The organism is uncultured Pseudoteredinibacter sp., assembly GCF_947502065.1.
Taxonomy (GTDB): domain Bacteria; phylum Pseudomonadota; class Gammaproteobacteria; order Pseudomonadales; family Cellvibrionaceae; genus Pseudoteredinibacter.
Genome location: NZ_CANMYE010000013.1, coordinates 1 through 57,671, shown reverse-complemented (window position 1 = coordinate 57,671; position 57,671 = coordinate 1). Strand labels below are relative to the sequence as shown.

At 47.1% G+C, this 57,671-nt stretch carries 52 protein-coding genes and 2 tRNA genes (1 of these 54 running past the window's edge); 25 read left to right on the top strand and 29 right to left on the bottom strand.

The features are described from left to right. The 6 genes from rodA to Q1A41_RS19115 form a co-directional block, all read right to left on the bottom strand. Positions 1-1,059, bottom strand: the 5' portion of a protein-coding gene (gene rodA / locus Q1A41_RS19140; protein ID WP_299982410.1) for a rod shape-determining protein RodA. 87 nt of this gene lie to the left of the window's left edge; 1,059 of the gene's 1,146 nt are visible here — the first part of the coding sequence; the start codon lies at positions 1,057-1,059; its stop codon lies off the left edge, out of view. Then, positions 1,059-2,930: a penicillin-binding protein 2 gene (gene mrdA / locus Q1A41_RS19135; RefSeq protein ID WP_299982407.1), complete on the bottom strand. Its 1,872-nt coding sequence runs from the start codon at positions 2,928-2,930 to the stop codon at positions 1,059-1,061. The genes rodA and mrdA overlap by 1 nt, the downstream gene beginning before the upstream one ends. Before the next feature lie 137 nt (positions 2,931-3,067). Then, positions 3,068-3,535 carry a 23S rRNA (pseudouridine(1915)-N(3))-methyltransferase RlmH gene (gene rlmH / locus Q1A41_RS19130; RefSeq protein ID WP_299982404.1) on the bottom strand — a complete coding sequence of 156 codons (468 nt, stop codon included), beginning with the start codon at positions 3,533-3,535 and terminating at the stop codon, positions 3,068-3,070. 7 nt (positions 3,536-3,542) lie between these two features. Continuing rightward, complete coding sequence (rsfS, locus tag Q1A41_RS19125) at positions 3,543-3,899, bottom strand: ribosome silencing factor (RefSeq protein ID WP_299982401.1); 357 nt, start codon at positions 3,897-3,899, stop codon at positions 3,543-3,545. Positions 3,900-3,917: 18 nt separating this feature from the next. Beyond that, positions 3,918-4,601, bottom strand: coding sequence for a nicotinate-nucleotide adenylyltransferase (nadD, locus tag Q1A41_RS19120; protein WP_299982398.1), 684 nt, complete (start codon positions 4,599-4,601; stop codon positions 3,918-3,920). Beyond that, a complete protein-coding gene (locus tag Q1A41_RS19115) occupies positions 4,582-5,862 on the bottom strand; it encodes a glutamate-5-semialdehyde dehydrogenase (protein WP_299982395.1) in 1,281 nt (426 codons plus the stop codon). Before Q1A41_RS19115 ends, nadD begins: the two co-directional genes overlap by 20 nt. A gap of 450 nt (positions 5,863-6,312) precedes the next feature. Between Q1A41_RS19115 and Q1A41_RS19110 the strand changes: the two genes are divergently transcribed. The 3 genes from Q1A41_RS19110 to Q1A41_RS19100 all read left to right on the top strand — a co-directional run bounded on the left by Q1A41_RS19110 (position 6,313) and on the right by Q1A41_RS19100 (position 8,774). Next, positions 6,313-6,630: a hypothetical protein gene (locus tag Q1A41_RS19110; protein WP_299982391.1), complete on the top strand. Its 318-nt coding sequence runs from the start codon at positions 6,313-6,315 to the stop codon at positions 6,628-6,630. A gap of 104 nt (positions 6,631-6,734) precedes the next feature. Further along, positions 6,735-7,415 carry a response regulator transcription factor gene (locus tag Q1A41_RS19105; protein ID WP_299982388.1) on the top strand — a complete coding sequence of 227 codons (681 nt, stop codon included), beginning with the start codon at positions 6,735-6,737 and terminating at the stop codon, positions 7,413-7,415. A gap of 96 nt (positions 7,416-7,511) precedes the next feature. Further along, positions 7,512-8,774, top strand: coding sequence for an ATP-binding protein (locus Q1A41_RS19100; protein WP_299982385.1), 1,263 nt, complete (start codon positions 7,512-7,514; stop codon positions 8,772-8,774). On the opposite strand, the gene Q1A41_RS19095 is transcribed toward Q1A41_RS19100, so the two are convergent. The 3 genes from Q1A41_RS19095 to Q1A41_RS19085 are packed head-to-tail and all read right to left on the bottom strand — an operon-like array spanning position 8,746 to position 12,443. Continuing rightward, complete coding sequence (locus tag Q1A41_RS19095; RefSeq protein WP_299982382.1) at positions 8,746-9,396, bottom strand: exosortase H-associated membrane protein; 651 nt, start codon at positions 9,394-9,396, stop codon at positions 8,746-8,748. The two genes, Q1A41_RS19100 and Q1A41_RS19095, sit on opposite strands and share 29 nt — an antisense overlap. Further along, on the bottom strand, positions 9,393-9,905 hold the full coding sequence (gene xrtH / locus Q1A41_RS19090) for an exosortase H (protein WP_299982380.1): 513 nt from the start codon (positions 9,903-9,905) through the stop codon (positions 9,393-9,395). The genes Q1A41_RS19095 and xrtH overlap by 4 nt, the downstream gene beginning before the upstream one ends. A 24-nt stretch (positions 9,906-9,929) precedes the next feature. Beyond that, entirely contained in the window at positions 9,930-12,443 is a 2,514-nt protein-coding gene (locus Q1A41_RS19085; RefSeq protein ID WP_299982378.1) for an MMPL family transporter, read from the bottom strand. A 355-nt stretch (positions 12,444-12,798) separates the two neighbouring features. On the opposite strand from Q1A41_RS19085, the gene Q1A41_RS19080 reads away from it, so the two are divergent. Beyond that, the gene (locus tag Q1A41_RS19080) at positions 12,799-13,755 is read left to right on the top strand and encodes a D-2-hydroxyacid dehydrogenase (RefSeq protein ID WP_299982374.1); all 957 of its coding nucleotides are present in this window, start codon (positions 12,799-12,801) and stop codon (positions 13,753-13,755) included. A 26-nt stretch (positions 13,756-13,781) separates the two neighbouring features. Here Q1A41_RS19080 and Q1A41_RS19075 read toward each other — a convergent pair whose 3' ends face one another. Then, complete coding sequence (locus tag Q1A41_RS19075) at positions 13,782-14,381, bottom strand: flavin prenyltransferase UbiX (RefSeq protein WP_299982371.1); 600 nt, start codon at positions 14,379-14,381, stop codon at positions 13,782-13,784. Then, on the bottom strand, positions 14,381-15,739 hold the full coding sequence (mpl, locus tag Q1A41_RS19070; protein WP_299982368.1) for a UDP-N-acetylmuramate:L-alanyl-gamma-D-glutamyl-meso-diaminopimelate ligase: 1,359 nt from the start codon (positions 15,737-15,739) through the stop codon (positions 14,381-14,383). The genes Q1A41_RS19075 and mpl overlap by 1 nt, the downstream gene beginning before the upstream one ends. A gap of 186 nt (positions 15,740-15,925) precedes the next feature. Between mpl and Q1A41_RS19065 the strand changes: the two genes are divergently transcribed. Further along, on the top strand, positions 15,926-17,185 hold the full coding sequence (locus Q1A41_RS19065; protein ID WP_299982365.1) for a 6-phosphofructokinase: 1,260 nt from the start codon (positions 15,926-15,928) through the stop codon (positions 17,183-17,185). A gap of 44 nt (positions 17,186-17,229) precedes the next feature. On the opposite strand, the gene msrA is transcribed toward Q1A41_RS19065, so the two are convergent. Beyond that, on the bottom strand, positions 17,230-17,874 hold the full coding sequence (msrA, locus tag Q1A41_RS19060) for a peptide-methionine (S)-S-oxide reductase MsrA (protein ID WP_299982362.1): 645 nt from the start codon (positions 17,872-17,874) through the stop codon (positions 17,230-17,232). Positions 17,875-18,117: 243 nt separating this feature from the next. On the opposite strand from msrA, the gene ppa reads away from it, so the two are divergent. Then, on the top strand, positions 18,118-18,654 hold the full coding sequence (gene ppa, locus Q1A41_RS19055; protein ID WP_299776182.1) for an inorganic diphosphatase: 537 nt from the start codon (positions 18,118-18,120) through the stop codon (positions 18,652-18,654). A 158-nt stretch (positions 18,655-18,812) separates the two neighbouring features. After that, positions 18,813-18,887, top strand: a tRNA-Asn gene (locus Q1A41_RS19050). A 92-nt stretch (positions 18,888-18,979) separates the two neighbouring features. Here Q1A41_RS19050 and Q1A41_RS19045 read toward each other — a convergent pair. From Q1A41_RS19045 to Q1A41_RS19035, 3 genes are all read right to left on the bottom strand, one after another. Beyond that, positions 18,980-19,741: a hypothetical protein gene (locus Q1A41_RS19045; protein WP_299982359.1), complete on the bottom strand. Its 762-nt coding sequence runs from the start codon at positions 19,739-19,741 to the stop codon at positions 18,980-18,982. A 74-nt stretch (positions 19,742-19,815) separates the two neighbouring features. Then, entirely contained in the window at positions 19,816-20,619 is an 804-nt protein-coding gene (gene cysE, locus Q1A41_RS19040; protein ID WP_299982356.1) for a serine O-acetyltransferase, read from the bottom strand. A 29-nt stretch (positions 20,620-20,648) separates the two neighbouring features. Then, a complete protein-coding gene (locus tag Q1A41_RS19035; RefSeq protein ID WP_299982354.1) occupies positions 20,649-21,302 on the bottom strand; it encodes an HAD family hydrolase in 654 nt (217 codons plus the stop codon). 198 nt (positions 21,303-21,500) lie between these two features. Between Q1A41_RS19035 and Q1A41_RS19030 the strand changes: the two genes are divergently transcribed. The 3 genes from Q1A41_RS19030 (at position 21,501) to Q1A41_RS19020 (ending at position 23,394) form a co-directional block, all read left to right on the top strand. Further along, positions 21,501-21,788: a TfoX/Sxy family protein gene (locus Q1A41_RS19030; protein ID WP_299982351.1), complete on the top strand. Its 288-nt coding sequence runs from the start codon at positions 21,501-21,503 to the stop codon at positions 21,786-21,788. A gap of 236 nt (positions 21,789-22,024) precedes the next feature. After that, positions 22,025-22,363: a Rieske 2Fe-2S domain-containing protein gene (locus tag Q1A41_RS19025; RefSeq protein WP_299982348.1), complete on the top strand. Its 339-nt coding sequence runs from the start codon at positions 22,025-22,027 to the stop codon at positions 22,361-22,363. A gap of 131 nt (positions 22,364-22,494) precedes the next feature. Further along, a complete protein-coding gene (locus Q1A41_RS19020) occupies positions 22,495-23,394 on the top strand; it encodes a hypothetical protein (protein ID WP_299982345.1) in 900 nt (299 codons plus the stop codon). 26 nt (positions 23,395-23,420) lie between these two features. Here the strand turns inward: Q1A41_RS19020 and sfsA are convergent, their stop codons facing one another. Further along, positions 23,421-24,131, bottom strand: coding sequence for a DNA/RNA nuclease SfsA (gene sfsA / locus Q1A41_RS19015; RefSeq protein ID WP_299982342.1), 711 nt, complete (start codon positions 24,129-24,131; stop codon positions 23,421-23,423). Between the two features lie 220 nt (positions 24,132-24,351). Here sfsA and dksA point away from each other — a divergent pair, with 220 nt between their 5' ends. From dksA to panB, 9 genes are all read left to right on the top strand, one after another. Continuing rightward, a complete protein-coding gene (gene dksA, locus Q1A41_RS19010) occupies positions 24,352-24,798 on the top strand; it encodes an RNA polymerase-binding protein DksA (protein WP_299982339.1) in 447 nt (148 codons plus the stop codon). Between the two features lie 36 nt (positions 24,799-24,834). Next, entirely contained in the window at positions 24,835-25,716 is an 882-nt protein-coding gene (gene gluQRS, locus Q1A41_RS19005; RefSeq protein WP_299982336.1) for a tRNA glutamyl-Q(34) synthetase GluQRS, read from the top strand. Positions 25,717-25,833: 117 nt separating this feature from the next. Next, positions 25,834-26,013: a hypothetical protein gene (locus Q1A41_RS19000; protein WP_299982333.1), complete on the top strand. Its 180-nt coding sequence runs from the start codon at positions 25,834-25,836 to the stop codon at positions 26,011-26,013. Continuing rightward, positions 26,010-28,937, top strand: a complete 2,928-nt coding sequence (locus Q1A41_RS18995) for an ATP-binding protein (RefSeq protein ID WP_299982331.1) — start codon at positions 26,010-26,012, stop codon at positions 28,935-28,937. Before Q1A41_RS19000 ends, Q1A41_RS18995 begins: the two co-directional genes overlap by 4 nt. Positions 28,938-29,017: 80 nt before the next feature. Next, positions 29,018-30,412 (top strand): sigma-54 dependent transcriptional regulator, encoded by a 1,395-nt coding sequence (locus Q1A41_RS18990; RefSeq protein ID WP_299982328.1) that lies wholly within the window; start codon positions 29,018-29,020, stop codon positions 30,410-30,412. A 717-nt stretch (positions 30,413-31,129) separates the two neighbouring features. Then, positions 31,130-32,485, top strand: a complete 1,356-nt coding sequence (pcnB, locus tag Q1A41_RS18985) for a polynucleotide adenylyltransferase PcnB (protein WP_299982325.1) — start codon at positions 31,130-31,132, stop codon at positions 32,483-32,485. Continuing rightward, positions 32,482-32,979: a 2-amino-4-hydroxy-6-hydroxymethyldihydropteridine diphosphokinase gene (folK, locus tag Q1A41_RS18980; RefSeq protein WP_299982323.1), complete on the top strand. Its 498-nt coding sequence runs from the start codon at positions 32,482-32,484 to the stop codon at positions 32,977-32,979. The genes pcnB and folK overlap by 4 nt, the downstream gene beginning before the upstream one ends. Beyond that, a complete protein-coding gene (locus tag Q1A41_RS18975) occupies positions 32,976-33,632 on the top strand; it encodes a deoxynucleoside kinase (RefSeq protein ID WP_299982320.1) in 657 nt (218 codons plus the stop codon). The genes folK and Q1A41_RS18975 overlap by 4 nt, the downstream gene beginning before the upstream one ends. A gap of 21 nt (positions 33,633-33,653) precedes the next feature. Next, entirely contained in the window at positions 33,654-34,481 is an 828-nt protein-coding gene (panB, locus tag Q1A41_RS18970; protein WP_299982318.1) for a 3-methyl-2-oxobutanoate hydroxymethyltransferase, read from the top strand. A gap of 30 nt (positions 34,482-34,511) precedes the next feature. Here the strand turns inward: panB and Q1A41_RS18965 are convergent, their stop codons facing one another. The 10 genes from Q1A41_RS18965 to Q1A41_RS18920 form a co-directional block, all read right to left on the bottom strand. Beyond that, complete coding sequence (locus Q1A41_RS18965; RefSeq protein ID WP_299982315.1) at positions 34,512-36,431, bottom strand: SPOR domain-containing protein; 1,920 nt, start codon at positions 36,429-36,431, stop codon at positions 34,512-34,514. Positions 36,432-36,555: 124 nt separating this feature from the next. Next, the gene (locus Q1A41_RS18960; RefSeq protein WP_299982312.1) at positions 36,556-36,909 is read right to left on the bottom strand and encodes an SPOR domain-containing protein; all 354 of its coding nucleotides are present in this window, start codon (positions 36,907-36,909) and stop codon (positions 36,556-36,558) included. Between the two features lie 189 nt (positions 36,910-37,098). Next, positions 37,099-39,231, bottom strand: a complete 2,133-nt coding sequence (pnp, locus tag Q1A41_RS18955) for a polyribonucleotide nucleotidyltransferase (protein WP_299982309.1) — start codon at positions 39,229-39,231, stop codon at positions 37,099-37,101. Between the two features lie 260 nt (positions 39,232-39,491). Further along, positions 39,492-39,761: a 30S ribosomal protein S15 gene (rpsO, locus tag Q1A41_RS18950; protein WP_299982306.1), complete on the bottom strand. Its 270-nt coding sequence runs from the start codon at positions 39,759-39,761 to the stop codon at positions 39,492-39,494. Between the two features lie 173 nt (positions 39,762-39,934). Further along, on the bottom strand, positions 39,935-40,888 hold the full coding sequence (truB, locus tag Q1A41_RS18945; RefSeq protein WP_299982303.1) for a tRNA pseudouridine(55) synthase TruB: 954 nt from the start codon (positions 40,886-40,888) through the stop codon (positions 39,935-39,937). Between the two features lie 5 nt (positions 40,889-40,893). Beyond that, positions 40,894-41,292, bottom strand: coding sequence for a 30S ribosome-binding factor RbfA (gene rbfA / locus Q1A41_RS18940; RefSeq protein WP_299982300.1), 399 nt, complete (start codon positions 41,290-41,292; stop codon positions 40,894-40,896). A gap of 15 nt (positions 41,293-41,307) precedes the next feature. Beyond that, a complete protein-coding gene (infB, locus tag Q1A41_RS18935; RefSeq protein ID WP_299982298.1) occupies positions 41,308-43,995 on the bottom strand; it encodes a translation initiation factor IF-2 in 2,688 nt (895 codons plus the stop codon). Between the two features lie 21 nt (positions 43,996-44,016). Next, positions 44,017-45,510: a transcription termination factor NusA gene (gene nusA / locus Q1A41_RS18930; protein WP_299982294.1), complete on the bottom strand. Its 1,494-nt coding sequence runs from the start codon at positions 45,508-45,510 to the stop codon at positions 44,017-44,019. Between the two features lie 55 nt (positions 45,511-45,565). Continuing rightward, positions 45,566-46,018, bottom strand: a complete 453-nt coding sequence (rimP, locus tag Q1A41_RS18925; protein WP_299982291.1) for a ribosome maturation factor RimP — start codon at positions 46,016-46,018, stop codon at positions 45,566-45,568. Positions 46,019-46,192: 174 nt separating this feature from the next. Beyond that, positions 46,193-46,269: transfer RNA gene (locus tag Q1A41_RS18920), tRNA-Met, on the bottom strand. A gap of 281 nt (positions 46,270-46,550) precedes the next feature. Here Q1A41_RS18920 and Q1A41_RS18915 point away from each other — a divergent pair. The 5 genes from Q1A41_RS18915 (at position 46,551) to Q1A41_RS18895 (ending at position 52,362) form a co-directional block, all read left to right on the top strand. Continuing rightward, entirely contained in the window at positions 46,551-47,678 is a 1,128-nt protein-coding gene (locus tag Q1A41_RS18915; protein ID WP_299982288.1) for a matrixin family metalloprotease, read from the top strand. A gap of 176 nt (positions 47,679-47,854) precedes the next feature. Continuing rightward, on the top strand, positions 47,855-49,012 hold the full coding sequence (locus Q1A41_RS18910; RefSeq protein ID WP_363322480.1) for a matrixin family metalloprotease: 1,158 nt from the start codon (positions 47,855-47,857) through the stop codon (positions 49,010-49,012). A 326-nt stretch (positions 49,013-49,338) separates the two neighbouring features. Next, positions 49,339-50,502, top strand: a complete 1,164-nt coding sequence (locus Q1A41_RS18905; RefSeq protein ID WP_299982282.1) for a matrixin family metalloprotease — start codon at positions 49,339-49,341, stop codon at positions 50,500-50,502. Between the two features lie 34 nt (positions 50,503-50,536). Further along, complete coding sequence (locus Q1A41_RS18900; protein ID WP_299982279.1) at positions 50,537-51,139, top strand: hypothetical protein; 603 nt, start codon at positions 50,537-50,539, stop codon at positions 51,137-51,139. Continuing rightward, on the top strand, positions 51,139-52,362 hold the full coding sequence (locus Q1A41_RS18895) for a matrixin family metalloprotease (RefSeq protein ID WP_299982276.1): 1,224 nt from the start codon (positions 51,139-51,141) through the stop codon (positions 52,360-52,362). Before Q1A41_RS18900 ends, Q1A41_RS18895 begins: the two co-directional genes overlap by 1 nt. A gap of 41 nt (positions 52,363-52,403) precedes the next feature. Here the strand turns inward: Q1A41_RS18895 and Q1A41_RS18890 are convergent, their stop codons facing one another. The 3 genes from Q1A41_RS18890 to Q1A41_RS18880 form a co-directional block, all read right to left on the bottom strand. Continuing rightward, the gene (locus Q1A41_RS18890) at positions 52,404-53,963 is read right to left on the bottom strand and encodes a serine/threonine-protein kinase (protein WP_299982273.1); all 1,560 of its coding nucleotides are present in this window, start codon (positions 53,961-53,963) and stop codon (positions 52,404-52,406) included. 12 nt (positions 53,964-53,975) lie between these two features. Continuing rightward, the gene (locus Q1A41_RS18885) at positions 53,976-54,725 is read right to left on the bottom strand and encodes a dienelactone hydrolase family protein (protein ID WP_299982270.1); all 750 of its coding nucleotides are present in this window, start codon (positions 54,723-54,725) and stop codon (positions 53,976-53,978) included. Between the two features lie 84 nt (positions 54,726-54,809). Next, positions 54,810-56,465 carry a caspase family protein gene (locus Q1A41_RS18880; protein ID WP_299982267.1) on the bottom strand — a complete coding sequence of 552 codons (1,656 nt, stop codon included), beginning with the start codon at positions 56,463-56,465 and terminating at the stop codon, positions 54,810-54,812. Positions 56,466-56,657: 192 nt separating this feature from the next. Between Q1A41_RS18880 and Q1A41_RS18875 the strand changes: the two genes are divergently transcribed. Beyond that, entirely contained in the window at positions 56,658-57,476 is an 819-nt protein-coding gene (locus Q1A41_RS18875) for an enoyl-CoA hydratase/isomerase family protein (RefSeq protein WP_299982265.1), read from the top strand. Positions 57,477-57,671 lie beyond the last annotated feature (195 nt).

Sequence of the window (57,671 nt, the reverse complement as noted above, 5' to 3'; positions counted from 1 at the left end):
ACTAACCAAAGGCAAGGGCACCCCAACAACCGGCAACAAACCTGTAACCATTCCTATATTCACAAAGATATAAACAAAAAAAGTAAAGGTAATACAACCAGCCAAGATACGATTGAAGCTTGATTGCGCTCTTGCAGCAATCAACAATCCCCGACCTAGGATAAATAAATAAATCAGCAACAACAGCAATACACCTAATAAGCCAAACTCTTCGGCTAGGACAGCAATAATAAAATCCGTGTGGCTTTCTGGCAGAAAATTCAACTGAGATTGAGTGCCATTCATCCACCCCTTCCCATAAACCCCTCCGGAGCCAATCGCCGTTTTAGATTGAATAATGTTCCAGCCTGCTCCGAGCTTATCGGCTTCGGGGTTGAACATAGTTAGGATGCGCTGTTTCTGGTAATCGCGTAGCACAAACTGCCACATCGGCCAGGCGCTCATTAAGGCCAGCAAACCGGCCCCCAAGATATAACGCCAACGCAGCCCTGCGAAAAACAGACCTATCAAACCAGAAGCTGCAATTAATAATGATGTACCCAAATCAGGCTGCTCAAGAATAAGCACTGTTGGCAGGCCTACAATCATTAAGCTCACAACGATATGTTTGAAGCTTGGAGGTAAAACTCTCACCCCCAAATAGGAGGCCACCATCATCGGCACGGCGAGCTTGATGACTTCTGAAGGCTGAAATCGAAAGCCTCCAATACTCAACCAACGCTGCGCACCTTTTGCTCCGGTGCCCATGATTAACACAAGCGCCAACAAGCCAACGCCACCGAGATAAAACCACGGCGACCATCGCTGTAAAAAGCTCATCTTAAATTGCGCCGCTGTGAACATCGCGACATAGCCAAGGGAGATAAAAACCGTTTGGCGCTGGATGTAGAATTTAGTTTCTCCGCTGGCGCTATACAATACGATTAAGCCAAAAGCGGTAAGCGCCAATAAACCAAGCAGTAGCGGCACATCAATATGAATTCGCTGCCAAACCCCCATCGGCTTGCGTAAGTCACGGCTGGCCTCGGGCATTCGACGTTGAAAGTCCTGCTGTACCATTATCGGCCCACCTCGACATTATCAAACTGTCCGCGAAGCAAATATTCATCGAATATTTCACGGGCAACTTTTGCCGCCAAAGAACTTTTTTCACCGTTTTCCACAATAACAGCGACAGCTATCTTAGGATTGTCAGCAGGTGCATAGCCAACAAATAAGGCATGGTCTCGCTGTCTTTCTGCAAGTGCCTCCGAATCGTATTCTGCATCTTGTGCAATACCAACCACCTGAGCAGTTCCGGTCTTCCCTGCCATTCGAAAATTAGCCTTTCTTGCGATCGACTTAGCCGTCCCTCTTTGCCCGTGCACAACTTCTTCCATTGATTCCATTACCAGCGACCAATTTTTCTCACTGGCTTCAACGACTTTTGAAGCTTTATCTGGCAACTCTTGCTCACCAACTCTTTTCACCAATCTAGGCTGACGATGAACGCCCTTTGATGCCAAAGTTGCTGTCATTGAAGCTAGCTGTAACGGCGTAGTTAAAACAAAACCTTGACCAATTCCCATGTTCAAACTGTCGCCAGGGAACCATGGCAAGCCCCTAACCCCTCTTTTCCATTTACGGGAAGGCCACAAACCGGATCGCTCACTGGGAATATCAACGCCGGTACGCTCGCCCAAGCCGAATTTATCACCAAATTCGTGCATCCGATCAATGCCCATGCGAAATGCCAAATCGTAGTAATAAACATCACAAGACTGCGCAACCGCTTGCTTCAAGGCTATACGATGACCATGACCACGCTTTTTCCAGTCTCGATATTTACGCTCTTCACCTTCAAGTTGATAGAAGCCCGGGTCACGAACCGAGTAATGTTCATCAATTATATTAGCCTCTAGCCCGCCTAGAGCCAGCATTGGCTTTAAGGTTGAACCAGGAGGGTAGCCACCTTGAATAGCCCGATTAAAAAGCGGCAGATCCGGTGATTCATTCAAAGCCCTATAATTTTTATAGCTAATTCCTGTCACAAATAAATTAGGGTCATAGCTAGGCGCGCTCACCATGGCTAAAACGCCCCCGGTTTCTATTTCCATCGCGACCACTGCGCCACGCCGACCACCAAGTGCAGCATAAGCTTTGCGTTGCAACTGAGCATCGAGAAATAATTGTAGGTTCTGGCCAGGGGTAGGATCGGTTCGCTCCAACACCCTTAACACTCGCCCTCTAGCATTAGTTTCCACTTGTTGATAACCAACATTTCCAAGCAAAAGCCTTTCGTACTGTTTTTCTAGGCCAATCTTGCCAATGGAATCCGTGCCGTTGTACAAGGCATATTCTTCAGGCGTTAACGACTTAAGCTCGCGCTCATTAATACGACCTACATAGCCGACATTATGAGCAAACAGCTCTTGCTGGGGGTAATGGCGAACCAACTGCGCTTCAACAACCACCCCCTTTAATCGATACTCATTGACGGCAATCTTGGCTATTTCCTCTTCCCCCAGAAGATAACGTAAGGGAATAGGCTCATAGGGACGACGGCGGCGCTTAGGTCGCTTCAACCGTTTATGAAAATCTTCCAACTCATCATCACTGATATCAACGAGTTGGCGCAATAAACGCAAGCTGGATTCCAAAGAACCCACCTGCTCTTTTACGATTGAAAGAGTATAGCTAGGTCTATTTTCAGCGAGCAGCTCGCCTCGACGACCGTAAATTAAACCCCGCGTAGGAGGCAATGGCTGTACCTGCACCCGGTTACGATCAGATTGGGTAACGTAGGTTTCATACTCAACAACCTGCAAAGTATAAAGGCGTGCAATAAGCACAATGACAAGCGCAACAATTAAAGCCGCTACGATAATCGCGCGCCGGAAAAAGATTCGAGCTTCATTATAATGATCTTTAAAACGCAGATGCTCAGACATGACGATATACTTCAGCTCTGCTCAAGACATTAACATTTGTGAGCCCTTGAATAAGCCCCCTAGCTAGGATTTGTTCCATGCCATCCCCAAGCAGCTAAACCACTGCCGTCAAAGCTCTTCACTACATCACCCTATTGTTATTTGTGATAGGGGTGATTATTTAAAATTGTCCAAGCCCGATATAACTGCTCGATCAAGACAATCCTCACCAACGGATGCGGCAATGTCAGCGCGGAAAGCGACCAGCGCACATCCGCACGCTGCAGACATTGCTGCGATAAGCCGTCAGGACCACCGATTAACAAGCTGTAATTATTGCCATCCATGCGCCAGCCCGCCAACTTATCGGCTAGCTGCTCAGTACTCCAAGGCTTGCCTTTCACATCAAGGGCGATCACCTTGTCACCATCTGGAATGGCCGCCAGCATTGCCTCACTTTCTTTAGCAATGGCCTTTTCTATGGAGGCGTTTTTGCCTCTAGGGCCCAGCGGCAATTCCAGCACCTCCACAGGAAAATCACGCGGCAGGCGCTTAGCATAATCTTTGTAGCCAGTTTCTACCCAAGCGGGCATTTTGGTACCAACAGCTATAATTCGAGTACGCATAGTTGAATTAGTTCAGATCGTCTTCGTCACTTTCATCTTGGCGATTGGCGGGTTCCATGGACCAAAGTTTTTCCAAGTCATAAAAGCGTCGGCTTTGCTCCAACATAACATGTACTACAATGCCACCTAGATCTACCAACACCCACTCACCGGTTTCCATGCCTTCAACCCCGAGAGGCTGCTCACCGGCCGCTTTTGCATCCATCACAACATTGTTGGCTAATGATTTCACGTGGCGGTTAGATGTTCCCGTTACAATGACAAGGGTATCCATTACATCGCTTAATTCAGCGACATCCAAACTTACAATATCTTGCCCTTTGACATCTTCCAGAGCATTGATGACAACTTGATTTAGATCCAAAAATAAAACCTCTTTGAGTTAGTTCGCACAGTATAGGCTGTGCTCTTCAATATAATTCGCCACACTTTGGGGCAATTCAGACAATTGCGAAGCAGGCACACCGGCAGCAAGCTGCTGCCTAATTTTCGTTGATGAAATATCCATTAAAGGCGCCTCAAGCAAAATCCATTTGCCTTTTGGAGTCACCAATATTGGCGCAACATCCTCGCACCGCCGAGCCTTGAGCTCAGCTTGCAACTTCGGCGGTAGCGCGCTCGCCGCTTCAGCCCAGCTCCAACCAGGGCGAGCCAAAACAATCAAATTGGCCAATTCAAACAACTGCTCCCAACGATGCCAGCGATGCAACTGCATTAATGAGTCTAGCCCCATACAGAAGCATAGGCAGGCTTTTTCATCATGCTCTAGGCGCCACTGCTGCAAAGTATCCACAGTATAAGATGGTCCACTACGCCCCAACTCTCTAGCATCCACCGATAAGTTAGGGAACGGCGTTAGCGCCAGGTTCAACATTGCCAAGCGTTGCCGCGCAGAAACATTGGCCAAACCCTTCAAGGGTTGCTGGGCGGCAGGCAATAAAGCCATTCCCTGCAAGCCTAAACTTTGCTGTACTTTTTCAGCAAGGCATATATGGCCACGATGCACCGGGTCAAAACTCCCCCCGAACAAGCCAAATGCCGGCAGCTTAGTTGCGGATATGGCCATCACCGAACACTATCCACTTTTGAGATGTGAGCCCTTGCAGACCAACAGGCCCTCGAGCGTGAATTTTATCCGTCGAGATACCAATTTCCGCACCCAAGCCATACTCAAAACCATCAGCAAAGCGAGTAGACGCATTGGCCATAACCGATGCAGAATCAACTTGGGCTAAAAATGCCCTTACACGGCTATAGTCTTCACTCACTATGCTTTCGGTGTGACCTGAGCTGTGGCGTGCAATATGAGCAATCGCCTCGGCCATATCACGGACTAGCTTTACCGCCAACACCGGGGCCAAATACTCTGTATCCCAATCTTCTGGGCTTGCTTGAACGAGCAAGTCACCGTCGGCCTCACTAAATTCAAGAAGCTTTGAGTAAGAAGTTTCACAGGCTCGCAGCTGCACACCTTTATTCCAGTAAGCTTTTGCCAAATCCGTTAAAAACCCACCCGACAAATCTTCATGTATGAGCAGAGTCTCCATCGCATTACAAACACCATAACGGTGTGTTTTGGCATTAACGGCAATAGCTTTTGCCTTATCCAAATCAGCCTTATCATCTAGGTAGACATGGCATATGCCGTCTAGATGCTTAATAACATTTACCTTGGCCTCATTGCTTATTCTCTCGATCAGACCTCGGCCTCCACGGGGGACTATGACATCGACAAACTCCGGCATAGTAATCATTGCTGAAACAGCCGCCCGGTCCGTCGTTTCAATAACTTGCACAGCATTTTCAGGCAGCCCCGCTAAGACGAGGCCCGTAGTGATGCATTTGGCAATGGCCTGATTCGAATGAAATGCCTCTTTGCCTCCACGCAATATCGTGGCATTGCCTGATTTTAAGCATAAGCTGGCCGCATCAATGGTCACATTAGGACGCGACTCATAAATAATCCCGACCACCCCAAGCGGCACCCGCATCTTGCCAACCTGAATACCGCTCGGACGATAACTCATATCACTGATTTCGCCACAGGGGTCCGGCAACGCAGCTACCTGCTGCAAGCCCTCTACCATCTGATCAATTCCAGCTTCTGTGATCGCCAAACGATCCAATAAAGCGTCCTCTAAGCCAGAATCTCGTCCCAGCTGCAAGTCAGTGTCATTGGCTTGTAAAATTTGTTCTTGCTGAGCCTTAAGCTCGGCGGCTATTGCAAGCAAGGCCTGGTTCTTTTGGCCGCTATCAGCCAAAAGCAGCTCCCGCGAAGCCGTTCTCGCCTGCTGCCCTAACTGGCGCATATAACTATCAATATTCATAACTTTGCTATTTACTTGGTAAATTATCGGCTTGTATTTTCAAGCTTTTGACTCGTTACAGTCACGATTGGTAATCCGCTACCTAACAAACGAGCATAACTGGGCATTATACCTTGTTTCTAAGGCACTGACTGCGTCGAACAGCGAGCAATTTTAAGGCCCACAAAGCAATAATATGCGCCAAGTTTCAGCCAAGGTTCAGGCAAACGCTTTTAGCCTGATACTCTGATCTGGTTGATCACACAAAAAAGGCAAGCAAGGTGGCACATATAACCGGCCGACATTTCAGACATACCGGTGTAAAATAGCCTTAGACGTAGTTGCAGGCGCCAAAGCCAAATGCGGCGCCATAACAGCACTGATCAAAATAAGAGGCAAATATTGCCCACGATCAGCTCGCTTGTTCTAGACTGCTTAATAGCAGCCAATGCTCTAACCGGAACATATTAAATGACACAGCATCGACAACTAATTGCTTCGCTTATTGCCCTCATGGGCCTTGCCTTACCGCTTAGCGCAGTAAGCATTGAAGACAAAACGCCCAATGTCGACCAGCAGACCATTGAGCAGCGAACAATAATCCAACTGGCAAAAGCAGGCAGTCAGGATGACGGCAAAGCGACACCAAATGGCCAAGCTAAAGCCGCACAAAAAGCGCTTAAGAAATCTAAGGGAAAAGTTCTCAAAGTTCAAAGAGGTCAGGCCGGATACACTGTGAAAGTACTTACAGCCTCTGGTAAAGTACAACAGATATGGATTGCTGATTAGAACTCAGCGCCTACGCTGCCAGAAAAATAAGCTGGCGCCAGAAAACAAAAACATATGCCACTATAAATGATTCCCCGTGGCTTAAGACCATTACGAGACCAGTTATGCGCTTACTTGTTGTCGAAGACGAGCCACATATCCGCGAGCAGATATGCACGCAACTCAAATCTGCTGGCTATGTTAGCGATGCTTGCGGCGATGGCCGCGAGGCAATTTTTTTAGGTACCGAGCATCCATATGACCTAGCTATCATCGACCTAGGCCTACCTGAAGTCGATGGCCTAGAGGTTGTAAAGACACTGCGCGCAGAAGGCAAAAAGTTCCCGATCTTGATTCTAACAGCTCGCGGCAATTGGCAAGACAAAGTCGAAGGACTTGAAGCTGGTGCCGACGACTATGTTGTTAAACCGTTTCAAAATGAAGAATTACTCGCTAGGATCAATGCCCTGCTCCGCCGCGCAGCGGGTCACGCAAGCCCAAGTCTTGATTATGGTTCACTTGTCATCAACACCACGGCAAAAACAGTCAGTCGTGATGGCAATAAGCTGGAGCTCACCAGCTTCGAATACAATACTCTTGAATACTTGGCCCTCAATGCTGGCAAGCTGGTTTCAAAAACAGAATTAACCGAACACCTGTATGATCAAGACTTTGATCGTGACAGCAACGTAATTGAAGTTTTTATTGGCCGCTTAAGAAAGAAAATTGACCCTAATGGCGACTTAAAACCTATCGATACAGTTCGTGGCCAAGGCTATCGCTTTGCTTTGGAAACACAAAATTAAGGCTTTTCTCTTTTGCGCCTATTTCGTTCTCTTGCCTCGCGCTTTACCCTAGCATCACTTTTGGTTTTACCTGCAGTCCTAGGGTTAAGCGGCTACATGCTCGACCAAGCCTTTCAACGAAGCTTAAGTACCGCTGAAAAAAATCGCCTCAACAGCCATATGTACTTGCTGCTTGGCTCGATAGATATCAGCGCGGGCCAGCCCAAGCTATCTCAAGAATTAAATGACCCAGACTTTAGCCGGCCTGGCTCTGGACTTTACGCTTGGGTACACACCCCCCTTGGAATGCAGTGGCAATCCCCGTCCGTTTTGTTCCCAACGCCCAGCAACTTGATGCCCCAAAGCATTGAAGCTGGAACACAACATTTTGAAGAGATAAGACATAGCAGCCAAGGCCGAGTCTTTAGTTTAAGCTTCGATGTAGAATGGGAAAGCAAAGAGGGAAACCTTCCCGTTCGCCTTACTATCTGGCGAGATAGCGCCATTTGGAGCGCTGAGTTAAGCACCTATAGGCAGCAACTTGGCCAATGGCTTGGTAGCCTCGGCGTCTTTATCATACTCGCACAATTACTCATCATGCGCTGGGGGCTGCAGCCGCTAAAGCGACTTAAAGATGATATCGATAAACTGCGAGAATCCTCAGAACAACAGCTACCAGGGGATTACCCATCGGAAATCATTCCCGTTACCCATAGCCTGAACCAGGTGCTAGCCAATCAAAGTCAGCAAAGCGAACGCTATAAAAATACCTTAAATGATTTAGCCCACAGCCTGAAAACACCGCTTGCGGTCATCTCAGGCTTCGCCCAACAAGACCCTGAGTTTGAGAAGAAGCTGACTGACCCCCTGCGCCGCATGGACGAGATTATCAGCCACCAACTGAACCGCGCCAGCCTTGGTGCAAAGGTAAATATCAACCACAGCATTGACCTGCGCCAACTTTGTAAGCGCCTGATTACCGCCCTGGGTAAAGTCTACGGACGAGATGAAAAGGATTTTTCGCTATTGATTCCAGCTGATTGTCGCATTCAAGGTGAAGAAGCCGACTTCATGGAGCTTATGGGCAATCTACTTGATAATGCCTGCAAATACGGACACCGACAGGTATTTGTCGACGCCGAAGAAATGGATGGGCAGTGGGTGATCCGCGTGGAGGATGACGGGCCAGGAGTAGCAGGCAACCAAAGGCAAAGCATTCTTACCCGCGGCCAACGCGCCGACACTGCCAATAAAGGTCAAGGAATTGGGCTGGCAGTTGCAATCGATATCGTAAGTGCCTACAGCGGTAGCGTAGAGGTTGGCCGCTCTCCAATTTTGGGCGGGGCTTCTTTTATTCTGACCCTTCCGGTGCAGCGCTAGTCGCCTTTGCCTGCCTAAGACCTGACACAAACAAGCTTTGTAATTGCTCCTGATTGGTTAATACCCATAAAAAAACAGGTACCAAAACAGGCAGCATTAAAGTAGATAATTGAAAACCTAGCGCAATAAAGTCTCGCGAAGCATACCAGTAGCGATTGGCCTCAATAAATGCCCCACCAAGCCCAACCATTACGGACTTGGCGCAAAGAAAGACCATGCTTACAATAATAACAAGGTACATAACGAACAAGGATATAGCGATATGCTTCTTAGGCTGCCAATTCCACAGGGCTGCCTGCAGGGCAAAAAAGAATGGCACAGAATAACTCAAAACACGAACATTAGACTCGAATGCCAAGGCATAACCTGCAGCTCGAGCGGGAACCAAGCGCCCCTGAACCTCCCCCCAATTGGTAGCTGCCTGCAAACTACCATCAAGTAGCTGTAAACTATGAAAGGACTCAGGTAAAAGCAAAGCCAACACGCCGCCCGCAATATCCACCGCTGGCCGCAACCACCAATCCCCAATAAACCACCAAAGAGCAAAGCAGGGGATCATGGCTAAAATAATTCTTAGAAAAAACTTTCCCGCACCCAATTGCTGCTCTACTTGAACATTCATGCAGCCGCCCCTTCAGGCTGAGCTTCTTCTTGTCCCTTAGCGATGATTCGCAGCCATACCAAAAACACCGCTAACACATCGACCATAATCAACACCGGCCATAGATATAAATGCGCCCACTCGAACACCTCCATATTCCATTGACCAAGATAGAACAAACTGATGATGCGCAAAATATTTGCAACCTGAATGGCAAAAAAACCAATAACAACAACCGCAAGCTTTTGCTTTATGGTTGCGGGGAATGCAACGGCTGCAGCGATTAGCATAATAGTCGCTTCAACCCCATTGCAGCCAGGCTCTATCGACACCGCAAAGCCATTTGCTGAGCTCTGCAATATTTTGCCGTAAGCCAACACATCGGCATCAAAAGGAGTAATAATAGCGACGCAAACTTTAGCGATAAATGCTGTAAAAGGCAGGATCACACTTTGCTGCACAGGGCCAAGCATTTCCAATCCAAATAGCACAACCAGAACGCCGAAAAACCAAGCACTGTAGCGAAGCATGTAATTTCCTTTTAATAGCTTGGTCTAAGCGGACTCTGGACCTAAAGGCTTGAATAGAATGATCAGTTTCGGCAACAATACCAAAGAAGCCAAAGTGGCCGCAATCATCGAACCGCCGGTTAATAAGCCAAAATAAATCGATGGGATAAATTCTGACAGCGACAGCACTGAAAAACCAACAATAATGGTGATCGCGGTATAATAAAGCGCCCTACCAATGGTGCCATGGGATCGATGCATGGTGGCAATGTAATTACCATCTTTTGCAAACTCACGCTTAAAGCAGGTTATGTAGTGAATTTCATGGTCAACGGCAATACCTACAGTAATCGCCGCAATGGTTATCGTCATCATATCCAGAGGAATACCAGCGATACCCATTGCGCCTAAAACCATAAAGGCGGCCAGCATATTAGGCACGATTGCGACCAAAGCCAAAGAGAATGATCTAAATAGGATAACAAACATCACCATGATGGCGATAAAGACTGCGCCAAGAGTCATGATCTGAGAGTCAAACAAGCTATTTAGCATATTGTTATACAGCACCAACATACCACTAAAGTGGATTTGCTCAGGTGCAAAGCCCAACTCATTAATTGCGTGATCTCGTATCTTGGCCATGATCGTCATGCGATCAAGATCAGCACTGGTTTCCACCAATCGCATGGAAATTCTTGTCTGCTCCTGCTCAAGGGCCAGGTATGGCTTAACCAAGACATCATTAATACTATCCGGCAGAGCCTGACGAAGAATCGCCAATTCAAAATCACTCAAGCTGCCGCCATTGACATCTTTTGCAACCTTATAGGCGATGGCTAATGATTGAACTTTACCCACCTCTGGCAGAGACTCTAAGTAATCGTGTAAGGACTCGACCTTGCGCAAGCCTGCACTGGTAAACCAATAAACCGTATCGGCTTCGGCAGATTCATCAGCAAATAGATCATCACCGAATTCATCATCGAATTCGTCCGAAAACTCATCATCCTCTTCGACACCGACCTCTTCAGCTACCGCAACTTCGGGTGCTATATCGATAATAATCTCGAGCGGCATGGTTCCACCCAAGCGGCGGTCAATAGCTTCCATCCCCTGATAGATTTCAGTGTCTTTATGGAAGTAATCGATAAAGCGGTTATCCACTTTAAGCAAGCTTATGCCGTATGCGGATGCCAATGCCGCCAAAATTGAAAGCACGATAACTAAGCCACCACGCTGCTCCGCAAAACGAGAAAAGCTCAGGGTGAATGCTTTCGACTGATCGCCATTGTCCTTGGGCTCACCCAAAGGCCACAGCATCAATCCGGCCGGCAATAGAATAAAGGCCATGCAAAAACCAACCGCCAAACCCATGGTCATCATCCAGCCAAAATCGATAACCGGGCGGATTCCACTTACCACTAAGGAGACAAATGCAACCACTGTGGTCAATGCCGTAAATAAACAAGGGCGCAACATATAGTGCACCATGTCCATGACTAGCTGGCCCTTACTCCAATGCGGGTGCTCGCCATAGGATTCACGAAACCTAACCACCAAATGAATAGTAATAGCCAGAGTCGTAATCAATAATAGAGCAACAAAATTTGAAGAAATAACCGTCAGACGCCAATCCAGCCAACTCAGCAGTCCCAGCATCAGAACAGCGGTCAGGATACAAGTTGATAGCGGCAAAATGATAAAGCGCCATTGGCGAAAAATAACTGCCAGCAAGAGCACGATAAAAATTACGATACCCAAACCAAAAACAGTCAAATCACTTTGGATAAAGTCAATCATATCGGCGGTGATCATCGTCACACCACCAACAAACATTTCGGCTCTGTCGGAATAGGACGTTACCACTTCCCGCACCTTAGCAACCCTGGCCTTGTCTTTAACAGCCGCCTGGGTCCGATAATCTAAAAACTCCGCACTGACACGCTCATACTCTTGCTGCTGCTCTGCACTCAGCTGCCCTGCCTTAAAAAGTGCTCGCAATTCGTCACGCTGCTTCACCAGCGCCAAGTATTTATTATCTACCTTTAGGTTCGCCAATATTGCCGTTGTGCGGCCATCTGGGCTCAGCAACATGTCGCGATATATTGGGCTATTCCAAAACTCTTGCTTGGCAAGCTCCCGGTCAACCCCTTCACTCATAAGCGTTCGAGGCTCGTCGCTTAAATCGGTCAAGCTGAGCTTGGGGCTATAAAGTAAGGGAACATCCAGCATACCCAATACAGAATCTACCCCTTCAATTTGGGCTAATTCATCTGACAAGCTACGCAGGTCATTGATCGATTGATCTGAAAATAAATCGGCGTTTGGACGGTAGGTAACAACCAAGAAGTCTCCGCTTTGGTAGCGACTATAAACTTCGCGGAAATAATCCAAGTCTTTATCGTTTTCAAGGGTAAGGGACTCAGATGAAGCATCCAGCTTGAAATTTGGCAAGCCGGCTGCCGCTAAGGCGGTCAACGCTATAACCAAAACTAAACCCAACCAAGGACGCTGAATCACTAATCCTTGGTAAAATGCCGCTAAACCTCTTAGCATGATAGACCTTATACTCCGAATTCCCCCTCCGCCGCGGGGGCTAAATTGTTACAGCCGCTGGGGCTAGATTGCAATAAAAGCCGAATAATATCCTATTGAGGCGCTAATAGCCTGAAAAAGACAGAAATTCACCGAACTTTACACCTGTGAAAACAGTAACTTAGAGCTGAGCTTACGACGATTACAGGAGCTTACTCTGAGCGACCACACAAGAACCCTTGATTTAATAGCCCAGCCAAGCCTAGCATTTACACCCTCAGCCGCTTATTACTATTCCAAGAGGCTCAATCATTGAGCCCCACATTGCTGAATGGTTCCACAGCGCAAGCCAACACCTAAAGACAGGTCAATTTTTATGCACAATGCTGTAATTCTCGATGCCGATAGTCTAGGCCCAAAAGACCTCGACCTGAGCCCACTACTCGACCAAGTAGAGCATTGGGAGATACACGGCACCACGAACATGAAAGAGCGACTAACTCGCTGTCAAAATGCAGAACTAATTGTCAGCAACAAGGTGCTTCTTGATGAAGAGTTAATTTCAGCCTGCCCCCAATTAAAACTCATTTTAATTGCCGCCACAGGCAGTAATAACGTAGACCTTAAGGCCGCCAAAAAGCACGGCGTAAGAGTATGCAATGTGGCAGGCTACGGGACCGCTAGCGTCGCACAACACTGCTGGGCGATGATTCTCAATCTAGCCACTCAGTTGAATCGCTACCATCAGGCTTGCCGCGAAGGCCATTGGAGCCAAAGCCCTTTTTTTTGCATGCTGGATTTTCCAATTACCGAGCTCAGTGGTAAAACACTGGGGATTATTGGGCATGGCAGTATTGGCAAAGCTGTTGCTGACATAGGCAAAGCCTTTGGTATGCAGATATTAATTGCCGCGCGCAAAGGAGAAGCCGCGCAACCGCCGCGAGTAGACTTTAATAAGCTATTGGAACAAAGCGACGTTATCAGCCTGCACTGCCCGCTCAATGAAGATACTGTGTCGCTGATTAGCAAAGCCGAGCTAGCAGTCATGAAAAACAGCGCACTGCTAATCAATGTATCACGCGGTGGGCTCATCGATGAAGCGGCATTACAAGATGCGCTAGAATCCAATCAAGTTGCTGGTGCAGCACTAGATACCCTCAGCCAGGAACCTCCCCCAGCCGACCACCCATTACTGCATTTGAATGATCAAAATTTATTGCTAAGCCCTCATTCTGCATGGGGCAGCCGAGAAGCCAGGCAAAGACTACTAAACATAATGGCTGCCAACCTGGAGAGCTTTTTAGCTGGTCGAGAACAAAATGTTTTAGCCTAAAGGCCTAGCATCGCCAATAGGCTCTATTACTCTCCCCAACGCGGCATAATGCTTTGCTCGATACCCAGTTGATCCAGAATTCGCGCAACCACAAAATCAATCAAATCTTCAATTGAATTGGGGTTGTGATAGAAGCCTGGGCTCGCCGGCATCACAATGGCGCCAAGCTGAGTGAGCTTCAACATGTTTTCGAGGTGGATAGCCGAATACGGCATCTCCCTGGGCACCAACAACAGCGGCTTACGTTCTTTCAGCACTACATCAGCTGCCCGCTCAATAAGATTGTTGCTTGCTCCGCAGGCAATAGCCGATAAGGTTCCTCCACTCGCCGGACAGATTACCAGCGGCGCGCAATGGCTTGAACCTGAGGCCACCGGTGAGAACCAATCCTCTCGACTGTAGTAACGCAACTGTTCGGCGTCTACTTGATAATGCTGACAAAACCACGGCCCCCAAAGCGATTCATCTTCAGGCAATTGGAATTCTGTCTCAGTGTTGATAACAACAGCTGCGGCTCGTGACACCATCAAATTAACACGACAATTCGCGGCCAAAAGGCACTGCAGTAAACGCAATGAATATTGCACTCCAGAGCCACCGGTTATTGCCAGACTGATTGTTTGCATTAGCCCACCCCTCTTTCCTTCAAGGCATTTAGCAGGCGCTGATGTAGACCACCAAAGCCACCATTACTCATAAGCACCACATGATCACCGCGCTTTAGCGATGACAATAGCTGCTGCAACAAATGATCGATGCTGTCAGCCACAAACAGGGAGTCTGCGACAGAGCTTGCATAATCCTCTAAGCGCCAATCCATGCCTGGAGGCTGCAGGCAAAATACTTGATCTGCTTTTATGCAAGACTGAAAGAGAGTCTCCTTGTGCACTCCAAGCTTCATGGTGTTAGAGCGGGGCTCCAAAACAGCTACAATACGCTTGCCTCCCAACTTATTCCGTAGCCCCTCCAGAGTTGTAGCAATGGCGGTTGGGTGATGGGCAAAATCATCGTACACCGTTATACCGGCCACCTCACCCAGATTTTCCAAACGTCGCTTGACGCCAGCAAATTGCCCTAAGGCTTCAGCAGCATGCCCGAGCTCAACGCCAACATGTCGAGCGGCCGCGATGGCCGCCATCGCATTGGCCACATTGTGCTGACCGTTTAAGCCCCACTCAACTACAGCTTGCTGTCCTTGTGGGTCTTGCAGGGTAAACTGACTGCCATCGGCATTGCAGGCTAACAGCTTCCAGTCGCCCCCAAGCGATTGTGTCTCGCTCCAGCAGCCCATACCCAACACCTCTTCCACTGCCGGTACATCGGATGGATATATGACCTGCCCCACACTCGGCACTGTTCTAACCACATGATGAAACTGCTTTTGAATATCTTCCAATGAATCAAAGATATCCGCATGATCAAACTCTAAGTTATTAATCACTAATGTCTGAGGGCGGTAGTGCACAAACTTAGATCGCTTATCAAAAAATGCACTGTCGTATTCATCAGCCTCAATAACAAAGAAGTCTGACCCACCCAATCGCGCTGACACGGGGAAATTAGCAGGCACTCCGCCAATCAGAAAGCCAGGTGACATGCCGGCAAACTCTAGAATCCAAGCCAACATTGAGCTGGTGGTCGTTTTTCCATGGGTACCTGAAACCGCCAACACCCAACGACTCTGCAACACATGATTACATAACCACTCTGGCCCTGAGCAGTATGGCAAGCGTTTATCTAAGACATATTCCACAGCTGGATTCCCACGCGACATGGCATTACCAATAATCACCAAATCTGGTGCAGGGTTTAAAACATCACTGTCGTAGCCTTCATGCAAAGTGATGCCAGCCTGCTCTAACTGTGTACTCATTGGGGGGTAAACATTGGCATCACTGCCGCTTACCTGATGGCCAAGTGCCTTAGCTAGCTGCGCCAAACTCCCCATAAAGGTGCCACAGATTCCTAAAAAATGAATGTGCATAAATTCCTCATAGCATGTCCCCCAAAGGGGGTACCGAAAGGCCTAGAATAGACAGCCTAAATCGATGCAATTGTGATCAGTTTACAGTATGATGCGCGCCACTGAGCACGCTGACTGGCCTGCCAGTTCCACAGGACGATGTATCTGCTCCATATTTTTCACTAAAAACGAGTCTGAGAGAAGCTAATGGCTAAAAAGAATGCCTTTTATGCCCAATCTGGCGGTGTAACCGCTGTCATCAACGCCAGTGCCTGCGGGGTTATCGAAACTGCCCGCGCCAGCAAACAAATAGGAAAGGTGTACGCAGGACATAATGGAATTATTGGAGCCCTGCGAGAAGAGCTGATCGATACCAGCAAAGAAAGTGCAAAAACTATCGCAGCCTTGCGCCACACCCCTTCAGGTGCCTTTGGATCTTGCCGCTACAAACTTAAAAGCGTGGAAGAAAACCGCGCGGAGTATGAACGCCTAATCGAAGTATTCAAGGCTCATAATATTGGATATTTTTTCTATAACGGCGGTGGCGACTCAGCCGATACTTGCTTAAAAATTTCCCAACTTTCAAAAACCATGGGCTATCCAATTCAGGCTATTCATGTACCTAAAACAGTGGACAATGACCTGCCGATTACCGATAACAGCCCAGGCTTCGGCTCTGTTGCAAAATACGTTTCAGTATCGATCAAAGAAGCAGGCCTAGATGTCGCCTCTATGTGCGAAAGCTCTACCAAAGTGTTCATCATGGAAGTTATGGGCCGCCATGCAGGTTGGATTGCTGCTGCCGGTGGTCTTGCCGCCGATGAAGAAGGCGACGCCCCACACATTATCTTGTTCCCGGAAATTGCGTTCAACAAAGAGAAGTTTTTAAAGAAAGTAAAACAGTGCGTTAAGAAATTTGGCTTCTGCGCAATTGTTGCTTCTGAAGGAGCGCAGTACAAAGACGGCACTTTCTTAGCAGATGCTGGCACAACTGATGCATTTGGCCACAAGCAGTTAGGCGGCGTGGCACCGACTCTTGCCAATATGGTTAAAGAAGAACTTGGTTACAAATATCACTGGGCACTGGCTGACTATTTGCAGCGCGCTGCTCGTCATATTGCTTCTGGCACTGACGTTGAACAGGCTTATGCCGTAGGCCAGGCCGCTGTAGAAATGGCTTTAGCTGGCAAGAACGCCGTTATGCCAGCCATTATTCGCGGCAAAGGCAAAAAATATAAGTGGAGCATTGGTGAAGCACCATTAGATCAAGTAGCTAATGTTGAGAAAATGATGCCTCGCAACTACATCAGTAAAGATGGCTTTGGTATCAGCGAAGCAGGACGTGATTACCTGTTACCGCTGATTCAGGGCGAAGACTTGCCACCATTCAAAAACGGCTTGCCTCAGTACGCCAAGCTGAAAAAAGTCATGGTAGACAAGAAGCTTAAGAAAAAATTTAAGGTTTAAACCTTAAGCAACAATAAAAAAAGGCGGCCACTTGGCCGCCTTTTTTATTTCTTAGTCTTTTGCGCTGGCCCCCAAACGGCCTCTAAACGTGCATCTCGACCACAGCGGTAGCGATAGTAGTTATAGCGCACCGGGTTCCTTTGATAATAGTCTTGGTGATAATCTTCAGCTGCGTAAAAAGGGCTGGCTTTGGTGATTTCAACAACGATTTTCTCACCGTTTGCCAAAGCAGTCTTCAACTCTCCTGACTGCAGTTTGGCAAGGCTTTGCTCTGCCTTTGCTTTTTGCTGCTCGCTGTGAAAGAAAATACCCGGGCGATATTGACTACCCTTGTCGCAAAACTGCCCTCTGCCATCAAAAGGATCCACATTACGCCAAAATACTGCCAATAACTCCTCAAAGCTGACCTTTTGCGGGTCAAACTTAATTTCTACCGCTTCGGTATGACCGGTTGTGCCCGCTGAAACTTCACGATAACTGGGTTTGTGCTTATGGCCACCTATATAACCTGAGACCGTACTATGAACCCCTTCAATTTCATCGAAGGGCTTTTCCATACACCAAAAACAGCCACCGGCAAATGTTGCCGACGACAACTCCGCTGCTGAGCTACTTAGTGCTGCCAAAGTGGCACCCATAGCTATTAGCCACGCCGATAAATTCGCAATTGGATTTCGCTTACTGAACATATCTACCCCTACCTCATTGAGCCCCGTAATATAATGATCTAGGCGGCAATGTACCCCTTTCGACCAATAATGTTATCCAAAAATTCTCACATGTTTGTATTGCCTTAGGCTTGGCAAGTAAATTCCCCCCCTGTGATTAAACCTTAATCTATATAGCCACAGCCCGCGCTGGACGTATATAATTCGCCACCAACTTATTTATGCTCCAACCATTGGGGCCAAACCAACCAGTAGAGTAGCATCATGAGCTTCGACAAGATCCCAGCTGGCAATGATTTGCCTAACGACATCAATGTAGTCATTGAGATCCCTGCTAACGCAGACCCTATTAAATACGAAATTGAAAAAGACGCCGACGCCGTCTTTGTCGACCGCTTTGTTGCAACCCCAATGTTTTACCCTGCCAACTACGGCTACATTCCTGCCACCCTCTCTGAAGATGGCGATCCGCTGGACGTACTAGTAGTAAGCCCTTACCCAGTAATGCCTGGCGCTGTCATCCGTAGCCGCCCTATTGGCGTACTCAACATGACTGACGAGTCTGGTCCAGATGCTAAGTTATTAGCTGTACCCCATAGCAAGTTGACCAAGCTATACGAAGATGTAAACGAAATTGGTGACCTTCCAGAACTGCTAATCAAGCAGATTGAGCATTACTTTGAAAACTACAAAGCGCTTGAGCCTGAGAAGTGGGTTAAAGTGGACGGCTGGGCCGATGCGGACGCCGCTCGCAAGGAAATCATGGATTCACGCGAGCGCCACTTGGCCCAAGAAAAGTAAGTTTTTTGCTTTTGACTCAGTGACTTAGTATCAAAGCCGCCCATCTTGTACAAACAATCGGCGGCCTTGAAAAAAAATCACGGAATTGAAAAAAAAAGCTTTTCAAAAGCCATCATTGTGGTAATATGCGCGCCGCTGTCAACGAAGACAGACGTAAATCCGGCATAGCTCAGCGGTAGAGCAGTAGACTGTTAATCTATTGGTCCCTGGTTCGATCCCAGGTGCCGGAGCCATACAAGCCCAATCGGGCAACAAAAAAGGCCATCCTAGGATGGCCTTTTTTTATGGGTATTCACAAGCTAAACAATTGGGGCTAACCCTCTAGCTAGCGCTCAGCCAATTGAATAGCTGACAAATCAAAATTCAATGGCGCCGATTCCTCTTTTTGCTCTGCCAAGTTTTCACCAACAGGGGCCAACTCAATATCGGCAGGGGCTTCCATTTCCGGCACCGGCAAAGGGCGCTCCGACTCATCAAGCAAGTCCTCACCAGCTTCCGCCAAACTAATACCACTTAAATCAATACCGATAGGCGGAACCTGCTGCTGAATCTCACCCTGATCTAAAAGATTACCTTGCATAGGTCTCAAATCAGCCTCAACTGGATGTATCTCCACCACCACATCATCTTCGCGATACCGATCCGCAAGCAAATCACTACCAACAGGGGCCAATACCAAGCCTTCCTCCAAGGCGGTCTCTTGCCGAGCCTGTACCTTTGGAGCGAAAGCTAAAGTGCCGCTAGGCTCTTGCAAGCCAGCTCCACGGTTCTGTTCAGCGAGCCTTTGCGCCAAACTCGGTTTATTGGACGACTTCTTATCATGAGCCGAATTAATAGGGGTGGGTGGAGTTTTGCTAAGCTCCTGAACCTCTACTTGCGCACCAGCTTGCTGCAGAGCTTCTGTATAGCGATCAGCCTCAAGCTTTGGGAGGTTTTTCTTGATCACTACAGGCCTACCAGAGAACAAGCGCTCAAGTTGAGCATCGTTCACCTTAAAAAGCTTACCGAGACGCAACTTAACATCCGAGATATTGTGCCCCAGCACAATATCTCCACGAAAAACTAAGTTGTATCGTTCGTTTGACATAAACACCCTAGGGCTTAACCCTTATTATCCTTATGCGACATAATGTCTTTTATTAAAGCTAGACCCTTCTAGCATTACTCGCAACAATCATCTAACTGTTGATCCATATCCAGCGCTGGACGACCAGATGACGCACCTACCGGTTTAGCGGGCACACCGGCAACTGTTGTGTGGGCCTTTACAGAAGATAGAACCACACTCCCCGCACCAATCTTAGCCTGCCTACCAATACAGATATTACCTAAGACTTTTGAACCTGCGCTGATTAACACACCCTCGCAAACCGTGGGATGGCGTTTCCCACCCTGACAACCAGACCCACCAAGGGTTACCGAATGCAACATAGAAACATTATTGTGAATTACCGCGGTTTCGCCGATCACAACGCCAGTAGCATGATCGATCATAATACCCTGGCCAATTGCAGCCGCAGGATGTATATCAACGCCAAATTCTTGCGATATTTGATTTTGGAAATACAGCGCCAATGCCCGTCGATCACTTCGCCACAAATAGTTGGCTACACGATATGATTGCAGAGCCTGGAAGCCTTTGTAATACAGAAAAGGCATTAAATACTGATCGCAGGCAGGATCGCGCTCAAAGTAGGCCTTCATATCAGCAACCGCGGCCGAAATCATTTGCGGCTCTTGGCAATAGGCTGCTGAAATTACCTCCCGCAACATCATCGCCGGTACCGCATGGGAGTCCAACTTGTTCGCCAAGTGAAAACTTAATGAAGCTGGCAAATCTTGATGATTCAAGACTGAACCATGATAGTAACTAGCCAAACAAGGCTCAGCTTCGCTCGCAGATTGAGCTTCTAACAGTAGTTGGGACCAGATCTGGCTGGCTTCGGAGGTTGCCTCTGCCGTCATTTTTTCACCATATTCAGCCAATTAGCTGATTAGACCATTTTTAGTAACTGCGGGAGTTGCTCCATTTGGCAAAACTGATAAACCCCTGAAAGCTCTAATAGCTTTTGATTGCGCAAACCAAGACCTTCCGGGTCAAAGAAAAAAACCCTCATCCCAGCCGCGATGGCCGCTTCAACCCCCGCCTGTGAATCTTCGATAACCACACAATCTTCAACAGCTACAGCCTGCTGCTGTGCGGCATGCAAAAAAATATCGGGGGCAGGCTTTCCATTAGCCACATCTACCGCACTGTAAATTCGACCTTCAAAGCGATCCCACAAGCCGGTTTTGCCAAGCGTAACCTTCATTTTTCCATGGCTGCCACCTGAGGCAATACAGGTTTGCCAACCGGAGCGCTCTATTTCGTCAATTGCCGGCACCACACCCTCAATAAGCTGTAGCTCTGACTTAAATCGATTAAATGTGTCTTCCTGCATAGACACTAAAAAATGCTCGGGGATAGGGCCGCCTAACATCTCAATCAATTGCTTCATGCAGCTTTTCATCGAGTAACCCTTAAAACGATTAAAGCATTCTTGCGCACTGACGTTTAACTCTAGCTTCTGTAGGTGTTCCGCAAATACTTCTGCGGCGATGGTTTCACTATCTACCAATACACCATCACAATCGAAAATAACCATCATCAACTCAAACCCAAAATAATGTCATTAGATCAATCTAATAGAACAAAACAGCCATTGACACCTGAATCAACAAAAACAAGGCTTAGCTGCATAAAATTTGCTCTTAGGGCGTTAGGATGTATTATAACGCTTAGCTTTCTCCATTAAGACCCGCCGGGTTATTAACAATAAGTATAACGAAAATGGGAATCTAGCCTTATGTCCGACCGCGATAGTGAGCTACTTGAGCTCAAAAATCTAGGGATTGCTACGGTCAATATCCTCAACGCTATTGGCGTACACTCACGCCACGAACTACAGTGCATGGGGCCGGTGCAGGCCTATGTTCGCATTAAACAGCGTGGCATCCACGTATCTAAAGTTATGCTTTATGCCCTACAAGGCGCTCTGGATGACAAGCATTGGAATGAGCTGAGCCAAGAGACCAAAGACCAACTGGTTCAGGATGCCGACGACCTTGCTGCCGGCGAAAGCGCTGCTCAATAAGCCTCACCTCACAAATAAACTAGGCGTTAAGATTACAGGGTGACCCCCTCTAATAGACACCAAACAATAATTATTCCCATTAACTATTGACATGATAATGAACATCATTATTATTTGAGTTGTTGAGTGGCAACACCCAACTTGAAGCGGCTTTTCGAGTCACTTCTCCTTATCAGGCTAATCACGGTTGTCGGCTACCTTCGGGTAGCCGTTTTTTTATGTGTTAAAGTGTCGAAATGACAACTGACAAACAATGGCACAACCTTCCGTTTAACCCAGAAGACATCGCTGAAGGACACAGCAAAGGCTTCCAGTTAAATCAGCAAGCTTATTTTCTAGTGAAAAAACATGGCCAGATTTACGGCTATAAAAATAGCTGCCCGCACTTACAGATAAACCTTGAATGGAAACAAGACAGCTTTCTCGATTTCGATAAGAGCCTAATTCAGTGCTCCAGTCATGGAGCATTGTTCAATATCAAAGACGGAAAATGCGTATCTGGCCCCTGCATAGGACAAAGCCTAATACCATTAAAGTTAAGAAAATCAAAGCCTAACTGGCAGGCCAAAGCTTAACTTGAATATAAGGCCGATACCCACTAAGCATTTTTGAGTATTTACCCCATAAGCAAACAAGATCTACAATGACTTTAGTGTAAAGAGACACGCAACCAAGCCTAGGACAGGGCCCGTAAGAGGTATCAAGGATGTCAAATCAAACGCAACGACCAAGCCCTTCGAGCTTTATCGGGCAAGCACGCAGCCAACTCAAACAAGAGCTCTCAGACCAACTGCTTGCTTTTATTGCACAACACAGACCCGCTGCGCCCGCAAAAAGCAATGTCTGGATTGAAGAGTGCAAGCGAGACTTACAGTTAATGCTGCGCTCCAGCCGTGCCCGTAAAGCCTACTTGCCACCTTGGCCCCTTGTTTTGATCCAAATGCAAAACAAAGGGCAAAAAGAGCAGCTGCACACGCTAAACGATTATCTAGTGCAAGAGCTACTGAACAGTAACCCAAAGTGCAAACTGTCTGCATTGGACGAACAACAAGTCAACGATTGCAGCATCGACACTCAGGCCAGTAAAATGTTGCTACCTGCATTAAAAGCAAGCTTTCAGGCTAGCCGAGAGGTGGCCCCCCAGCTGCACCAACACTACTGGCTTTATCTAAACTTTAATTTGAGCATCGGGCGCCATCTTGCCTTGCATAAACTTGGTCATTCATTCACTGTAAATTTAATAAGCTGCATGCAACTGGCCGGCGCTATCTGTTGCTTACGATACTTAGCCACAGCCCTGCGAAAGCGGCCAGACCAGTCCGATGCTATCGAATGGCTCGCTTACAATAGCCTAGAAAATATAGCCCCAGAGCTGTCCCAAAAAATCGCCAAAGATTGGCAGCTAAGCGAAGAGATTTGTCAGTCCTTAAGCACTGCAGCCGCACCTGAATCCCTATTAAGCAAAACCCTTGAAGATTGCGAAATCGCCAGCTGCAGCTGTCTACTATTCAATCAGGAAATAATCAGCGAAGAAGCTGCAACACACTATTTAAGGCAGTGGCAGCTCCCCACTCAACTGCTAAGACAGTTCGCCCCTCGAAAGTAACGGCAGCACCTAAACCTAAACTAAACCTAAACCCAGCACAGCGCTTTCCCGCTTAGCGCAATCAACTGATCGTCAAAATGGACAGAGTAGGCCAGCACCTCTACACCAGCCGCCCGAGCTTTCACTAAGCTCTCTGCATATTTGGGGTCAATATCACTGGCGACGGATATTCGCTCTGCGGCGCTATGCTGCACACAAAAAAATAATATGGCCCGCGCGCCCGACTTAACTATAGCTTCAAGCTCTTCGAGATGTTCGCGCCCACGTTTTGTGACGGCGTCCGGAAATTCAACCAAGCCCAGCTGCCTCATTAAAGTCATGCTTTTTACTTCAATGTAACAGGGCCTAGAGTCTTTTTCTGAATCCTCAAGCAGGAAATCTAATCGCTTACCGCTGGGCAAACGTACTTCTCGGCGACAGCTTTTATAGTGTTCTAAAGAAGTAATTAGGCCCGCTGATAAGGCTTCTTCCAAAAGCATATTTGCACGAGCGCTATTTACCCCAATAAGGTGCCCCGCGCTATTCTCGGCAATTTCCCAAGTATGGGCATATTTTCGCTTTGGGTTATCAGAAGTGGAATACCACACCCTACCACCTTCCACCATACAGTTTGTCATAGAACCGGTATTTGGGCAGTGTATGGTTAATTTTTCGCCATCAGGGCCGATAACGTCTGCTAGGAATCGCTTGTAACGCCGAATTAACTGTCCCTGGATAAGCGGCGGAGAAAATAACATATCAAAGACTCTATAGTTTCGGAGCAAGATAGTTTAACGTTGATGTTATGACAGCGGTATCCGTCAAGGTGATACGCGCCAAGAAAACATTGATTAGGCTAAAAATTACTGGCACCTGTGAATGACTTCTGGTAGCTTGCACCGTTCGATTTAGGGACCCTTGAATTAAGGAAAACAGCCCCAACATGCGGGACTGTAGAAATAAGTAGAGGCGCATAATATGCCCAGCAATAAAAAAGAGGCCGCAGCAGGCTTCACCTTGAGAGGATTCGAGCCTTACCAAGTGAAGAAAGGCGAAGAATACATGAATGATGCTCAAATGGAGCACTTCAAAGGCCTGCTGTTAGCGTGGAAAACCGAACTCATGGAAGAAGTTGACCGCACCATGAGCCATATGAAAGATGAGGCAGCTAATTTTCCTGACCCGGCCGACCGCGCCAGCCAGGAAGAAGAGTTCAGCCTTGAGCTGCGCACTCGTGACCGCGAACGTAAGCTGATCAAAAAGATCGACTCGACTATGGAGCGAATCGAAAATGACGACTACGGTTTTTGTGATGCCTGTGGCGTTGAAATCGGCATTCGTCGCCTAGAAGCTCGTCCAACTGCCACCTTGTGTGTTGATTGTAAGACACTCGACGAGATCAAAGAAAAGCAGATCGGCGGCTAAGCCCGTTTGGCGCGGCACAAAGCCGCGCCACTTCACATGTCTATTCCCTACATTGGCCGATTCGCGCCGTCACCTACCGGCCCCTTACACATGGGCTCTTTGCTTGCTGCATTAGCGAGCTTCTTAGATGCACGCTCGCAACAGGGCAAATGGCTGATCAGAATTGAAGACTTAGACCCACCACGAGAGCAAGTCGGCGCGACAGACTCAATTTTACGATCCTTGGAAGCTCACGGCCTTCTGCACGATGGCGACATTTGCTTTCAAAGCCAACGCCACGAGCGCTACCTTGAAGTTTTGGAACAACTGCTAAAGCTTAATGCCATATTTCCCTGTCAATGCTCACGCCAAGAGCTGGCAGCAAATAAAGGAATTCATAACGGCCGATGCCACAGCGACAAAGTAGAGCTGCCAAGCCCAGGCTGGGCTTGGCGAGCCGCGACCCAAGCTATCAACCTGCAATTTGAGGACAGCCTTAAAGGCATTCAAAGGCAGGCTTTGGCTGAGGAGGTTGGCGATTTTGTACTGCTGCGCAAAGACGGTTTATTTGCCTACCAACTCGCGGTGGTGGTCGATGATATAGATTTTAATATAAGTCATATTGTGCGCGGCGAAGACTTACTGAGCTCCACAGCTCGGCAGATTTATCTTTATGAGCTGCTTAACTGCACTCCTGTTAAATATTCCCACCTCCCCTTAATCATGAATTCTCAAGGTCAAAAGCTTAGCAAGCAAAATCACGCCCCTGAAATTCAATCTAGCCTAGCACCCGAAAATATTTATTTCTGCTTACAATTACTGGGACAGAAGCCCTTAGCCGAGCTCAGAGGCGCTTCATGTGAAGAATTGCTGCAATGGGGGATCGAAAACTGGAACCTAAAAGACATCCCTGCCAGCCTACCTAGGCCAGCGAGTTAAGCTGATGACAGCAATGCTGCTAATACGTTTAAAAACGATAAGGCTTCCAGTAAGATCCAATAATGGCCTAGAGCAAAAGCTGTAACAAACCGCAACCTAGTAACGAGCGCGAACAATATGAATAACCAACAAACATTGATCGCCGTGCTCATTATTGCCTATGTCTTTTCGCCTACTCTACTAAATTGGATGATCAACCCCGAGGGAAGCTGGCTGAGACCGTACATCATTTGGTTTTTTATGATCATTGCAGCGGTATTTGTTTACCAACCATGGCGTAAAGACGACCAATCATGACCCTATCAGAAACTTTGGTAATAGCGGCTACCGCAACATATTTGCTCTCTTTTTTAGCTATCCTTTTAATTGCAGGAAAGTTTCGCTGGCTACGGCGTTTAAGCCAGCACCCAGCAACACAAACTTTAGCTCTAGGTGTGTTCGCTAGCGCCTGGAGCTTATATGGCTCAAGCCAGTTAGCTTTAGAGTACGGCTATGGAGCGTTTGCCTACTACCTAGGGACGGGAACCTTATTTCTATTTGCGCCACTAGCCTTAGCCCCTCTGGCCGAATTATGTAGACGTTATCAATTACAATCCCTTGCCGATTTATTGGTTTTTAGATATCACAGTAATAGCGCAGGGCAACTGGCAACCCTCTTTCTCGCACTCGCACTCATGCCCTTACTGGCAGCGCAATTGCAAAGCCTATCACTGAGTTACGAGCTTATAACCCATGGAAATCATTACACTGAAGATAGCCTACACAGTAACGATTTTGCGACATTAGGTTTCGCCGCCATAGTGTTAACTATCAGTCTTATTGCTGCCAGCAAACAACATTATTCTCGACTGCCTTTAATACTGGCGGCCGATACAATCGTTAAAATCTTTGCATTCAACGCCATCGGGCTGCTTGCTATCTTTGCGGTTTTTGGCGGCTTCGATCAGCTTGATAAATGGTTAGTAGAACACCCAGAAAACGTCAACCTTCTGTACTCGCCGTTGCGAGAAACATCATCGCACACACTGTTACTTGTTTTTATTGCCAGCTCTTTAATCACCCCCAACCTCTTTCACAGCGCGGTCATTCAGCAGCCTAAAAGCAACATCAAAAGAATTTTACCCTGGGCCTTCCCTACTCTTTTACTGCTTTTTGCGTTCCCTATTTTCCCAGTGCTTTGGGCGGGTTTTGAAAGAGGCGTATTAACGCAGCCAGAATTCTTTGCTTTGGGGCTTCCCATTTCCATGGAGCGACCAGTATGGACACTCATCATGTTTATCGCTGGCGCATCAGCATCAGCAACGGCATTGATCACCATATTAATCAGTCTTAGTACGATGGTCGTTAATCACTGCCTACTTCCGATAACAGGCGTTCGCCGTGGCAGTGGGCTCAGTAAACAACTGAAAAGACTTCAGCAAATTGCTATTTGCTGCTTAATGGTTACGACCCTTGGGCTTTATAGTTTGTGGCAAGGTCAACACAGCTTAACTGAACTAGCGTTGTTGAGTTTTATTGCTGGCGCACAATTTGTACCTGGGTTAATCGCCATCAGTTATTGGCCTAGTGGCAATCGCCAAGGGTTTTTAGCAGGGCTTAGTGCCGGAGCCGCTATTTGGCTTTTAGGCTTGGCCATACCTACGTTATTTAACATTAAAAGTATTAATTTGGGTTACGGCCCGCACCTTCAACTGGGCTTAGAACACTGGGATACGGTGGCACTATTATCGCTTACCATCAATAGTTTGATTTTTGCTTGGGTATCTTATCGCAGCCAGGCAACAGCAGAAGAGGTTTATAGTGCAGAACTTTGTGCCGAAAACGAGTTAAGCCAACCTAAGCGTAGTAGCCTGGATGTTTTTTCTGTTAGCGATGTCGAACGACGCTTAAGCTCAGCTCTCGGCAGCCAACCAAGTAGAGAGGCCATTAGCAAAGCCCTAAGCCAACTTAAACTTGATGAAAATGAACGCCGCCCTTACGCACTCAGACGTTTGCGAGATCAGCTTGAAGCCAATTTGAGTGGTATTTTAGGTGTCAATATGGCGCAAGAAATTATCAGTAAATTTATCCCCCTACGCAAACACAAAGGCTCATCGACAGACGTCACCTTTATGGAAGAAAGGCTGGATCAAAATCAAAATAAGCTAGTCGGTCTACCCGCCGAATTAAACAATTTGCGACTCTATCACCGCCAAACACTACAAGAGCTTCCTATGGCAGTGTGCTCTATCGGTCAAGATTTAGAGGTTGTGCTGTGGAACAAAGCGATGGGGCATTTAACTCGTTTAGCTGGAGAAAAAATTAGCGGCTCCCATCTAAACGAACTTCCACCGCCTTGGGGCCCAATTATTAGAAACTTTTATCACAGCGCAGCAACCCACTGGGCCAATCAAGAAGTAGAAATTGATGGCCAGCCGCACTGGATCAGCCTACATGTGGCAAAAGTTCAAACCCCAATGGAAGGCCGCGCCCAAGGCACTGTAATTTTACTGGAAGATGTCACCGAAACTCACCGACTTGAGCAGGAGCTCATGCATAATGAACGCCTAGCATCTGTGGGGCGTTTAGCGGCTGGGGTCGCCCATGAAATTGGCAACCCGGTAACAGGCATTGCCTGCCTAGCGCAAAACCTGCGCTATGAGACGGAGCCTGAAGATACCCAAGAAACCGTTGAGCAGATTCTCTCTCAAACTGATCGCATTACCCGAATAGTACAGTCACTGGTTAATTTCTCCCACACAGGTAAAAGCGATCAAAGCCAACTTCAAAGGATTCAGATTCGTGAGTGTGTCACCGAGGCCATCCACCTACTAGAATTACACCCCGAGAAGCAGCAAATACAGTTCATAAATAATGTTTCCGATCAGCTGCAAATACTGGGCGATAGTCAACGCTTAATTCAGGTGTTTATTAATCTACTAAGTAACGCCAGAGACGTAAGTCCTGCTGGGGCTAAGGTCACTGTGGCAGCAGAACCATCAAATGAGCAATTGATACTGAGGGTAACGGATCAAGGCCCTGGGGTGCCCGAGGCGATAATGGAGCGTATTCTCGAGCCATTTTTCACCACCAAAGACCCCGGAGAAGGCACCGGCCTAGGCCTCGCAATGGTTTATAGCATTATGGAAGAGCATTCAGGCAGCATTGAGATACGCAACCTGGGCCTTAAAGAAAGCCCATCAGGCGCACAATTCATCTTAAAATTCCCCCTTAAGCCTTGAAACTGTGTGCCATGGAGGTAACACTATGCCTCCTCCGAAAAAGTAACAGTAACACTGATCAATTGGTGAGCAGCTAAGCTATGAGCAACATTTTGATTGTGGAAGATGAAGCCATTATCCGGACCGCCTTGCGCAAGCTATTAGAGCGCCACAAATATACTGTCAGTGAGGCCAGTTCGGTTAAAGAAGCTACCACCAAGTATAAGCTCGCTAATTTCGAATTGATCATTAGTGATTTACGCCTGCCTGGGGGGCCAGGGACTGACCTCATTCAGCTCGCGGGTGATATCCCAGTATTGATTATGACCAGCTATGCCAGCCTGCGCTCCGCCGTTGACTCCATGCGCATGGGCGCCGTTGATTATATTGCTAAACCTTTTGATCACGACGAAATGCTTGCCTCGGTGCGCAGAGCTATAGGCAAAGCCAATGCAGCGGCAAAAGCTCTTAATCAATCTAAATCCTCTAGCCAAGCTATAGCAGGCATGATTGGCAGTAGCCAGGTCATGAAAAACCTTTACAACCGCATACACAAAGTTGCGCCCACAGGAGCAACCGTATTGGTTCACGGCGAAACAGGTACTGGAAAAGAGCTCGCCGCAAAAGCTATTCATCAAGAAAGTCCTCGCGCCCAAAGCCCATTGATTAGCGTAAATTGTGCTGCGATCCCCGAAACCCTGATTGAATCCGAACTGTTTGGCCACGAAAAAGGCGCATTTACTGGCGCAGACAGCCATCGTGAAGGGCTTATTGCTGCCGCAGATGGCGGCACTTTGTTTTTAGATGAAATTGGCGAGCTACCACTCGAAGCCCAGGCAAGACTGCTACGTGTGCTACAAGAAGGAGAGGTACGCCCTATTGGCTCTATCCACTCTCAAAAAGTAGATGTTCGCCTAGTTGCTGCCACGCACCGTGATCTCAGAAGGCTTTCCGATGAAGGGCGCTTTCGCCAGGACTTATACTTCCGCATTAACGTTGTTCAACTGGATCTACCGCCCCTAAGAGAGCGAGGCAAGGATGTAATTTCATTAGCTGAGCACATGCTGGCGCGCTATTGCGAAGCCTTTAAGAAGCCTGCTTTACGCCTAAGCCCCGAAGCGATACAAGCCATAACAACCTATACTTGGCCTGGTAACGTTCGTGAAATGGAAAACGCCATGCAACGTAGCGTCATATTGTGCGAAGACGACAAGGAAATCTCTCACGATCTTTTAGGTATCGACCTTGATTTAGTAGAAATAGATGATCCGACTGACATTCAGATAATTCAATCGACATTAAGACCCCGCAAGCCGACTCAGGAGCCGGCAGAGGACCTTTCCCTAGAAGACTACTTCCAGCGCTTCGTCTTAGAACACCAAGATACCATGAGCGAAACAGAGCTCGCGCGTAAGCTCGGAGTCAGTCGAAAGTGTTTATGGGAGCGGCGCCAACGCTTGGGAATTCCACGCAAGAAAACCAACCAAGCAAAATAGCAAACCCACTTCAAGCTACAACTTAAGTGCCAAGCCCATGGAGGGCTGGCATACAATTGACCAAAAAGTTCCCCCCCTTGACCCAAAGTGTTACCCGCACGCGCTACGACGTAACAACTGACGAGAGATTCGGTAACGAATTCGAGTAGCAAACAATCTATTTTTTTCAAGTAATTTCTATAAGTCATTGATTTAAAACAATTTTTCAACATTGGCACACTAAATGCTTTTATAGTCGCCAAATAACAACAACAAATAATAAAAATAAATCAACAGACACAATAATAATAACGATACTTAATATGCATGGTTAATGCGTAGTGATTACGGTAGTGAACATATTGATGCTGCTGACCTCTAAAAATAAGCACAACAACAAAAAATAACAATAACAAGCGTAAAACTGACTGACTGCACTGGACAGGGTTTGCCAGAAAAGCAAGTTGCTAATGGGGGCAAGGACTCGCCCCGCTAATAACAATAACGAGGTATTCGTTAGTACAAGTTACCACCTTGCTTGAACGGGAAGCTTTATGCTTCCCGTTTTGCTATCCCCAATTTATGTTCTCCAGTGCTGCTACCTTTATACCCTTAAATGGGCCTATTCACATAACCGTGTTACACTTCGCCCCATTCTAAAAACGCAATACCTAGCCTGCCCAAAAGAGCGGCCTTTATTGCCTTACTGAGCCGAGAACCAGGCCCTGCCCTACTAATATGTTTACACGCGTTATTCGTTCAATTAATAGCTTGTTTAAGTCTTCTAGCCAGTATGTATACCCGCAAGAAGCTAAAATTATTCCTCGTGATCAGCACAGCATTTCACGTAAGCGCATTAGCCGTAGTGCTATCAAAGTGATGAAAGTGCTCAATGAAGCAGGATTCGAAGCCTATTTGGTTGGCGGAGGGGTGCGCGACACCTTACTGGGAGGTAACCCTAAGGATTTTGATGTTGCCACCAATGCGACCCCTGAACAGGTAAGAAAGCTGTTTAGAAGCGCCCGAATAATAGGTAGACGGTTTAAAATTGTACATGTACGTTTTGGCCGGGAAATCATCGAAGTTACCACATTTAGAGCTAATCATGACAGCGCCTCTAATAGCGCTGAATCGCGCCAATCGAAAGAAGGGATGCTGCTACGAGACAATGTCTTTGGCGACCTGCGTTCAGACGCCCTTCGCCGCGACTTTACCGTTAATGCTCTGTATTACTCTCTAGATGGATTTAGCATCCACGACTACACCAACGGCGTTAGCGATCTCGATAATAAGCTTATCCGCATGATTGGCGATCCCAAAACCCGCTACCAAGAAGACCCTGTACGTCTATTACGTGCTGCCAGATTTGCCGCCAAATTAAGTTTTGATATCGAGCAACATACTGCTGCGCCTATCAAACAAATGGCTCCCCTTTTAGAAAATATCTCTTCTGCGCGCCTATTTGACGAGTGTCTAAAGTTATTCCTTGGCGGGAACGCCCAGGCGACCTTAGACAAACTAAGAGAATATGAACTGCTTGCGCCTTTGTTTCCTGCCACTTCGGCAAGATTGGATCGTAACGAGGGTTTTGATCAAGCCTTATTAAAGCTGGTCATGCAGAACACTGATCGCAGACTGGCCAATGAACAAAGAGTGACCCCGGCTTTTATTCTTGCAGCTTTATTGTGGGGGCCACTACAAGATGCCCTCGCACAGCAGGATCCTAAAAATCCGCCAGCCATGCGAATGCACAAAGCCGCTCAAAAAGTTATTGATGCACAACTAAAGCACACTGCAATTCCTAAACGTTTTTTGATTACCATGAGGGAGATCTGGGACCTACAAGGCCGCCTACCCTTACGCTCCGGAAAACGAGCTGTACGCTTGATGGAGCATCAACGCTTTCGCGCAGCCTACGACTTTCTGCTGTTACGAGAGCAGACAGGAGAAGACTGCCAAGGTCTAGGCAAATGGTGGACCGAATTCCAAGACGCCGATGAGTCAAAGCAAGAAGAAATGCTAGCCGCACTACCCAAGGGAAAGCGACCGCGCAGAAAAAGACGCAAGTCAAACAGCAAAGAAGCCTCCTCATGACTGAGGCCTTTATCGGGCTAGGTGCAAACCAAGGCGATGTATTGGCTACCCTTAAGAGCGCTTTAGAACTAATCGGCTCTCAAGAGCAATGCCAATTACTTGCTTGCTCTAGTTTCTATCGCAGCAAAGCATTAACTCTAGATGACGAGCCTCAAGAAGATTATCTTAATGCGGTATGCAAAATAAAAACCCAGCTTGAAGCTCATCAATTATTGGACTCCTTACAATCCATAGAAACAAAACTCGGGCGGATACGTCACAAACGCTGGGGGGCACGAACCATCGACTTGGACATTTTGATTTTCGGCCCACAGCAAATCAACAGTGACAGGCTGAACGTGCCTCACCCACAAATAGTCAATAGAAACTTTGTCATGCAGCCACTATTAGAGCTGGACGATAACTTAAAGATTCCCACAATTGATTCTTTAAAAACATCGGCAAAGGCTTTAGGCTGGGAGGGCTTAAAGCGTCTGACAGAGGAAGCACAATGAGTCATGCAGAGGGCTTATCACGCCGTTTGATCGCAATTGAAGGACCAATTGGAGTCGGGAAGACCGCCTTTGCCAGTAAGCTGGCTCAACATATCGGCGCCAGCACCCTTTTGGACAATACTCAGAACAACCCTTTTCTAGCTCGATTCTATAGCGACCCCAAATCGCTAGCTTTGCAAACCCAATTATTTTTTCTTTTTGAACGAATTCGACAACTAGAAGGCCTGCAACAAAATGACTTATTTGCAGGTAACACGGTATGCGATTTTTTAATCGATAAAGACCAGCTCTTTGCTCATGTTGTTCTTGATGAAGACGAGTTAAAAATCTACCAACAAGTGTTTAGCCACTTAAAATTCAAGGCTCCTAGTGCTGACTTGGTCGTGGTGCTACAAGCCCCCGCTGAAGTTTTAATGGAACGTATTAACCTGCGCGCAGTAGAGCAAGAACAGAGCATCAGCCTTGAATATTTACAACGCCTTAATGAGGCCTACACGCAATTTTTTCATCACTATCAGTCATCACCTCTTCTGCTCGTTAATGCTAGCGAGATTGATTTAATCAATAATGAAGAGCACTTTTTAGAGCTACTTGAGTACATGCAAAACATTAACTCGGGTCGACATTATTACAATCCCAACCCTGCGATTTAATTCACTGCTAAGGAGTCAATCATGCCTTACGCCAGCCCACATGCCGAAAGCAAACTTACTACGGCTGTGACCACTACTACACTGCGTAAAATGAAAGCTGAGGGTGAGAAATTTATTACCGTTGCCCTCTACGATGCACCCATGTCTGCAATGGCGCAACGATGTGGCGTGGAAGTGTTACTTGTTGGCGACAGCCTAGGAATGACCGTTCTAGGCTATGACAGCACAGTGCCAGTAACCATGGAACAGATGATTTACCATGTTGAGGCCGTAAAAAGAGGCAATGACAAATCCCTAATCATGGGCGACATGCCCTTTATGACCTATGCCACTCCAGAGCAAGCCATGATGAACGCAACTCGCATCATGCAGGCCGGCGCTCATATGGTAAAAATTGAAGGTGGCGAATGGCTTGCCCCGACTGTAAAAATGCTCGGCGAGCGAGGCATTCCTGTATGCGCACACCTAGGCTTAACCCCCCAATCCGTTAACAAACTTGGCGGCTTTAAAATACAAGGGCGTGATGACAAGCAGGCGGAAACTATTTTACGCGATGCAAAACTACTCGATGAAGCTGGAGCAGATTTACTCGTTTTAGAATGCGTTCCTAGTGAACTTGCCAAACGAGTTACCGAAGCGGTTTCCATGCCTGTCATCGGAATTGGTGCTGGGCGTGATACTGACGCTCAAGTTTTAGTAATTAATGACATTCTGGGCTTAACGGAAAAACCACCAAAGTTTTCCAAGAATTTTTTAATTGAGGCGGGCGACATCCCTAGCGCTCTAAACAAATATGCCGCCGATGTAAAAGCAAAGATATTCCCTGCCGACGAGCACTGTTTTAGCTAGTAACAACTACTCTGTAATGACTGTTGCCCCCTAGATACTACAGGGGGGCAACAATTCTCCTTTTAATCTCACCACATAACCGTCAAGCTTTGCCTCAAAGCCCCGTAGATATTGGCGGGCACTTTCGAACTCTAAAAATTTCCCAGAGTAAACCGCCAATTGCCCATTGCGGCGAACTCGGCATAACGGATCGAGGTCTTGATTATGCTTTACGAAACGACCTTCATTTATTGGCCCCCTAAATGTCGCCAATTGAACCGTATAAAACACTTGATCTGCTGCCGGTTGCCAATGGTTATCCAATCTGCCATTAGCTAAAATTTCTTCGCGCCCTTCAGCGGGGCCAGTGACGTTAGCAATAGCCACTTGCCCAGGCTGGTTATCAGCTTGTCCTTTTAAACTGTCGGTAGATTGTGTTTTTGATGCAACAAGCTTTATATTCTGGCGCCTATAAAAAGCAGGCGTTTGTGTCGCCTCTTCTTCAATCACCGACGGATTACTTCTTTCTGGGTTTTTTTCCGGCGCTACCACATTTAACTGAACGACTGGATGACGAGGAGGTAAGCCTCCGCCCTTTTGGGCCAGCGCCTGACTTATTGAAGAATCCCCCAAGTTAATTTGAGCTAGACTCTGCAGCCCTGATACCCTTTGAGAGGAGCTGCTACTTTTTTCTTCCAAAGCTTTGGTAACCGGGCGCCCAGTTTGATCAGAGGCAAGAGCCGGCTTCGCCATCGAGCTTAGCTTATGCTTTCTAGCCGGTCGAGTTTTGGAATAGAGCACTATCTTGCCATCATCAGCACAGTCGAACATATCCTCCTCACTAAGCTTAAGCTCGTATGCACTTACCCCTTTCCCCTGTAAGCCTTGGATATAGCTTTTCAACTTATTACGACTATCAAACACACCACTATAGGCCACAAATTTACCGTTTCGCCTGGTGCGACAAATAAAGTCTACCTGTGCATTTTTATTAATAAACTGCAGGCGCTTTTCTTGGGAAGAAAAGCTTGCAATCTGCGCTGTAAAGTAGCTTTTTTGGTAAGGCAGCTGCACCGGCGACAGCTTAGCAATTGAGTCTGGATGCGAAAGCAATTTTAACTCTCGCCTACCATCACAACTAAACATGTCTTCCTGCTTAAGCCTTAAAACATACGCCCCTCTTATGCTGCTCGGTAAACTTTTTAAACGAGCCTGGGCTGCAGCTTCCGTTTCAAAAGCTCCACTATAAGCCGTGTAGCGGCCATTGCGCCGCTGTCGACAGAGTAACTCTTCAACGTTGCTTTGCGAAACAAAGTTTTTACGAGCTGTACGTTGTTCAAAACTGGCCAACTGAACGGTGTAATAGCTGGGCATTAGTTTTACATCACCTGCTGCCCCCATGTAATCTGAGGCTACAGCTTCTGAGGCATTTGGCTGTGATTTCTCTAATGGGTTTCTGTAGCTCTTATCACCATACATTTGCACAAGGCGAACACCAGGAACCTCACGGCTTTTATCGATTTGAACAACCGCAGGGCGCCAAGTACTGGGCTCTAGAACTCCCACCATGACAAGAGCCGCCATTGCATCCAAAGCTTCTTGCTGTTTTATAAACTCACCAATATAAACAAACGCCTGCTGCCCTGATAACTGGGTGCGATGAAAGACAGGCAGCTCTTCAGGAAGTTGGGGCATGGCATCCCCGGTGGTTAGCAATTGGATAGAATAACGCTGCCCGGCTTCAATTTGAGCTTCTACGGTGTCACTGTCACAGCGGTATTTTTTAAGTAAACCAGCGCTAAGGCAGAAGCTCTCATTAAAGTCTTCAGTATTGGCGCTATTGATAGACTGGCTTTCTGTTGTATCTAGCAGTTCATCCTCAACGGCCAAATCTACTGACTTTGGTGCTGCCTCTAATTGCCAGCTCCCCAACACCATTAAGAGGCCTAATATTCCCTTCCCTAAACCCATAAGCATTCCTATTTGTTCTAATTAGCTCTCATGCATCTTGATTCTACGTCACTTTAGGCTGCTTAACAGCCATAAGAAAGATTGAAAGAAGCGCTACAGTCTAATCAGTATAGTTAGCTTGCTCCTAGAGCAGCTGCTTGAGCCTCTCTTCGAGGTTTAGGCAAGGTTTTAAGCTGACATCATCCAATTTAACTATATAAGCGCCCAGTTTTTCCTGCCCTGGCAGATCAAACAAATGAGGGTGGGCATCTTTAAAACTCTCATAAACACCGTAATACACGACATAGGCATTTCGGCTGTTACGCCGGCAATAAAGCGGGTACTGCTGGTATTTATCAATCAGTTCAGCTCTTGCCGCTTCAGTACGATATGCCCCCAGCTGAATACTAAAGACGCGATCATATTGGGCCGCCTCAGACAAATTACTTTTCGCGGTGAATAAAGCCGCCAAAAGTAAAACAACAAACCTAGATATCACACTAACACCTTTATATATCTACTTCACCGAAGCATACCCTGCCTCTAATTTTAGGTGTCGTCCTTGAAATTAATTTTATATCACCACTGTGATACGAATGACTGCGCCTTGAGATCAGAACGCAAAAGTTTCTCGACAATAAAAAGCCCGCCAATGGCGGGCTTTTTAAAACAGCTATTGCTTTGCTAATTACTCAGCATCGCCCTCTACTGTTTCTGCACCATCGGCAGCAGCTGCATCAGCCGCCGCTTCTTTAATGGATAGCTTGATGCGGCCACGCTGATCTACATCAAGGCATTTAACCTTAACAATCTGACCTTCTTCAAGGTAATCAGTCACAGCGTTGACACGCTCTTCAGCGATTTGCGAAATGTGTACAAGGCCATCTTTACCCGGCAAGAAGTTAACAAACGCACCGAAATCAACGATACGAACAACTTTACCTTCATAGATCGTCCCAATTTCAGCTTCAGCTGTAATAGCCTGAATCTTATCAAGGGCTGCCTTTAAGGAGTCAGCGTCATCACTGTAAATCTTCACGGTACCGTCATCTTCGATATCGATAGATGCGCCGGTTTCCTCGGTTAGAGCACGGATAGTAGCACCGCCCTTACCGATGATGTCACGAATCTTATCTGGATCGATCTTGATGGTTTCAAAGCGTGGCGCGTTGTCGTTCACTTCTTCACGGGCGGTTTCAATAACCTTGTTCATTTCACCTAGAATGTGCAAACGCGCAGCCAGAGCCTGCTCTAAAGCAATGCTCATAATCTCTTCGGTGATACCTTCAATCTTGATATCCATCTGCAGAGCAGTAATACCTGAAGAAGTACCGGCTACTTTAAAGTCCATATCGCCTAAGTGATCTTCATCACCCAGGATATCGGTCAATACAGCAAAACCTTCATCTTCCTTTACAAGACCCATCGCGATACCTGCAACAGGAGCTTTAAGAGGAACACCAGCATCCATCAAAGCCAAGCTAGAACCACAAACAGAGGCCATGGAAGAAGAGCCATTTGATTCAGTAATCTCACTCACCACTCGCATGGTGTATGGGAAAGCCTCTTCAGATGGAAGTACTGCAGCGACACCACGACGTGCCAAACGACCATGACCGATCTCACGACGGCCAGTGCCACCCATACGGCCAGCCTCACCTACAGAATAAGGAGGGAAGTTATAGTGCAGCATGAAGTTATCACGATGCTCACCTTCTAAGGCATCAATAATTTGTGCGTCACGAGCAGAACCTAGTGTGCTCACAACCAAAGCTTGAGTCTCACCACGTGTAAACAAGGCTGAACCGTGAGCTTTTGGTAAAACACCCACTTCAACTTCGATCGCACGAACTGTCTTACTATCACGGCCATCGATACGAGGCTCGCCAGCTACTACTCGAGAGCGAACGGTTTTCTTCTCAAGCTTACTGAAGATTGAGCGAACTTCATCAGCACTAACACCAGCTTCATCATCCGCCAAGGTTTCAGCGGCTTGATCGCGTAATGCGCCCAATGCATTGTAACGTTCCATTTTATCCGTAATGCGGTAAGCATCACCGATACCAGCACCATAGTGCTCAGTAACTTTCGCAGTCAGCTCTTCATTAACAGCAGGAGCTGCCCACTCCCAAGTATCTTTACCAGCCTCAGCGGCAAGCTCTGCTACCGCTTGAATAACTGCCTGATACTCTTGGTGAGCATACAATACCGCGCCCAACATAATATCTTCAGGTAATTCAGCCGCTTCGGACTCAACCATCAATACCGCATCTTTGGTACCTGCTACAACCATGTCTAGCTCTGAAGCCGCAAGTGTTTCATAGCTTGGGTTTAGCAAATAGCCGCCAGTTTCAGAATAACCTACTCGTGCAGCACCAATTGGGCCGGCGAACGGAATTCCTGAAACAGCTAGGGCCGCTGAAGTACCAATCATCGCTGCGATATCTGGGTCAGTCTTTTTGTCAGTTGACATCACTGTACAAACAACCTGAACTTCGTTCATAAAGCCATTCGGGAATAGCGGACGAATTGGACGGTCGATTAAACGAGAGGTCAGGGTTTCTTTCTCAGAAGGACGACCTTCGCGCTTAAAGAAACCACCAGGAATCTTACCAGCGGCGTAAGCCTTCTCCATGTAGTGCACAGAAAGTGGGAAAAAGTCTTGGCCTTCACGAGCGCTTTTTGCACCTACAACGGTGGTCAATACGCTGGTTTCACCAATCGTTACCATTACCGCGCCGGTTGCCTGACGAGCAATACGGCCGGTTTCTAGGGTTACGGTCTCATTACCGTATTGGAATGTCTTGATTACTGGATTCACGACGTTTCCTTCTTTTATCTTCTATAATATCTTCTCTGCCCCCAGGCCCCATTGCCGGAGGGATTTATACATTTTGGGTGCAGCTTTAATAGACAGAAGTAAAAACTTCTGCAGATAAGTTCTGACAACCCAAGCCGACAGCGTCGGATTAACCAATTAGGCTTTAAGCCTAATTGGGAAATTCTGGATAAAGCTAATAGTCCTTCGCGCTAAACACTACCGCAAAAAAAAGTGCCCGCAAGCGGGCACTTCCGAAGGTCTTATCGACGCAGACCTAACTTCTTGATCAGGGCAGCGTAACGAGTCAAGTCCTTACCCTTCAAGTAATCCAGCAACTTACGACGCTGGTTTACCATGCGGATCAGACCGCGGCGAGAGTGGTGATCTTGCTTGTGATCAGAAAAGTGACCTTGCAACTTGTTAATGTTGTGAGTCAACAGGGCTACTTGAACCTCTGGAGAACCAGTGTCACCTTCACCACGCGCATGTTCTTGTACAATCGCAGCTTTTTCTTGAGCACTTAGTGCCATAGTCATATCCTCGTTTAATATGCAAAAAATCATTCGGCCCAGCCGTGCATATTTACAGCGGGGCTAAGCCCTTACGGGCATATTGTCGATAGCTCCTCTAAGAGGCCTATCGGACGACCAACACGAGGTTGGATCCTGTATTTTAGCCGCTTTTGGCGACTAATCCTAAATATTTAGTTGGCTAACAAGCGTTTAGGCGCCACTCGGCCGTCATCCGTTAACTCTGCAACGCCTAAAAAGCGCTCAGCTGAGTCAAAAACTCGCACCATATCACCTTCATCACCAATACGGTAGACCTGGGCATCCATCACTGCATTGCCCAGTTTAAAGTAGTAAGCGGATTCTTCTGGCAACTCAATTCTTGCCAATTGCGCTACTGGAGCATCAGTGGGCAAAAGATGATGATCCAACTGCTCTGCCAAACCTTCACCTCGCTCGGCAGCAAGCTGCTGCAAACTAACAGCATTGGCCTCTACAAAGGGGCCCGCCGCCATACGGTGCAACATGCTGACATGAGCACCACAGCCCAGCAACTCACCTAGATCCTCAGCAATGCTACGGATATAGGTCCCCTTCGAACAGAATACTTCTACATCTAGCTCGGCATAGTCCTCACCAAGCACTTGAGCACTGCGAAACTCTAATAATTTTAGCTCGTACACGGTTACATCACGTGCCTCGCGCTCCACCGTAATACCTTGGCGAGCTAATTTATACAAGGGCTGGCCATTGTGCTTAAGCGCCGAATACATCGAAGGCACCTGCTTGATATCACCGCGAAAGTTATCTAAAGCTTGAGCAACAGTGGCCTCACTTAGTGAGCTTACTGAGTGGCGCTCTCTTACCTCGCCATCAGCATCCCCGGTTTCGGTACTCACCCCCAAACAAAAGGTGCTTTTGTAACGCTTATCGGCATCTAAAAGGTACTGGGAAAACTTAGTGGCCTCCCCAAAGCAAAGTGGCAGCACACCGGTAGCCAAAGGATCTAAAGCACCGGTATGGCCCGCTTTGGCGGCGAAGAATAAGCGCTTTGCTTGCTGCAAAGCGTCATTCGAGGTCATAGCTGCATCTTTATGCAGTACTAGCACACCGTCTAAGGCGCGCCCTTTAAATCGTTTGCGACCCATGATGATTACTCTGCCGTATTTTCAGGCTCATCGCCCTTGTTGGCGAGGTCTTTCGCTACGGCATCATCAATCAACCGGCTCATACGATTACCAGTAAGCGCCGTTGCATCATAGTAGAACTGCAAACGAGGAGTTGTTCGGACATCGAGCTCGCGCGCCAATTGACTGCGCAAAAAGCCCGCTGCATTATTTAACGCCACCGCAGCTTCCTCGCATTTCTTAGGGTCATCTTCCCCAACAAAAGCGACATAAACTTTAGCCATTGAAAGATCGCGACTAAGCTGAACATCATTAACGTTCACCATAGGAACACGAGGGTCGCGAACTTCGAACTGAATTAACTGAGCTAAGCTGCGTGCAATTGCATCACCTAGCCTGTCGGTACGTTTAAATTCTCTTGCCATTGTTGGGGCGCAAGCTTACAGCTCGCGCGCTACCTCTTTCACATCATAAACTTCGATCTGATCACCAACTTTAACGTCGTAATCTTTAACGCCGATACCACATTCCATGCCATTACGCACATCCTGCACATCGTCTTTAAAGCGGCGTAGAGATTCTAGCTCGCCCTCAAAGATAACTACGTTATCACGCAATACGCGAATTGGCTTGCTGCGATATACCGTGCCTTCGGTAACCATACAACCGGCAACCTGACCAAACTTCGGAGAACGGAAAACTTCACGAACATCGGCAATACCAACAATTTCTTCAACGCGTTCCGGTTCCAACATGCCAGAAAGAGCGCCTTTCACTTCATCAATTAACTGATAAATAATGCTGTAGTAGCGAATTTCGATAGACTCTGCTTCTGCTAAGCTACGAGTAGCCGCTGCTGCACGAACATTAAAGCCAATAACAATTGCGCCCGTCGTCAAAGCTAAGTTAACGTCGTTTTCGGTGATACCACCAACGCCCGAGGACACTACATTAACTTCCACTTCCTCATTACCAATATCGGCAAGCGCTGCAGCAATAGCTTCAAGAGAACCACGTACATCAGTCTTCAATACAACAGGTAGAACCTTCTTATCGGCACTGCCCATATTCGCAAACATGTTCTCAAGCTTAGCTGCCTGTTGACGCTGCTGGCGCTCTTGCTGTGCATTGTCCGCACGCTGAGTAGCTAGCTCACGAGCTTGGCGCTCATCAGCCAATACCGCGAACTCATCACCTGCATTCGGCGCGCTATCCAAGCCCAAAATCTCTACTGGTGTAGACGGACCGGCTTCTTTAACTTGTTTGCCGTGCTCATTAACCATCGCGCGAACGCGACCATAGCTTTGGCCAGCTAAGATAACGTCACCACGCTTTAAGCCACCGCCTTGCACTAATAAGGTAGCTACAACACCGCGACCTTTTTCCATACGGGATTCAACAACAACACCGCGAGCAGGAACATTAATTGGCGCTTCTAGCTCTAGCAATTCTGCTTGTAGAGAAACCGCTTCTAGCAGTTCATCGATGCCTTGACCAGTATGGGCAGAAACAGCGATAAACTGCGTATCGCCACCCCAATCTTCTGGTACAACTTCTTTGGCAACCAACTCGTTTTTAACACGATCAGGGTCAGCCGTTTCTTTATCAATCTTGTTGATGGCTACAACTAATGGCACTCCAGCAGCACGAGCATGCTGAATTGCCTCTTCAGTTTGTGGCATAACGCCATCATCAGCAGCTACTACCAAGATCACCACATCGGTACACTGCGCACCACGAGCTCGCATTGCCGTAAAGGCTGCGTGACCTGGAGTATCCAGGAAGGCAATTTCACCATGACTGGTCGGAACACGATAAGCTCCAATGTGCTGAGTAATGCCGCCGGCTTCGCCAGAAGTAACCTTAGTTTTACGAATATAATCCAGCAAAGAAGTTTTACCGTGATCAACGTGCCCCATTACCGTAACAACAGGAGAGCGCGGTGCCTTCTCGCCGCCTTCAGTAGCTAGGCTCTGCTCGAGCTGAGACTCCAAAGTATTGTCTACTTTCTCAACAACCTTATGGCCCATTTCTTCAACGAGCAATGTTGCCGTTTCGCCATCAATAGCTTGATTCAAGGTTGCCATCACGCCCATTTTCATTAGCGCTTTAACAACTTCGGCACCTTTCACCTTCATTTGCTGAGCGAGCTCGGAAACAACAATGTTCTCGCCAATTTCTACTTCGTGCACAATTTTTCCTGTCGGCCTTTTAAAGCCGTGTTTGTTACCCGCCAGTTTGATAGCGGCGCGCTTAGCCGGCTTTGCTGATCTGGCTGGCTTGCTGCGACGAGGGTTCTCCTTAAGGACAGGTTCGATCTCGTCATCTAAAACAGAAAGGTCAACTTTTGGCGCCTTCTTAGTGCCAGAAGGTTTCTTAACAACCTTTTTGGGCTTTTCGACCTCTTCCAGCTCTTCTTCGTGCTTAGCACGCTTCTTAGGAGCTTGCCCATGCTTGCCTTTTTCCTCTTCTTGCTTACTCGCAGCAGCTTCGATAGCAGCCGGATCTGCCGCAGAAGATTCAGGCTTCTTGTCGCTCTCTTGCTTTTTCTTCTCAGCAGCCTCTTGCTTACTGCGCTTAGCTTCTTCTTCAGCTTGACGGCGAGCCTCAATGGCAGCAAGACGCTTTTGCTCAGCTTCATCGACAAAGCTAGACGCCGACTCTTCTTGTTTAGGCGCCTCTTCAGCCTCAGGGGCTTGTGCTTCAGCAACTGGCTCGACTACCGGCTCTTCCACTACCGCCTCAACTACCGGGGCAGGCTCAGCTTCAAGGGCAGGCTCAACAGCTGACTCCTCCACCGGAGCCGCCACTTCTGATTGCTCGTCCAGCGGGTCACGCTTAACATAAGTACGCTTTTTACGAACTTCTACATTTACGGTTTTGCGTGCCGAGCCACTGCCTGTCTTCAAGGTCGTTGTAGTTTTACGCTTGAGAGTAATTTTTTTAGGAGCTTCGTCGGTATCACCGTGGCTACTTTTCAGAAAAGCCAAAAGCGTTTGTTTTTCTTCATCAGTTACGGTCTGTTCCGCAGACGTCTGTTGCAAACCAGCATCTTTCATTTGAGAGAGGAGCCTCTCAACTGAGGCACCTACGGATTTGGCAAGTTCGCTTACTGTTACTTCAGCCATTATCTTTCCTCAGTTAATCAATTATTCCGCGTCTTCCGCAAACCAGGGCTCACGCGCTTTCAAAATTAAGGCCGCGGCACGCTCTTCATCCATTCCATCGATTTCCATTAGCTCATCGACGGACTGCTCTGCCAAATCTTCCATAGTTGGAATACCACGGCTGGCAAGTTGCACCGCCAGCGCTTTATCCATGCCTTCCATAGTTAAAAGGTCTTCAGCAGGCTGGGTGCTTTCTATAGCCTCTTCAGTGGCCAAAGCTTGAGTCAGTAGCGCATCTTTTGCACGGGCACGTAACTCTTCAGCAATATCCTCATCAAAGCCTTCGATGTTTAGCATCTCCTCAAGAGGTACATACGCCACCTCCTCAAGAGAAGTAAAGCCCTCTTCAACAAGAACACCCGCGACATCTTCATCTACATCCAGAGCTTCCATAAAGAGCTCCATGTAGTTGCCGCTTTCGGCTTGCTGCTTTTCTTCCCACTCAGCAACGCTCATCACGTTGATTTCCCAGCCGGTAAGCTCAGAAGCTAGGCGAACATTTTGCCCTGCGCGACCAATTGCTTGGGCTAAATTATCGTCCTCAACCGCAACATCCATCGATGAAGAATCTTCATCAACCACAATGGATTCAATCTCAGCGGGGGCCATTGCATTAATAACAAACTGAGCAGGGTTGTCGTCCCAAAGCACGATATCAATACGCTCGTTCCCAAGCTCGTTGGAAACGGCCTGAACTCGTGAGCCGCGCATACCCACACAAGCTCCTACTGGGTCGATACGACCATCATTAGTAGAAACTGCAATTTTCGCACGAGATCCGGGATCGCGAGCGGCACCCTTAAGCTCAATGACTTCTTCAGAAATCTCTGGCACTTCAATTTTGAATAGTTCGACCAACATACCTGGCGCCGAGCGGCTCAAGTACAACTGCGGACCCCGAGCCTCGGGGCGAACATCAGCCAAGAACGCTCTAACTCGATCACCCATCCGGAAGACTTCACGGCCAACCAATTGATCGCGAGCCAACAAACCTTCAGCATTATTTCCAAGGTCGACAATAATATTATCGCGGGTTACCTTTTTAACAGTACCGCTGATTAGCTCACCGACTTTATCGCGATATTCATCAACGATCTGCGCACGCTCAGCTTCGCGAACTTTTTGTACGATGACCTGCTTAGCCGTTTGGGCTGCGATACGACCGAAATCGACATTCTCTATTTGTTCTTCGTGAACATCGCCGATTTTTAAATTTGGATTAGCTTCAGCAGCTTCTTCTGTGGTGAACTGTGTCCCCAAGATTGCTAAAGTATCATCGTCCACAACTTCCCAACGACGGAAAGTTTCATAGTCGCCGTTGCGGCGATCAATCACCACATAAATGTCTGACTCTTCGTCATATCGTTTTTTAGCCGCAGTCGCCAAAGCTAACTCAATAGCTTCGAAAATAATTTCCCTGTCTACGCCTTTCTCATTGGAAACCGCATCAGCTACCAATAAAATTTCTTTACTCATAAGTGCCTCTTAATCCACCACTTAATTGCAATCGCATTAATTAAAATCGAAACCATTAAAAACTTGGCTCGACATTGGCTTTTTCTATCCACTCGATCGGCAGTACATACTCATCGTTATCTACTACCACTAGAATTTCATCACCTTCAACGCCATTTAGCTGGCCTTGAAATTTTCGGCGCCCTTCAAATGCTTGGCGCAACTTAATACTTACTTTCTCACCGACATACTGCTGAAACTGCTCCAGCGTATATAAAGGACGATCAAGTCCAGGGGATGACACTTCAAGGGTGTACTCTCCTGTAATAGGATCTTCTACATCCATTACCGCACTCACCTGGCGGCTTACCTGCTCACAGTGTTCTACACCTATACCATCCGGAGACTCGATATAGAGTCGTAAGGTTGTGTGACGCCCCTGTGACAAATACTCTAAGCCCCAAAGCTCACAAGCGAGGGATTCTACCACTGGCCGCAGTAGCTCCTCCAATTGCTGTTTAGATGCCATAAAACTTTTCCCGACGGTCAACACCGCCAATAGACAGCTACAAAAAATGGGCCTATAGCCCATTTCCTACATTTGGCGCTTCAATCGCCAACGCTCAGATACGAAAAAGCCCCTAATAAGGGGCCTCTCGAAGGCGTCCGCACTACCAAATTAAGTAATGCCACGCGCTGAATTTGGTAGCGGGGGCTGGATTTGAACCAACGACCTTCGGGTTATGAGCCCGACGAGCTACCAAGCTGCTCCACCCCGCATCAACATGGTTTATTGGGCTTGCCCTCAACCAAGGCCGCGAATTATAGGGAGGTGGTGTAGCAGCGTCAAGCCCTTTATTGCAGATTTGTCTTATTTCTCAAGACCTTGGCTAATAATAGTACAAGCCGCCCAATTCATCAGCTTTAGCCTAACGGCCGAACTACCCGCTGCACGGTCAAGCATTGGCAAAAAGCGACGATATCATTATATAGTAGTGGAATTAATTCATGAACCTCGACTCAAAACCCGAGGTTTTAATCTATGTTGATGGATTCGTAATATGCTCAAACAGTGTCTTTTGCCCCTTGCGGCCACATGCATTGCCTTTAGTGGCGCAAGCAATGCATTTAAACTACTCGGCCCTTCTTGGGAAGATGGCAATGTAACCTACGACACGTCTTTCCCTGGCTCTACCCCTGCGGGCCATAATTGGAGCAGTGCGATGCGGCAAGCCGCAAGCAAATGGGGCGACCAAGTGGAAGGCCTAAACATTACCTTTACAAATAACGGCTTTCACGCCTGCTCTGGCTATGTGGATGAATTCCCAGAAGACGGCAACCAAAACGCCAGCGGCTTTTATCATCGTGCCTGTAACCAAGACTTTGGCGAGGATGTTATTGCGGTTACTTATTCCTTTAACTTTGGTTCATTTTATACCGAGTCAGACATCATTTTTAACAGCAGCGAGGTTTGGAGCGTCTACGACGGCACCCCTCAGTCAGCCTTAGATTTTCGTCGTGTAGCAGTGCACGAGTTCGGACACTTAATCGGCCTTGATCACGAAGAAAGTAATTCCGCCATTATGGCTCCGTTTATAGGAAGTATATTCAACCCAACCGCGGATGACCTGAATGGAGCCAGGGATATATATTCCCCAGCCACAGGGGGTGGCGGTAGCAGCTCCCCCCCAACAATTAGAGCAAGCATCGAAGAACCCTCCCCCTCGCAGACCGCCAGCGGGATTACTAATATTCGCGGGTGGGCAATTGGCTTAAACGCGATTCAAAGAGTAGCCTTGTTCATTGATGATAAATTTGCCGCCGACATCCCGTATGGAGGTGACCGATCCGACGTAGGGCAATCCTTCCCCAATTATCAAAACGCGGACAGGTCAGGCTTTTCAATGATATTTAACTGGGGGATCCTAGACCCTGGCGAACACACCATGGAGATTAAGGTGTATGACAACGCCGGCAGTGTACACTCTGAACGCACCAACTTTACAGTTCAGGCCTTTAATACAGCATTTGTAAGCGATCCAAATAGTGTTGAGATTTTAAGCGGAGTAACGATTACGGACCCAAGAACCATAACTCTTGATAGAGTTAGAGTAAACAACGAGGAATATCGCGTTATTCTCAGCTGGAACACCGCTTCTCAAAAGTGGGATATTCGGGAGATCGATTAGCTCTCAAAGCTAGATAGCTAACAGCTATAAACCGTACAAAGAATGCGCCTGCATAGCAGGCGTATTCTTACATAAAGTCGCTTATTTGCTGGCCACTTATTGCAAGCTTATTATAGAATCATCAAAAAGACCGCAGACTCCACTCTCTGCCTGAGAAGGAACTCACTATTTTATTTATGGAACACAGACCAATGAGAATTCTTTGTTTGGCTTTCGCTCTTCTTGCAATCTATTTTCCTAGCCCCCAAAGTTTGGCCTTCACGTTGCTAGGCCCTAAGTGGGAAAACGGAAAAGTCACTTTTGACACCTCATTCCCTGAACCAAATCCCAGCACACATCTCTGGAGCAAAGCAATGCGCCAAGCTGCAACAGAGTGGGGTAGCTCAGTCGAAAATTTGAATATTACATTTACAAACAACGACTACCACCCATGCGCAGGCATGACAGACAGCTTCCCAGCAGACGGAGGTAAAAATGCGGGTGGCTTTCACATAAACGCCTGCGGGGAAGACTTTGGCCAAGACGTAATAGCAATAAACTTTTCGACAAGTCTTAACTCGACTTATCAAGAGTCAGATATTGTATTCAACAGCAATCGCACATGGGCAATTTACGACGGCAATAGAAAAACGGCTATAGACTTCAAGAGGGTGGCCCTGCATGAATTTGGCCACCTAATCGGTTTAGACCACGAAAACTCCGCAGCTGCGATTATGAGGCCGTACACAAGCGATCGCTTCACGCTTAGCGAAGACGACCTCGCAGGAGCTCGCACCATATACGCCCCAAGCACTGTCGACAACGGCACTCCGCCACCGACAAGCAGCCACTCCAAAACGGTATTGGAAGAGCCTACAGGCTTAGCATCTGTGAGCGGTGTTAGCAATATTCGAGGGTGGGCAATTAGCCCTGACGGCATTCGAAAGGTAGAACTATTCATCGATGAGCAACTTATCACAACTCTCCCTTATGGAGGCAGCCGCCCAGACGTAGCAAAACAATACCCTGGTGTCCCAGACTCTGACAAATCAGGATTTTCGATGGCCGTAAATTGGGGAAATCTATCCCCGGGGCAACATAGAATTGAAGTTAGAGTTCATAGCAAAAACAGCACTACGGCAGCGACAAGAACGAGCTCCACGTTCACAGTCCAAGCTTTTGATCAAGCTTTTTTAACTGACCCCAACTCTATACAGATCTTGGGGGAGGCCACTGTGACAGGAAGTCGCAATATCACCTTACAGCAAGTGAAGGTGAACGGAAAGACATATAGAGTTGATCTAAACTGGAATACAGCCACTCAAAAGTGGGACATTGCAGATATAGATAAATAAGAGTCTCACGTACCGCCAAGCACGAGTAACCAACCAAAAATCGCGACAGACTGGCAAATCCTCCTATCACGGCCTAAATTTGCTAGCTAATGCGTGACACTGGTAACAATTTGGGCAGTTTTACAACAAAAATACCTACAATTTCCCTTTGAGTGGGTAGTTTTGCAGCTGGATGATTGCAAATTTCTTGTATATGGCCAATAATCGATCATCGTTTACTATACAATTTTCGGCGTTTGAAATTGCCTATAAATCAGGTGCTTAGAAAGCAAAGCTTTCAAACTACGTCTATAATTGACTCAGGCTCAAATGGATAACATGAGACCATGAAGAAATCAGCTAGAGTTTTGCTGGCTGGGGTACTGTGTTCAGCACTGACCATCCCAGCCCAATCTTTTCAATTGCTAGGCCCTCGTTGGCAAGATAGCGAAGTTACGATTAACTACGTCCCAATTGTTCCAGGGGTTCCACTTGCTGGGCTCAGCCACTGGAATAATGCCATGTCATCAGCCATCGACTCCTGGGCACAAGGCGCACCCGGCCTTAAAATCAATAAGGTACAGGCTACTGCTAACCCCTGCGCAGGAATCTCCAATGGCGCGGGTGGCTTTGTCGCACCTCACGACGGTGATTTATCTGGTGTGGCATTTGCCGGTGATATCTGCGGCACTGCTTGGAATGAAGGGACGTTAGCGGTAAACGTGTCCTTCTTTAGCGGCGGCTTTTATTCGAATAGCGACATACTCTTTAATACTGCCGTCAATTGGGATGTTTATAGCGGCCCGATACGCCCAAATATTTTTGACTTTAAGCGCGTAGCTGTTCATGAGCTGGGCCACCTATTTGGCCTGGGGCATGAAACCGAAAACCTAGCCATAATGCAACCGTTTTACGATGATATCGATAATATTGACGATATGAATATGGAGATGCCAACGCCCGATGACTTCGAAGGGCTTAACGCACTATATTCAAGCGCCAACTCCCCAATGGCCATTAACCTTGAAGAGCCAAGCTCAAGCCAAATCACTGCTGGTATTGGCAATATTCGCGGCTGGGCTGTCGCAAATGCTGGTATCGCTGAAGTAGAGATATACATAGACAACGTTTTGCAAGGCAATAGCCCTTATGGGGCAGCTCGAGGTGACGTTGGAAACGCATATCCTAACTACCCTAATGCAGACCGTTCCGGCTTTTCTATGGCCGTCAATTGGTCCCTTCTAGATGAAGGTCCGCACACTGTTATTGCTCGTGCAATCGACAACCTTGGCAATATCAAAACAGATAGCGGTTTAGCGATCGTAGAGAAGTTTGACACTCAATTTGTATCGTCAGCCGATCTTGTGAAACTAGCTGGAAGCGTTACTACCAATGGCGACAATGTAACTCTTGACGATGTAATGGTTAATAATAAACCCTATCGCGTCGAGCTAAAGTGGAATGCATCAAGCCAACAATTTGATATCGTCAACATTATTAAATTATTTTAAGAGCCCTGCTCTACCGACACAAAAGGTAAAAACAATGAACACTTTACGCAGCACTTTTGCCACCGCCGTAATGGCTTGTGCCTTGGCCCTACCTGCTCTAAATGTTTCTGCGAGCAGTGTCGCTCAAAAATCAATTAACGACTTGGCAACTACATCGGACATGATTTTCGAAGGGCAAGTGGTTGGCATCCGTTCCGAGGCGGTTGGTAAAAAAGTTTATACCTACATCAGCTTTGAGGTTAACGATGTTGTTCGAGGAAAATATGCTCAAGACACAGTTGAGTTACGCTACTTAGGCGGTACAGCAAACGGTGTCACCATGAAGGTAGGCGATATGAAATTGCCATCTTATGGTGAAAGAGGTATCTACTTTGTTGAGAAACTTGGTGGCAACACAGTACACCCACTTAGAGGTTGGGGGCAGGGGCACTTCATTGTTAAGCAAGGTAGTGATGGTGACAAAATTTACAACAGTCTAGGCAAAGCGATTACTGAAATTGATACTGGCAAACAAGCGAATATCAGCAGCGCTGTCAAAATCAACAACCACACTGCCGCCGGTGTTGAGTTTGACACTGGCGCCAAGCAAATTATGGGTTTAGGTTCATTTAAGGATGCGATCCGAGGCTTAAAATAATGAAAACCTGGCAAGCATTAGGCATTTCATTAGGAGCAACTCTTGCTACTACCGCAAATGCGTATGAAGTTAGCGGATCGAGATGGGAAGACGGACAATTTAGAATGTACGTAGGCGTTGCCGCTACAGTCCCATCCCTAGATTTCGATGACAACCCTATAACCTGGAATAGCATTATTCAAGATGCACTAGGTGCTTGGGGTAACCCAGTACAGGGGTTAAATATAGAAATTGTCAATGAAACTCGCGATCCTTGTGAAGGGTATACAGGGCTAGCCGGTCAAACAGCTAATTCACCAGTTTTTACCGACGAAGACGCCCCAGCAAGAAACGATATAGCCCCATTTGAAAATGGAATTGGACTAAGAGCAGATGTCTGCGGTGAGGTCTTCGGCAACGACGTTTACGCGGTCACTTTATTGCAAACCCGACCAAGTCAACCTGGCTTTTATCGTGAAGCAGATATTGTTTTTAACCAAGCTTATCAATATGACCTTCATAACAATAGTTTTGGTTCGGGGAGTGAGCCGGGAACAGCAGGAAACCCTTTAGACGTCCGTAGAATTGCCATAAAACAAATTGGTTACGCTCTGGGTCTTAGGGATGAAAGTAATCAACCCTCTATCATGCATCCAAATGCAGCTACACGTACGATAACCAATCCGACCTCGGACGACTTGGCTGGAATAAGAATCCTTTATCCTAATCCGGTCTCTAGCAATGACCCTGATGTACGCTTATCAATTGAGGAGCCAAATAGCAGCCAAGTGAAAAGCGGGATTAGCAATATTCGTGGCTGGGCTATTGGCTTAAAAGATATTCGTTTGGTAGAAGTCAGCATCGATAACGGCAGTTATCAGAGCATTCCTTACGGTGGCGTTAGAACCGACGTCGCTTCGACTTTTAGCCAGTACCCTAAATCTGGCAACTCAGGTTATTCGATGCTATTCAACTGGGGACTGCTAAGCCCTGGGCAACACCAAGTTCGCGTACGGGCACACGACGTAGACGACAATATCGCAACAATAACCCGTAACGTCACAGTTGCTAGCTTCAATGATAGCTACGTCAGCGCGGTTAATATTGGTGGCTCATCTTCAATCAGCAACCAAAAAACGGTTACATTGAATAACGTTAATGCAGATAATCAAAACTACACAGTTAAACTAGAGTGGGACAACGCGGCCCAGAAGTTTAATATTGTAAGCGCACAAAGCAATTAATGCTGTACGGGCCCAGCACGCTGGGCCCGATATTTGCTCTCCTAATCTTCCAACTCTACCCTCAAGTCAACAAGTCCTTTATTCTGGGACAAAGACTCATATTTAAGTAATTCCACAACAGCCTCATGTTGAGCTGTTTTAGAAACACCCTCTGAAGCAAAGTTTTTCACTAATTGGTCAACTACTTTTTGCAGCTCTAAAACGGCTTCTTTGTTCCTAGGATGCTCTTGATAGGCAGCATCGAAGTAAAATAGTGCTCCGTTGATATCGCCAAACTGCATTGCCTGTCTACCTTCTTCAAGCTTCGCCAAAACGCTTTGCTGCTGAGCAGGTGGCAATTCATCAAAGGGAATGTCTGGCCCTGCTTCTGGCTGAAAGAAAGCAATATAAACCGCAAAACCAGCCAACATTGCTGCCATGGCAAAACTCAAACGCTTAACCAATAAACCTGCGCCAGAGAATTTCTTTTGAAAGCTAATAGCATCCTCAAAGCGCTCCGCCCTTTTAAACTGCAGAGCTTTGCTGATAGCTTGCCACTGATAACCTTTAAGGTTTTTTAATTTCTTGGCCGAGAGAGATTCTTTTTCGGCCTCAAGGGCTGATCTTCTTCCAAACGGGTGCGCGCCTTGCAGCAGTTCATAGGCAATCAAGCCCAATGCATAAACATCATCACTTGGATGAGGGTCGCCTCCCTCAAACATTTCATAACTCGCATAGGTTGGAGTCAAACCAACCAGTTCATCAGGATCTGCGGCTTGCTCTTCACCTTGGGCGTAAGCCCTAGCGATACCGAAATCCAGAATTTTGATTTCACCCTCATCAGTGACAAAAACATTCTCGGGCTTTAGATCTGAATGAATAATATTGCGCTTATGGGCATAAGAGACCCCGTTAGCAATATCATTGATAAAACGTATTTTCTCAGACGCCTCTCCTTTCCCGGACTGAATATAGTCATCCAAAGTTTGCCCTTTGAGTGACTCCATCGTCATATAGTAAATATCATCATCTCTATCAAAATCGTAGACAGTAATAATATTGGGGTGAGCCAAGGTCTGTGATTTTTTGGTTTCTCGCTGTAGCGCAATCACGGCCTTTGAATTTTTTTGCAATAAGCCAGTGATAACCTTAATTGCAACGTAAGGATTTGGATCACGAGCTTCTTCTTTGCGCAGATCTTTAGCATGAAAGACAGCTCCCATACCGCCCTCACCAAGCTTTCGCTCCAAAACAAAGCGGTCTTTGATAACATAACCCTGCACCATTTTAGCTAAGGGTGAGGCATCAACTCTTGGCATGGCTCGCGTGCCTTCTGCCAACAGGGTTTTAGCTGAGGTGCTAACAACAGTAGCGTCATCTTTTACGATGGTTGCTGCCTCGTTAGCAACAACCGTAGCATCTTCACCTGCTGTTGGCGCCAACACGGTAGTAGCATCATCATGGCCGCTTACAGTGTCGGCTAATATCGTCGTCTCATCACCAACAATCGTTGTTTTTTCACCCTTAGCAGGCAGCACAACAGTTTCGTCTTGATTATTGGAAGCAATTTGAGTCTTCTCCACATCAGCATCGCTTTTAATTGTTGTTTTATCATCGCTCATATTTGAAAATCTCTACTCTACTTTATCTATTTCTTTCAACAGGGATGGCCAAGCTGTTTCCCAGCAGCAGGAGTGATCCAAGCCTTCTAGCTCGATGTACTTTCCACCCTTGCGGGAAACGAATTCTTTAACCGTTGAAGCAAGAATGTTTTTATCTTCTCGACCAATAATATGGACTGTTTCAATACCATTCAACGGCGCTTGCTCTATCGGGTTTAGCGACTCATGCAAAGGCAGGTATGAAAGGCGCTTTGTCCAAGCAAAGTGGTCCAAGTTGCCAGCTACTGTTACCACTTTAGTTACGGCATCTACACGAGATGCCAATAGCATGGCTAGTGCGCCACCTCCACTATACCCAACAAGCTCGATGTCTTTTTCACTTCTAGCGCGATTTGCAGACAAATACCTTTCAAGGGCACTCACCATGGAATCGACCACTTCACGCGAGTACCTTGCGCTCGTCCACAAGCTATTGTTACAAGCAGCTTCCAAGCCATGGTAGCAAGGTCGACCTAAATACAAACTCTGCTGAGAGTCATATTTCATCAACTTCAAAGCGATAGGGTTTAGCGGCGTTGGATCATCATTGACATAGCGGCCCAGCAACCAAGGGGTCCCGTCACCACCAATATATACCCTAATCACCCCGCTCGGTTGAGCAGGTTTTTTTTCTACTAACCAATGTCGAAAACCACTACCATCTTGCCAATAGGCATTGAAACCATTGCTGCCTACGTATTCATCATAATTAAAGGGCTGCATTGCGCAGCCCTGGGCAATAAGCACCCATAAAATAATGAAAACTGCCCAGCATCTTTCAAGCGACATCAAACTAGGCTTCTGAAACTAAACACCTTTAGGCACAAAGAAAAAGTCGCCGATTTCGTGCCCTGCACCTTTGATCGATTTGTACACAGGCTCCTGTAAGAACTCATACTTGCCAGCTTCCTCGGTAACTTTTGATTTAATGCCTTGGAACAATTCAGGGGCGGCCAATATGCGATTATTGCTCTTCAGCCTATCTAGCAGCGCTGTCGCGAATACCGAGTGACCATTATCACCATTATCGATTACCGGGCGATCACCACCAGAGGTAAGTAATAAGCGGGATCGACGCGGCAATTTGTATTTAATATATTCTTTAGTTTGCTTTTCACTCTTTTGTTGGCCGGAGAAAAACAAATATCCAGGAGAACTAGATAGTAAGCCCGCATAACATGAATCTGAAATTACAAACACTCGACGTGCCTTCAACCGAGCTAAATGATTGGTTACAAATTCATTGGGCACCCAGCTACTATCATCTGGTGGAGGATTCGCATTGACCGGCAGCCAGTAACCTGCTTCTCGCTCACCCGTACTGATACGATTACCATGGCCCGCGTAATAAATTAGCAAATTATCGTTTTCTTCAAGCTTCTCGCTCAGTGCATTAACTGCCTTCATTACACTCAGTCGATCGCCATTTAGTAACAATTGCACTTCAAAGCCATACTGTTTGTCTAACAGGTCTGCCAGCTGTTTTACATCATTCCTAACCGTGCTCAGGTCATTAAGCATGGCATAATCTTGGTTACCAATAATTAAGGCATAGTATTTACCGAAGTTTAAATCATCTAGTTTGATGTCACCTGCAGAGCCACTGGTTTGCATCTCAACGGTAGTTGGGGCTTCAAACTGGCTGACGGCTACAGGTGTCCTCAATACCAAACCTTCTAGTTTAGTCTTCGCTTCTTTCTGGGATTCTCGCAAACCCTTAACCAAGCCTTTTAATAAAGCCAATTCCGACTTTTGCTGCGTATTAAGCGCTTGGGTAGATTGCAGCCCTTTGTTTTTAGCCTCTAGGCTTTTTATTTGTGTTTCAAGCAAGTTTAATTGAGCGTTCTTTTCGGCGAGCTCATCTTCTAACTGCTTACGAAGCGCAGCCTGTTGTTCATTAGCGACCGACTGAAACATCACGCTATCCTCAGGCAACCCCCAAGCCTTACGATACCAGTTTAATGCCACTACCTGGTTTTTCTCGATACCTAGACCTTGCTCATACATGGTGCCCAAATTGAACTGACCACGTTTGTTACCTTGCTCAGCGGCCTTGGTGTACCAAATGAGCGCCGCTTCGTAGTTAGGGGTGCCACCCAGGCCTTTCTCGAATATCTCACCGACATTTACCTGCGCCTCAGGATCGCCCTGCTCAGCGGCCGGCATCCAAACTTTGAGAGCCGTTTTATAATTAGCCCTATCATATGCGGTGTATTCTCCGCCTCGTATATTGCAGTCCGCCGCAGTGGTCTTTATTGGTCGCCTTGCCGTCATATAGGTTGTGCGGCCTAACTTTCGCAATTGACCGGGCAAAAGACAGTCGACAACATATAAACCGCTTATTTCATCCTGTACATTAGCAGGCTTAGCCGCCACATCTGCAGATGAAAACATCATAGCGCCAAAGATCAATGCCACAGACCTTAGATTCTTCAAGCGCAGGCTAGTTAAATGAGAATGCATGTTAAGTACCTTTTGTGCCATAACATCAAGAGCTTAAGTTAGTATAGAAAGCCGCTCCATTACCAATGCTTACCAGTCTAAATCAGTGAAAGGGAGCTATACACCACCAAAACTTAGTATGAATAATCAGCATGACATATTTATACTGATAAGAACATAAACACAGGCAACCGTTATAAAAGCAAATCCACTATGAGCAATAACTATAAACACGATCACTACCAGTATCTGAACATTATCGAGCACGGCAAAACACTCGAGATCAAACTCAACCGCCCAGATAAACTAAATGCCGTAAACATGGAAATGCTAGAGGAGCTCTGGCTCGTAGTTAGCGGGTTGAACTATGACGTCGATACTCGTGTGGTAATTATTTCAGGCACCGGTAATGCTTTTTGTGCAGGACTGGATTTAGAAGGCCCCCTCGCTGACGGCGCTAACTTAAACAATAAACAGCGCATGCACATTCAAAAACGGCTTTCGAGACTATTAAAGCTTGTATATGAACTGCCCCAGGCAACCATTGCTATTGCCAGTGGCGCCGCCTGTGGCTTCGGCTTAGGCATTATGTGCGCCTGTGACTTACGCTATGGCAGTGAAACAATGAAAGCCAACGCCGCTTTTATCCGCTTAGGCTTCACCGGCTGTGACATGGGCGTCAGCTATTTTCTGCCTAGAATAATCGGTAGCACTGCGGCAAATGAAATGATGCTTACTGGGCGCTTCTATGACGCCAAGAGGCTGATGAGCAACGGATTTTTGGCAGATATTGTAGAAGAAGAAAAACTTGAAGAAACGGCATTGACGGCAGCCAGAGACATGCTAAGAAATTCACCAATGGGGCTCCGACTGACCAAAGAAGGCATTAGAATAAATAGCAACGCGCAAAGCTTAGAAGCCGCGCTTGCGCTAGAAGACAGACAGCAAATACTCAGTGGTTATTCTACCGACCAAATGACGGCTTTAATGGCCTTCCTCAGTAAATCCGAGCCCGAATTTAAAGACGACTAAGCGGCTTATATAAAACACAACTTAGGGCGCCGCAGGCGCCTTTTTATTGCCCAATAAAAAGATGCGTACAATCAATACTCTAAAAAGCACAGACAATAAAAAAACCCCTGCCGGATTACCGACAGGGGTTTTTTGGAATAAAAGCTTGACGATGACCTACTCTCACATGGGGAATCCCCACACTACCATCGGCGC

Bases quoted from the DNA above. Each gene is read 5' to 3' on its own strand.
- mrdA (WP_299982407.1), bottom strand. From the start codon at position 2,930: ATGTCTGAGCATCTGCGTTTTAAAGATCATTATAATGAAGCTCGAATC.
- rlmH (WP_299982404.1), bottom strand. From the start codon at position 3,535: ATGCGTACTCGAATTATAGCTGTTGGTACCAAAATGCCCGCTTGGGTA.
- nadD (WP_299982398.1), bottom strand. From the start codon at position 4,601: ATGGCCATATCCGCAACTAAGCTGCCGGCATTTGGCTTGTTCGGGGGG.
- Q1A41_RS19115 (WP_299982395.1), bottom strand. From the start codon at position 5,862: ATGAATATTGATAGTTATATGCGCCAGTTAGGGCAGCAGGCGAGAACG.
- Q1A41_RS19110 (WP_299982391.1), top strand. From the start codon at position 6,313: ATGACACAGCATCGACAACTAATTGCTTCGCTTATTGCCCTCATGGGC.
- Q1A41_RS19105 (WP_299982388.1), top strand. From the start codon at position 6,735: ATGCGCTTACTTGTTGTCGAAGACGAGCCACATATCCGCGAGCAGATA.
- Q1A41_RS19100 (WP_299982385.1), top strand. From the start codon at position 7,512: ATGCTCGACCAAGCCTTTCAACGAAGCTTAAGTACCGCTGAAAAAAAT.
- Q1A41_RS19095 (WP_299982382.1), bottom strand. From the start codon at position 9,396: ATGAATGTTCAAGTAGAGCAGCAATTGGGTGCGGGAAAGTTTTTTCTA.
- xrtH (WP_299982380.1), bottom strand. From the start codon at position 9,905: ATGCTTCGCTACAGTGCTTGGTTTTTCGGCGTTCTGGTTGTGCTATTT.
- Q1A41_RS19085 (WP_299982378.1), bottom strand. From the start codon at position 12,443: ATGCTAAGAGGTTTAGCGGCATTTTACCAAGGATTAGTGATTCAGCGT.
- Q1A41_RS19080 (WP_299982374.1), top strand. From the start codon at position 12,799: ATGCACAATGCTGTAATTCTCGATGCCGATAGTCTAGGCCCAAAAGAC.
- Q1A41_RS19075 (WP_299982371.1), bottom strand. From the start codon at position 14,381: ATGCAAACAATCAGTCTGGCAATAACCGGTGGCTCTGGAGTGCAATAT.
- mpl (WP_299982368.1), bottom strand. From the start codon at position 15,739: ATGCACATTCATTTTTTAGGAATCTGTGGCACCTTTATGGGGAGTTTG.
- Q1A41_RS19065 (WP_299982365.1), top strand. From the start codon at position 15,926: ATGGCTAAAAAGAATGCCTTTTATGCCCAATCTGGCGGTGTAACCGCT.
- msrA (WP_299982362.1), bottom strand. From the start codon at position 17,874: ATGTTCAGTAAGCGAAATCCAATTGCGAATTTATCGGCGTGGCTAATA.
- ppa (WP_299776182.1), top strand. From the start codon at position 18,118: ATGAGCTTCGACAAGATCCCAGCTGGCAATGATTTGCCTAACGACATC.
- Q1A41_RS19045 (WP_299982359.1), bottom strand. From the start codon at position 19,741: ATGTCAAACGAACGATACAACTTAGTTTTTCGTGGAGATATTGTGCTG.
- cysE (WP_299982356.1), bottom strand. From the start codon at position 20,619: ATGACGGCAGAGGCAACCTCCGAAGCCAGCCAGATCTGGTCCCAACTA.
- Q1A41_RS19035 (WP_299982354.1), bottom strand. From the start codon at position 21,302: ATGATGGTTATTTTCGATTGTGATGGTGTATTGGTAGATAGTGAAACC.
- Q1A41_RS19030 (WP_299982351.1), top strand. From the start codon at position 21,501: ATGTCCGACCGCGATAGTGAGCTACTTGAGCTCAAAAATCTAGGGATT.
- Q1A41_RS19025 (WP_299982348.1), top strand. From the start codon at position 22,025: ATGACAACTGACAAACAATGGCACAACCTTCCGTTTAACCCAGAAGAC.
- Q1A41_RS19020 (WP_299982345.1), top strand. From the start codon at position 22,495: ATGTCAAATCAAACGCAACGACCAAGCCCTTCGAGCTTTATCGGGCAA.
- sfsA (WP_299982342.1), bottom strand. From the start codon at position 24,131: ATGTTATTTTCTCCGCCGCTTATCCAGGGACAGTTAATTCGGCGTTAC.
- dksA (WP_299982339.1), top strand. From the start codon at position 24,352: ATGCCCAGCAATAAAAAAGAGGCCGCAGCAGGCTTCACCTTGAGAGGA.
- gluQRS (WP_299982336.1), top strand. From the start codon at position 24,835: ATGTCTATTCCCTACATTGGCCGATTCGCGCCGTCACCTACCGGCCCC.
- Q1A41_RS19000 (WP_299982333.1), top strand. From the start codon at position 25,834: ATGAATAACCAACAAACATTGATCGCCGTGCTCATTATTGCCTATGTC.
- Q1A41_RS18995 (WP_299982331.1), top strand. From the start codon at position 26,010: ATGACCCTATCAGAAACTTTGGTAATAGCGGCTACCGCAACATATTTG.
- Q1A41_RS18990 (WP_299982328.1), top strand. From the start codon at position 29,018: ATGAGCAACATTTTGATTGTGGAAGATGAAGCCATTATCCGGACCGCC.
- pcnB (WP_299982325.1), top strand. From the start codon at position 31,130: ATGTTTACACGCGTTATTCGTTCAATTAATAGCTTGTTTAAGTCTTCT.
- folK (WP_299982323.1), top strand. From the start codon at position 32,482: ATGACTGAGGCCTTTATCGGGCTAGGTGCAAACCAAGGCGATGTATTG.
- Q1A41_RS18975 (WP_299982320.1), top strand. From the start codon at position 32,976: ATGAGTCATGCAGAGGGCTTATCACGCCGTTTGATCGCAATTGAAGGA.
- panB (WP_299982318.1), top strand. From the start codon at position 33,654: ATGCCTTACGCCAGCCCACATGCCGAAAGCAAACTTACTACGGCTGTG.
- Q1A41_RS18965 (WP_299982315.1), bottom strand. From the start codon at position 36,431: ATGGGTTTAGGGAAGGGAATATTAGGCCTCTTAATGGTGTTGGGGAGC.
- rpsO (WP_299982306.1), bottom strand. From the start codon at position 39,761: ATGGCACTAAGTGCTCAAGAAAAAGCTGCGATTGTACAAGAACATGCG.
- truB (WP_299982303.1), bottom strand. From the start codon at position 40,888: ATGGGTCGCAAACGATTTAAAGGGCGCGCCTTAGACGGTGTGCTAGTA.
- rbfA (WP_299982300.1), bottom strand. From the start codon at position 41,292: ATGGCAAGAGAATTTAAACGTACCGACAGGCTAGGTGATGCAATTGCA.
- infB (WP_299982298.1), bottom strand. From the start codon at position 43,995: ATGGCTGAAGTAACAGTAAGCGAACTTGCCAAATCCGTAGGTGCCTCA.
- nusA (WP_299982294.1), bottom strand. From the start codon at position 45,510: ATGAGTAAAGAAATTTTATTGGTAGCTGATGCGGTTTCCAATGAGAAA.
- rimP (WP_299982291.1), bottom strand. From the start codon at position 46,018: ATGGCATCTAAACAGCAATTGGAGGAGCTACTGCGGCCAGTGGTAGAA.
- Q1A41_RS18915 (WP_299982288.1), top strand. From the start codon at position 46,551: ATGCTCAAACAGTGTCTTTTGCCCCTTGCGGCCACATGCATTGCCTTT.
- Q1A41_RS18910 (WP_363322480.1), top strand. From the start codon at position 47,855: ATGGAACACAGACCAATGAGAATTCTTTGTTTGGCTTTCGCTCTTCTT.
- Q1A41_RS18905 (WP_299982282.1), top strand. From the start codon at position 49,339: ATGAAGAAATCAGCTAGAGTTTTGCTGGCTGGGGTACTGTGTTCAGCA.
- Q1A41_RS18900 (WP_299982279.1), top strand. From the start codon at position 50,537: ATGAACACTTTACGCAGCACTTTTGCCACCGCCGTAATGGCTTGTGCC.
- Q1A41_RS18895 (WP_299982276.1), top strand. From the start codon at position 51,139: ATGAAAACCTGGCAAGCATTAGGCATTTCATTAGGAGCAACTCTTGCT.
- Q1A41_RS18890 (WP_299982273.1), bottom strand. From the start codon at position 53,963: ATGAGCGATGATAAAACAACAATTAAAAGCGATGCTGATGTGGAGAAG.
- Q1A41_RS18885 (WP_299982270.1), bottom strand. From the start codon at position 54,725: ATGCAGCCCTTTAATTATGATGAATACGTAGGCAGCAATGGTTTCAAT.
- Q1A41_RS18880 (WP_299982267.1), bottom strand. From the start codon at position 56,465: ATGCATTCTCATTTAACTAGCCTGCGCTTGAAGAATCTAAGGTCTGTG.
- Q1A41_RS18875 (WP_299982265.1), top strand. From the start codon at position 56,658: ATGAGCAATAACTATAAACACGATCACTACCAGTATCTGAACATTATC.